Source organism: Staphylococcus sp. FSL W8-0056 (assembly GCF_037963075.1).
Lineage (GTDB): Bacteria > Bacillota > Bacilli > Staphylococcales > Staphylococcaceae > Staphylococcus > Staphylococcus aureus.
On the sequence record NZ_CP150142.1, the window covers coordinates 230685 to 288355 of the forward strand.

Consider the following 57671-nt stretch of genomic DNA (forward strand, 5'->3'; position numbering starts at 1 on the left):
AGAAAGGTTCTTAGCGAGGATGGTAGCCAACTTACGTTCCGCTAGAGTAGAACTGGAAATGATAATTTAATAATGTACACTTTCGATTGTCTAAGTATGTACAACTTTAATTTTGTGTTTATATAAATTTAAAATGATATCATCGAAAACAAAATATTGTATAAATAGAGAAGAGCAGTAAGACGGTATCTAATTGAAAATGATCTTACTGCTCTTTTATATACTTTATTGAAATACAAAAAGGAAATTAATTATTATACAATAGACAAGCTATTGCATAAGTAACACTAACTTTTATCAAAGAAGTGTTACTTTATAATTAATGATTTTATTAGAGCGTCTACATGCGGTTTTAAAGCATCATCGTCTATACCGCCAAAGCCTAATATAAATTTAGGGGTTTTCTTATAGTCTTGATCATCATCAAAATTATAAACTTGTAATTTTAACTTTACTTTGTTTGCTCTATCAAGACACTCTTGTAATGTTAATCCATTTTTTACTGTAATTGTAAAATGCATACCCGTTTCAGCACCTTGAATATCAAGCTGCTCTTTGTAAGGTTTCAATCTTTTTAAAATATAGGTTAGTTTTCTACGATAAATTCGTCTCATTTTATTTAAATGCCTTTCAAAACCACCGGAAGATATAAACGTTGCAATAAGGTTTTGCATATGAACAGGTACAGTGTTGCCTTCAATGTGATTTTGAGAATGATATTTTTTCATTATAGAATAGGGTAACACCATATATGCAACTCGACAGCTAGGAAAAATAGACTTTGAAAATGTACTGATATAAATCACTTTTTCTCCTCTTGAATATAGACCTTGAATTGCTGGAATGGGTTTGCCGAAATATCTAAACTCGGAATCATAATCATCTTCTATAATAAATCGTTCTTCTTTTTCTTGAGCCCATTGTATTAATTGAGTTCGTTTTTTTAAGTCCATCACATATCCAGTTGGAAATTGATGGGAAGGCGTTATATATACTATATTTTTTTGTGATTTAATAACTTCATCTACGTTTATTCCATTATCTTCAACTTCAATTTGTTCATATTCAACTTGTTTTTTATCTAAAATATTTTTGATTGGTGGATAACTAGGTTTTTCGATAATAAACGTTGAAGTATAAAGTAAATCGACTAATTGATTTACTAATTGTTCGGTAGATGAGCCAATTATAATTTGATTAGGATCACAAATTACACCACGATTAGTAAATAAATAAAATGCCAGTTGAAATCTTAAATGTAATTCTCCTTGAAAATGTCCTCTACGTAATTGATTTAAATGATTTGTATCATAAAGATCTTTGGAATACTTTCTGAAAAGTTCTATAGGGAAATGTTTCGTATCTATTTCATCCAAATTAAAAGCATAATCATAAGCTTCATCACTCGCTTTTGGTTTATATGAATCATCATCAAAAAGAGAGGGGATAGGTTGATTGTTTAAAATTGTTAAAGATTCAATTTCGGACACAAAATATCCAGAGCGAGGTCTTGAATAAATGTAACCTTCGTCTAATAGAAGTTGATATGCATGCTCTACGGTTGTTTGGCTGATAGATAAATGTTTGCTTAATTGTCTTTTAGAATAAAATTTATCGCCTTCTTTAAATTGACCTTCAATTATTTGTTTTTTTAATTTTTCATAAAGTTGATGGTATAAAGTGTTTTTCAATTTTATAACTGACCTCCTAAATTTATCTTATTTTGTACCTTTTTAAATATCAGTTTATACATTACAATGTATTTAATCAACTTGAAAAGGGGTTTTATGTATAATGAGTAAAATTATTGGATCAGACAGAGTCAAAAGAGGTATGGCTGAAATGCAAAAAGGCGGCGTTATTATGGATGTCGTTAATGCTGAGCAAGCAAGAATTGCAGAAGAAGCAGGCGCGGTAGCAGTTATGGCATTAGAACGAGTACCTTCTGATATTAGAGCTGCTGGTGGCGTTGCACGTATGGCAAACCCTAAAATTGTAGAAGAAGTAATGAATGCTGTTTCTATTCCAGTCATGGCTAAAGCACGTATTGGTCATATCACTGAAGCAAGAGTATTAGAGGCGATGGGTGTTGACTATATTGATGAATCAGAAGTGTTAACACCAGCAGATGAGGAATATCACTTAAGAAAAGATCAATTTACAGTACCATTTGTATGTGGATGTCGTAATTTAGGTGAAGCTGCGCGTAGAATTGGTGAAGGTGCTGCTATGTTACGTACTAAAGGTGAACCAGGTACAGGTAATATTGTTGAAGCTGTAAGACATATGAGACAAGTTAATTCAGAAGTTAGTCGATTGACTGTAATGAATGATGATGAGATTATGACTTTTGCGAAAGATATCGGTGCGCCTTATGAAATTTTAAAACAAATTAAAGACAATGGTCGTTTACCGGTAGTTAACTTTGCAGCTGGTGGCGTTGCGACTCCTCAAGATGCTGCTTTAATGATGGAATTAGGTGCTGACGGTGTATTCGTTGGATCAGGTATTTTTAAATCAGAAGATCCAGAAAAATTTGCTAAAGCAATTGTTCAAGCAACAACACATTACCAAGACTATGAACTAATTGGAAGATTAGCAAGTGAACTTGGCACTGCTATGAAAGGTTTAGATATCAATCAATTATCATTAGAAGAACGTATGCAAGAGCGTGGTTGGTAAGATATGAAAATAGGTGTATTAGCATTACAAGGTGCAGTACGTGAACATATTAGACATATTGAATTAAGTGGTCATGAAGGTATTGCAGTTAAAAAAGTTGAACAATTAGAAGAAATCGAGGGCTTAATATTACCTGGTGGCGAGTCTACAACGTTACGTCGATTAATGAATTTATATGGATTTAAAGAGGCTTTACAAAATTCAACTTTACCTATGTTTGGTACATGCGCAGGATTAATAGTTCTAGCGCAAGATATAGTTGGTGAAGAAGGATACCTTAACAAGTTGAATATTACTGTACAACGAAACTCATTCGGTAGACAAGTTGACAGCTTTGAAACAGAATTAGATATTAAAGGTATCGCTACAGATATTGAAGGTGTCTTTATAAGAGCGCCACATATTGAAAAAGTAGGTCAAGGCGTAGATATCCTATGTAAGGTTAATGAGAAAATTGTAGCTGTCCAGCAAGGTAAATATTTAGGCGTATCATTCCATCCTGAATTAACAGATGACTATAGAGTAACTGATTACTTTATTAATCATATTGTAAAAAAAGCATAGCTTAATGTATGCTAAATCAACGAATTATTGATATTTATAGATTTGTTGAGAAGAAAATATCTCCTTCAAACTTAGCTTTGGAGGAGTTATTTTTTATGTCAAAATTAAAAATGATAAAAAATAAAGATATACATAAGAAAAAACCCCTTCAAAGAGACTGAGAATAGTCAAAATTTTGAAGGGATTAATTCGATGTTGATGTATTTGTTAAATAAAGAATCCAGCGATTGCAGCTGAAATGAAAGATACTAGTGTTGCACCGAATAATAATTTCAAACCAAAGCGGGCAACTGTATCTCCTTTTTTGTCATTAAGTGATTTAATAGCACCTGAAATAATACCAATAGAGCTAAAGTTAGCAAATGATACTAAGAATACAGATGTAACACCTTTTGCGTGTTCAGATAAATCACTAAGTTTACCAAGTGCTTGCATTGCTACAAATTCGTTAGATAATAGTTTTGTCGCCATAACTGAACCGGCTTGAACTGCATCTTGCCATGGCACACCGACTAAGAATGCAAATGGTGCAAAGACAAAACCAATTAATGTTTGGAAATCCCAAGAAATAGCGCCACCTGAAACTGTACTAAAGATATTGCTTACAATTCCATTTAATAGAGCGATAATGGCAATGTATCCGATTAACATTGCACCTACAATGACAGCTACTTTAAATCCATCTAAAATATATTCTCCTAGCATTTCGAAGAATGATTGTTGTCTTTCTTCAGTTTCTTCAACTAATAATTTGTCATCTTCTTCATTAACTTTATAAGGGTTAATAATTGAAGCGATGATGAAACCACCAAATAAGTTTAAGACAACAGCCGTTACAACATATTTAGGTTCAATTAAGGTAAAGTATGCACCGATAATTGAAGCAGAAACAGTCGACATTGCTGAAGCTGTTAATGTGTATAAACGTTGCTTAGGTATGTATGGTAATTGTTTTTTAATTGAAATAAATACTTCAGATTGTCCTAAAATTGCTGCAGCAACTGCATTGTATGATTCTAAACGTCCCATACCATTAATTTTAGAAATTAAGAATCCTAAAACATTAATGATTAAAGGTAAAATCTTTGTGTATTGAAGGATACCGATAATCGCTGAAATAAATACGATAGGTAATAATACACTGAAGAAGAATGGTGGTTGCTTAGGATCGATATATTGAATACCACCGAATACAAAGTTAACACCATCTGCTGCTTTTAATAATAAGTAGTTAAAACCGTTTGAAATACCACCAATAACCTTGATTCCCATTGTAGTTTTAAGCAAGATAAATGCAAAGATAAGCTGAATTGCAAGTAAAATTCCTACATATTTCCAGCGAATATTTTTCCTGTCTGAGCTAAATAGAAACGCAAGTGCTAAAAAGAAGATAATTCCGATAATCCCAATTAGAATATGCATATATTTCTCATTCCTTTAGTTTTTTCTACAATCTATCATACAATAAAATGGAAGGGCTAACATCATAAATTTTTGAAAATATAAAAACAAATTAATTGAAAAAGGTCAAAATAGGTCATATAATATAGTCAAAGAAGGTCAAAAAGGGGTGATATACATGCACAATATGTCTGACATCATAGAACAATACATCAAACGTTTATTTGAAGAGTCGAATGAAGATGTCGTTGAAATTCAGAGAGCGAATATCGCACAGCGTTTTGATTGTGTACCATCACAATTAAATTATGTAATCAAAACACGATTCACTAATGAACATGGTTATGAAATCGAAAGTAAACGTGGTGGTGGTGGTTACATCCGAATCACTAAAATTGAAAATAAAGATGCAACAGGTTATATTAATCATTTGCTTCAGCTGATTGGACCTTCTATTTCTCAACAACAAGCTTATTATATTATTGATGGGCTTTTAGATAAAATGTTAATAAATGAACGTGAAGCTAAAATGATTCAAGCAGTTATTGATAGAGAAACGCTATCAATGGATATGGTTTCTAGAGATATTATTAGAGCAAATATTTTAAAACGTTTGTTACCAGTTATAAATTATTACTAAATGAAATGAGGTGTTGAAGTGCTTTGTGAAAATTGTCAACTTAATGAAGCGGAATTAAAAGTTAAAGTTACAAGTAAAAATAAAACAGAAGAAAAAATGGTGTGTCAAACTTGTGCTGAGGGGCACCATCCGTGGAATCAAGCTAATGAACAGCCTGAATATCAAGAACATCAAGATAATTTCGAAGAAGCATTTGTTGTTAAGCAAATTTTACAACATTTAGCTACGAAACATGGCATTAATTTTCAAGAAGTAGCGTTTAAAGAAGAAAAACGTTGCCCATCATGTCATATGACTTTGAAAGATATTGCACATGTTGGTAAATTTGGGTGTGCTAATTGTTATGCAACATTTAAAGATGACATCATTGATATCGTCCGCAGAGTTCAAGGTGGACAATTTGAGCACGTTGGAAAGACACCACATTCTTCACATAAAAAGATAGCTTTAAAGCGAAAAATCGAAGAAAAGAATGAATATTTGAAAAAACTTATTGAAATCCAAGATTTTGAGGAAGCAGCCATTGTTAGAGATGAAATTAAAGCACTAAAAGCTGAGAGTGAGGTGCAACATGATGACGCATAATATTCATGATAATATCAGCCAATGGATGAAAAGTAATGAAGAAACACCAATTGTTATGTCTTCTAGAATTCGGTTAGCGCGTAATTTAGAAAATCATGTGCATCCACTAATGTATGCTACTGAAAATGGTGGATTTAGAGTTATAAATGAGGTACAAGATGCCTTGCCAAATTTTGAATTAATGCGTCTTGATCAAATGGATCAACAAAGTAAAATGAAAATGGTTGCAAAGCATTTGATTAGTCCTGAACTAATAAAACAACCAGCAGCCGCAGTATTAGTGAATGATGATGAATCTTTAAGTGTCATGATAAATGAAGAGGACCATATTCGTATTCAAGCTATGGGAACTGACACGACATTACAGGCTTTATATAATCAAGCTTCATCAATTGATGATGAATTAGATCGAAGCCTTGATATAAGTTATGATGAACAACTTGGTTATTTAACTACATGTCCTACCAATATAGGTACTGGTATGAGAGCAAGCGTGATGCTACATTTACCAGGTCTATCTATTATGAAAAGAATGACACGGATTGCTCAAACCATTAATCGTTTTGGATATACAATCAGAGGTATTTACGGTGAAGGTTCGCAAGTTTATGGACATACTTATCAAGTATCCAACCAACTTACACTTGGTAAATCTGAGTTAGAAATCATAGAAACATTAACAGAAGTTGTTAATCAAATCATTCATGATGAAAAACAAATACGACAAAAGTTAGACACTTATAATCAATTAGAAACACAAGACCGTGTTTTTCGCTCGCTAGGTATTTTACAAAACTGTAGAATGATAACTATGGAAGAGGCTTCTTATAGATTAAGCGAAGTTAAACTTGGTATAGATTTAAATTACATTGAATTACAAAACTTTAAATTTAATGAATTGATGGTAGCTATACAGTCACCATTTTTATTAGATGAAGAAGATGACAAATCTGTAAAAGAAAAACGAGCAGATATACTAAGAGAACATATAAAGTAGGAGGTCATTATTTATGTTATTTGGTAGATTAACTGAACGTGCACAGCGCGTATTAGCACATGCACAAGAAGAAGCAATTCGTTTAAATCATTCAAATATAGGAACAGAACACCTATTATTGGGGTTAATGAAAGAACCTGAAGGAATTGCTGCAAAAGTATTAGAAAGTTTTAATATCACTGAAGATAAAGTAATTGAAGAAGTTGAAAAATTAATCGGACATGGTCAAGATCATGTTGGTACATTGCATTATACACCTAGAGCTAAAAAAGTCATTGAATTATCGATGGATGAAGCTAGAAAATTACATCACAATTTTGTTGGAACGGAACATATTTTATTAGGCTTGATTCGTGAAAATGAAGGTGTTGCAGCAAGAGTTTTTGCAAATCTAGATTTAAATATTACTAAAGCACGTGCACAAGTTGTGAAAGCTTTAGGAAACCCTGAAATGAGTAATAAAAATGCACAAGCTAGTAAGTCAAATAATACTCCAACTTTAGATAGTTTAGCTCGTGACTTAACAGTCATTGCCAAAGACGGTACATTAGATCCTGTTATAGGACGTGATAAAGAAATTACACGTGTAATTGAAGTATTAAGTAGACGTACGAAAAACAATCCTGTACTTATTGGAGAGCCAGGTGTTGGTAAAACTGCTATTGCTGAAGGTTTAGCGCAAGCCATAGTGAATAATGAGGTACCAGAGACATTAAAAGATAAGCGTGTTATGTCTTTAGATATGGGAACAGTAGTTGCAGGTACTAAATATCGTGGTGAATTTGAAGAGCGTCTGAAAAAGGTTATGGAAGAAATCCAACAAGCAGGTAATGTCATCCTATTTATTGATGAGTTGCATACTTTAGTTGGTGCTGGTGGTGCTGAAGGTGCTATCGATGCTTCGAATATTTTGAAACCGGCATTAGCACGTGGTGAATTACAATGTATTGGTGCTACTACATTAGATGAATATCGCAAAAATATTGAAAAAGACGCGGCTTTAGAACGTCGTTTCCAACCTGTACAAGTTGATGAACCTTCAGTAGTAGATACAGTTGCTATTTTAAAAGGATTAAGAGATCGTTACGAAGCACACCATCGTATTAATATTTCAGACGAAGCTATTGAAGCAGCTGTTAAATTAAGTAACAGATACGTTTCAGATCGTTTCTTACCAGATAAAGCAATTGATTTAATTGATGAAGCAAGTTCTAAAGTAAGACTTAAGAGTCATACGACACCTAATAATTTAAAAGAAATTGAACAAGAAATTGAAAAAGTTAAAAATGAAAAAGATGCCGCAGTACATGCTCAAGAGTTTGAAAATGCTGCTAACCTGCGTGATAAACAAACAAAACTTGAAAAGCAATATGAAGAAGCTAAAAATGAATGGAAGAATGCACAAAATGGCATGTCAACTTCATTGTCAGAAGAAGATATTGCTGAAGTTATTGCAGGATGGACAGGTATCCCATTAACTAAAATCAATGAAACAGAATCTGAAAAACTTCTTAGTCTAGAAGATACATTACATGAGAGAGTTATTGGGCAAAAAGATGCTGTTAATTCAATCAGTAAAGCGGTTAGACGTGCCCGTGCAGGGTTAAAAGATCCTAAACGACCAATTGGTAGCTTTATCTTCCTTGGACCAACTGGTGTTGGTAAAACTGAATTAGCTAGAGCTTTAGCTGAATCAATGTTTGGCGATGATGATGCGATGATCCGTGTAGACATGAGTGAATTTATGGAAAAACACGCAGTGAGCCGATTAGTTGGTGCTCCTCCAGGATATGTTGGTCATGATGATGGTGGACAATTAACTGAAAAAGTTAGACGTAAACCATATTCTGTAATTTTATTTGATGAAATTGAAAAAGCTCATCCAGATGTATTTAATATTCTATTACAAGTTTTAGATGATGGACATTTGACAGATACAAAAGGACGTACAGTTGATTTCAGAAATACAATTATCATAATGACATCAAACGTTGGGGCACAAGAATTACAAGATCAACGATTTGCTGGATTCGGTGGTTCAAGTGATGGACAAGATTATGAAACAATTCGAAAAACGATGTTAAAAGAATTAAAAAATTCATTCCGTCCAGAATTTTTAAACCGTGTAGATGATATCATTGTATTCCATAAACTAACAAAAGAAGAATTAAAAGAAATTGTAACAATGATGGTTAATAAATTAACAAATCGATTATCTGAACAAAACATAAATATTATTGTTACTGATAAAGCGAAAGACAAAATCGCAGAAGAAGGATATGATCCAGAATATGGTGCAAGACCATTAATTAGAGCGATACAAAAAACTATCGAAGATAATTTAAGTGAATTAATATTAGATGGTAATCAAATTGAAGGTAAGAAAGTTACAGTAGATCATGATGGTAAAGAGTTTAAATATGACATTGCTGAACAAACTTCAGAAACTAAAACACCATCGCAAGCATAATTATAAAACAGTCCAAAACAAATTAAAGTTTTGGGCTGTTTTTTTAGTAGCATTGAACTATAGAAATTCGTGAAAGTATCCATCAACGAAACAATCTAATAAAACAATCATCAAAGGATAGTTAAGAATTATATGTAACAAGTTAATGAGCCTACAGCGATAGCATAAAGGTATGAATTTTTATAAAGGTTTTTTGTTTGAAGATACTAGCAACTTACGTCAAAATAAAATAGGTCTATATAATATTGTGATAAATCTAGAGAAAAGAGTTTACTAAGAAATTATTAAGATTTTATCTTTGAAAGATACCGACTATCAACATGATGTAAGTTTATTTTATAATATTCATAAAAAATAAATCTGGTAAAACAGTTTGCGTTAGTAGTCATGTTAAAATACAAACAAATGTAACTCACATTTAATTTGTCATAATGGGAATGTGCGTTTAAAATAGATTTGTTCAAAGGAAAGTGGAGGTGCAATTTTGGCCAAGAAAAAAGTGATTTTTGAATGTATGGCTTGTGGTTATCAATCTCCTAAATGGATGGGGAAATGTCCTAATTGTGGCGCTTGGAATCAAATGGAGGAAATTGTTGAAAAAGCAGCCAATCCTAAACATGGAGTTAAAACCAAGGAATTAGCAGGTAAAGTACAAAAATTAAATAGTATTAAACATGAAACAACGCCGAGAGTGTTAACAGATTCAGCAGAATTCAACCGTGTATTAGGTGGAGGTATTGTGAGCGGATCGTTAGTACTTATTGGTGGGGATCCAGGTATTGGTAAGTCAACGTTACTTTTACAAATTTGTGCATCGTTATCTCAAAAGAAAAAAGTACTATATATTACTGGAGAAGAATCGCTTAGTCAGACTAAATTACGTGCAGAGCGATTAGATGAAGATTCAAGTGAATTGCAAGTATTAGCTGAAACAGATCTTGAAGTTATTTATCAAACAGTAAAAGAAGAACAACCTGATTTATTAGTAGTGGATTCGATTCAAACAATATATCATCCTGAAATCAGCTCTGCGCCAGGTTCTGTTTCACAAGTTCGTGAAAGTACACAAAGTTTAATGAATATTGCTAAACAAATGAACATTGCAACTTTTATAGTGGGTCATGTAACGAAAGAAGGTCAAATTGCTGGCCCAAGATTGCTAGAACACATGGTTGATACTGTGCTTTATTTTGAAGGCGATGAACACCACGCATATCGAATTTTGCGAGCTGTTAAAAACCGTTTTGGTTCAACGAATGAAATGGGAATCTTCGAAATGAAGCAAAGTGGATTAAAAGGTGTAAATAATCCATCTGAAATGTTTTTAGAAGAACGTTCAACAAATGTTCCAGGTTCAACAATTGTTGCAACCATGGAGGGAACCAGACCACTTTTAATAGAAGTTCAAGCGCTGGTAACTCCAACGACTTTTAACAATCCGAGACGAATGGCAACAGGGATTGATCATAATCGATTAAGTTTGTTGATGGCTGTTTTGGAAAAGAAAGAAAATTATCTATTACAACAACAAGATGCTTATATCAAAGTAGCTGGCGGTGTAAAGTTAACGGAGCCAGCAGTTGATTTAAGTGTAATTGTAGCAACTGCATCTAGCTTTAAAGATAAAGCTGTCGACGGATTAGATTGCTATATTGGAGAAGTTGGTTTAACGGGTGAGGTACGTCGTGTATCTCGGATAGAACAACGCGTGCAAGAGGCTGCAAAACTAGGTTTCAAACGTGTAATTATTCCTAAAAATAATATAGGCGGATGGACATATCCTGAAGGTATACAAGTAATAGGTGTAACTACTGTACATGAAGCATTGTCATTTGCTCTTCATTCATAAAACATCAAGAAAGGAGGACATTGTGTGAATATCGTTAAACTAATGGTTATTATTATTTACTTAATTATTGGGAGCGCATTAGGAATAATTATTATTCCTGAAATTGCAAATGATCTTGGATTACAAAACTCCAGCTTTTTAAAAAATCACTATGTAGATGGCATTATCGGTAGTATTTTTATGTTCTTAATTTTTGGTGTATTTATTAGACGAGTTACTAACGCTATAAAAGGTTTAGAACATTTTATTATGCGTAGAAGTGCTGTTGAAATACTATTCGCAACAATAGGTTTAATAATCGGATTACTTATTTCTGTTATGGTGTCGTTTATATTAGAATCAATTGGTAACTCTATTTTTAATCATTTCATTCCTGTCATAATTACGATATTACTATGTTATTTCGGTTTCCAATTTGGCCTTAAAAAACGAGATGAAATGTTAATGTTTTTACCTGAGAATATAGCGCGTTCCATGTCACAACATACTAAAAGTGCTACGCCAAAAATTATCGACACAAGCGCAATTATTGATGGTCGTATTTTAGAAGTCATTCGTTGCGGTTTTATCGATGGCAATATTTTAATTCCGCAAGGTGTTATTAATGAATTACAAATTGTTGCAGATTCAAATGACAGTGTTAAACGTGAAAAGGGTAAAAGAGGCTTAGATATTTTAAATGAATTGTATGATTTAGATTATCCTACAAAGGTTATACATCCAACTAAAACACATAGTGATATTGATACAATGCTATTAAAGCTAGCTAAACAATATCATGCAAGTATTATTACGACAGATTTCAACCTAAATAAAGTTTGTCATGTACATGGTATCAAAGCATTAAATGTTAATGATTTATCAGAAGCAATCAAACCTAATGTACATCAAGGTGATCAACTGCATATTTTACTGACAAAAATGGGTAAAGAGCCTGGTCAGGCAGTAGGATATCTAGATGATGGTACGATGGTAGTTGTTGATAATGCTAAAAATCTTATTGGCAGTCATGTCAATTTAGAAGTAGTCAGCTTATTGCAAACATCTTCAGGAAGAATTGTTTTTGCTAAAAAAATCGAAGATACAGTATCATTATAAAAACTGTAGTTGACGAAAACAAAATAGATATTAAAAGGTATATGAAATGGCGAAGTTTGTAATTTGAAGTATAACTATAAATAAATGCAAAACATATCAGTTATCAAAAAATACAAATAGTGCTAATATATCATTGAAACAAGTTCATTAAGTGTTAAATTTTAGATATTAATAAAGTTATTCTTATAGCAATCAAGACATACAAAATTAGAATCAATTTTAACGTATTTGAATAGTTAATTTGAAGTTTAATTTTACAGTACATAATATTCATTTTTAAGTCGTTGAAATGCTTATGTAGTGCAGTCTTGATTCTTAGGGATAGCTTTTTTAAAGTGTTGAAAAAACAACTGCTTTCTATTTAAAATTTAAGCATATTACCCAGTGAATTATGTTATGATTAAACAATGAAATTATTTTAAGGTCATGTTAAAAAGCATTGTTTCGTTTTAACAATAAGACGAGTTAGACATTTGTTATGACGGTCGAAGATAGCAAATGAATAATTTATATGAACTAACTTGAAAATCTGATATTTAATTTAGGAGTGAAAAAAATGAGCGATCGTATAAGAGTAAGATATGCACCAAGTCCAACTGGTTATCTTCATATTGGTAATGCAAGAACAGCATTATTCAATTACTTGTATGCTAAACATTACAACGGAGATTTTGTGATTCGAATTGAAGATACTGATAAAAAACGTAATTTAGAAGATGGAGAAACATCACAATTTGATAATCTTAAATGGTTAGGATTAGATTGGGATGAGTCTGTAGATAAAGACAATGGCTACGGACCATATCGTCAATCTGAACGTCAACATATCTACCAACCATTAATAGATCAGTTACTAGCAGAAGATAAAGCATATAAATGCTATATGACAGAAGAAGAATTAGAAGCTGAACGTGAAGCGCAAATCGCTCGTGGTGAAATGCCTCGCTATGGTGGTCAACATGCGCATTTGACTGAAGAACAACGTCAACAATTTGAAGCAGAAGGACGCCAACCATCAATTCGTTTCCGAGTACCTCAAAACCAAACGTATTCATTTGATGATATGGTAAAAGGAAATATTTCATTTGATTCAAATGGTATTGGTGACTGGGTTATCGTAAAAAAAGATGGCATTCCAACGTACAATTTTGCAGTAGCTATAGATGATCATTACATGCAAATTTCAGATGTAATTCGTGGTGATGATCATATTTCAAACACGCCTAAACAAATTATGATTTATGAAGCATTTGGCTGGGAGCCACCTCGTTTTGGTCATATGTCATTAATTGTTAATGAAGAACGTAAAAAGTTAAGTAAACGTGATGGGCAAATTTTACAATTTATTGAGCAATATCGTGACTTAGGTTATTTACCTGAAGCGTTATTTAATTTTATTGCGTTATTAGGTTGGTCTCCTGAAGGTGAAGAAGAAATCTTTTCTAAAGAAGAATTTATCAAAATCTTTGATGAAAAGCGTTTGTCAAAATCACCAGCATTTTTCGATAAGCAAAAATTAGCATGGGTTAATAACCAATATATGAAACAAAAAGATACTGAAACAGTATTCCAATTAGCATTACCTCATTTAATTAAAGCAAATTTGATTCCTGAGGTGCCGTCAGAAGAGGATTTATCTTGGGGACGCAAATTAATTGCGCTTTATCAAAAAGAAATGAGTTATGCCGGTGAAATTGTACCTTTATCAGAAATGTTCTTTAAAGAAATGCCAGCTCTTGGTGAAGAAGAACAACAAGTGATTAATGGAGAGCAAGTACCAGAGTTAATGACGCACTTATTCAGTAAATTAGAAGCACTTGAACCATTTGAAGCGGCTGAAATTAAAAAGACAATTAAAGAAGTTCAAAAAGAAACAGGAATAAAAGGCAAGCAATTATTTATGCCTATTCGTGTTGCTGTAACAGGCCAAATGCATGGTCCTGAATTACCAAATACAATTGAAGTACTTGGTAAAGAAAAAGTGCTAAACCGTTTAAAACAATATAAGTAATGAAATAGACAAGATCAAGGTAGTATATACTTGAATTTTATAACGTAACCACATATGATAAAGTTGTATTAACAAATTACAACAATATGAATAAAGTATTTTATATAAAACGAAGGATTAGTAATTAAATTTATACGATGCAGAGAGTGTACGGTTGCTGTGAGTACAACGTAGAAATTAATGAATGCACCTTCGTAAAATGAATTAAATATATAATGAGAGTGATGAGCATTAAGTTGACTTAGTTTCCTTGATAATTTGGAAGCGCCCGCAATATTATTAATGTTATTCGCTAAATTCAGAGTGGAACCGTGCGGAAGCGCCTCTAACAATACAATTTGTATGTTAGTGGTGCTTTTTTGATATTTAATTTCGCAGGTACTTCAATTATGTATTTACGTAGTTCAATCATTGAGGAGGAAATGATCTTGTTAAAAAGAATGAGAGACGATATAAAAATGGTATTTGAGCAGGATCCAGCGGCACGTTCAACATTAGAAGTCATTACAACGTATGCAGGTTTACATGCAGTTTGGAGTCATTTGATTGCACATAAGTTATACAACCAAAAAAAATATGTTGCAGCACGCGCGATATCTCAAATTTCAAGATTTTTCACAGGTATAGAAATCCATCCAGGTGCTAAAATTGGAAAGCGTCTATTTATAGATCATGGTATGGGCGTTGTAATAGGAGAAACATGTACAATTGGTGATAATGTGACAATCTATCAAGGCGTGACACTTGGTGGGACAGGGAAAGAAAGAGGGAAAAGACACCCAGATATAGGAGACAATGTTTTAATAGCAGCCGGTGCGAAAGTTTTAGGAAATATTAAAATAAATTCAAATGTAAATATTGGTGCAAATTCAGTTGTTTTACAATCAGTTCCAAGTTATTCAACGGTTGTTGGTATACCAGGACATATTGTTAAGCAAGATGGTGTTCGAGTTGGAAAAACATTTGATCATCGCCATCTACCTGATCCAATTTATGAACAAATTAAGCATTTAGAACGACAACTTGAAAAGACTAGGAATGGAGAGATTCAAGATGATTACATTATATAATACGCTTACACGTCAAAAAGAAGTGTTCAAGCCTATAGAACCAGGGAAAGTAAAAATGTATGTATGTGGTCCTACTGTATATAACTACATTCATATTGGTAACGCAAGACCAGCAATTAATTATGACGTAGTGAGACGTTACTTTGAATACCAAGGATATAATGTAGAATATGTATCAAATTTTACAGACGTAGATGATAAATTAATTAAACGTTCTCAAGAATTAAATCAGTCTGTTCCCGAAATTGCAGAAAAATATATCGCTGCTTTTCATGAAGATGTTGGTGCGTTAAATGTTAGAAAAGCGACTTCAAATCCAAGGGTAATGGACCATATGGATGACATTATTCAATTTATTAAAGATTTGGTGGATCAAGGTTATGCATATGAAAGTGGTGGCGATGTTTACTTTAGAACACGTAAATTTGAAGGTTATGGTAAATTAAGTCATCAATCCATAGATGACTTAAAAGTGGGTGCTCGTATAGATGCAGGAGAGCATAAAGAAGATGCACTTGATTTTACATTGTGGAAAAAAGCGAAGCCTGGCGAGATTAGTTGGAATAGCCCATTTGGTGAAGGTAGACCAGGATGGCATATAGAATGTTCTGTAATGGCATTTCATGAGCTAGGACCTACAATTGATATACATGCGGGTGGTTCAGATTTACAATTTCCACATCATGAAAATGAAATAGCACAATCAGAAGCACATAATCATGCGCCATTTGCTAATTATTGGATGCATAATGGTTTCATTAATATTGATAATGAAAAAATGAGTAAATCACTAGGCAACTTTATTTTAGTTCACGATATTATTAAAGAAGTTGATCCAGATGTACTAAGATTCTTTATGATTAGCGTACATTATAGAAGCCCAATTAACTATAATCTAGAATTGGTAGAATCAGCACGTAGTGGACTAGAGCGTATTCGCAATAGTTATCAATTAATTGAAGAGCGCGCACAAATTGCTACTAATATTGAAAATCAACAGACATATATTGATCAAATTGATGCGATTTTAAATCGTTTTGAAACAGTTATGAATGATGATTTTAATACAGCTAATGCAATTACAGCTTGGTATGATTTAGCAAAACTTGCGAATAAATATGTACTAGAGAACACAACATCAACAGAAGTAATTGATAAATTTAAAGCAGTTTATCAAATTTTCAGCGATGTTTTAGGTGTACCGTTAAAATCTAAAAATGCAGATGAATTATTGGATGAAGATGTTGAAAAATTAATCGAAGAGCGTAATGAAGCAAGGAAAAACAAAGATTTTGCACGAGCAGATGAGATTCGAGACATGCTGAAATCACAAAACATTATATTAGAAGACACACCTCAAGGGGTTAGATTTAAACGTGGATAATCAACAAGATAATCACATTAAATTATTGAATCCATTGACCTTAGCATATATGGGAGACGCAGTCTTAGATCAATATGTACGTACCTATATCGTTTTAAAGCTTAAAAGTAAGCCTAATAAACTACATCAAATGTCTAAAAAATATGTATCTGCCAAAAGTCAGGCGCAAACGTTAGAATATTTAATGGAGCAAGAATGGTTTACAGACGAAGAAATGGATATTTTGAAGCGAGGGCGTAACGCGAAAAGTCATACTAAAGCTAAAAACACTGATGTTCAAACATATCGTAAAAGTTCAGCGATAGAAGCAGTGATAGGTTTTCTTTATTTAGAAAAAAGAGAAGAACGATTAGAGGCATTATTAAATAAAATAATAACAATAGTAAACGAAAGGTAGTGACGATGTGGAAGATACGGTTATTGTTGGTAGGCATGCTGTTAGAGAAGCGATTATTACTGGGCATCCGATAAATAAGATATTGATTCAAGAAGGTATTAAAAAGCAACAAATTAATGAAATTTTAAAAAATGCAAAAGATCAAAAAATTATTGTTCAAACTGTACCAAAATCTAAATTAGATTTTTTAGCAAATGCACCACATCAGGGTGTTGCAGCGCTTATTGCACCATATGAATATGCTGACTTCGATCAATTTTTAAAACAGCAAAAAGAAAAAGAAGGTTTATCGACAGTACTTATATTAGACGGCTTAGAAGACCCGCATAACTTGGGATCAATTTTAAGAACAGCCGATGCAACGGGAGTTGATGGTGTTATTATTCCTAAACGTCGTTCAGTTACACTAACGCAAACAGTTGCAAAAGCCTCAACAGGTGCAATTGAACATGTACCAGTTATTCGAGTGACAAATTTAGCTAAAACTATCGATGAACTAAAAGATAATGGCTTTTGGGTAGCTGGCACTGAAGCTAATAATGCAACAGATTATAGAAATCTAGAAGCGGACATGTCATTGGCTATTGTAATTGGTAGCGAAGGACAGGGTATGAGTCGCCTAGTAAGTGATAAATGCGATTTTTATATTAAGATTCCAATGGTTGGACATGTAAACAGTTTGAATGCTTCGGTTGCAGCAAGTTTAATGATGTACGAAGTATTTCGAAAAAGACATGATGTTGGAGAAATATAATGAAAGAACGTTACTTAATCATTGATGGATACAATATGATAGGACAATCACCAACGCTAAGCGCCATTGCAAAAGAGAATTTAGAAGAAGCTAGAATGCAATTAATAGATGCAATTGCAAATTATAATGCAGTTATTTCAGATGAAATTATTTGTGTTTTCGATGCTTATGACCAATCGGGTGTTGAAAGAGAATACATGTATCATGGCGTTAAAACGATTTTTACCAAGGAAAAAGAAACAGCTGATAGTTTCATAGAACGTTATGTTTATGAACTTTATGACAAGCATACTAAGCATATTGCAGTTGTAACAAGTGATATGAGTGAGCAACATGCTATCTTTGGATCAGGTGCATATAGAATATCATCTCGCGAAATGTGGAGAGATTTAAAAGAAAATGAAATTGATGTGAGTAAATCATTAGATGATATAAGTGAAAACAAGCCAAGAACTCGAATTCCGTTATCTTCTGAAATCCTTGCAGAATTTGAAAAAATACGAAGAGGACATCATAAGAAATGACATTTCCGTCATCTTGAAATTTTGAATGTAACAATATTAAACTAACCTTAAATTTTAGATAGAAGGGGTTAGTTTAATACTTGAAATATGATTTGACAACTCAAGACAGTACAATCAAACGTAACAATTCAATAAATGATAAAGACTTCGAAAAGTTAGTAATGGATCTACAACCATTAATTATTCGACGCATCAAAACATTTGGATTTAATCATTATGATTTAGAAGACTTATATCAAGAAATACTTATACGGATGTATAGGTCGGTCCAAACATTTGATTTTAGTGGAGAGCAGCCTTTCACAAATTATGTTCAATGTTTAATTACGTCTGTAAAGTATGATTATTTGAGAAAATATTTAGCTACAAATAAAAGAATGGATAATTTGATTAATGAATATAGAGTTACGTATCCATGTGCAATAAAGCGTTTTGATGTTGAAAACAATTATTTGAATAAATTAGCAATTAAAGAGTTGATTTGTCAGTTTAAGTATTTGAGTGCATTTGAAAAAGATGTCATGTATTTAATGTGTGAACAATATAAGCCGAGAGAAATTGCTCAATTGATGCATGTAAAAGAGAAAGTGATTTATAATGCCATACAACGATGTAAAAATAAAATAAAACGTTATTTCAAAATGATTTGAAAAGCGCCTTAGGACGTGAATTGAATTATAACGTGTTACTTACTGATGGTTTGACATTTGTTATAAATTTTATGTATAGTATACTGGTATTATAATGAATAAAGGTGAATTATTGTGAGAAAAATACCTTTAAATTGTGAAGCTTGTGGCAATAGAAATTATAATGTTCCTAAGCAAGAAGGCTCGGCAACAAGATTAACCTTAAAGAAATATTGTCCAAAATGTAACGCGCACACAATTCATAAAGAATCGAAATAAATACATTCGAAATAATACTTTGATAATATGTTCAAAGGATTTGGAGGTTGAGCAGATGGCTAAAAAAGAAAGTTTCTTTAAAGGCGTTAAGTCTGAAATGGAAAAAACAAGTTGGCCGACGAAAGAAGAGCTATTTAAATATACTGTAATTGTAGTTTCTACTGTTATATTCTTCTTAGTCTTTTTCTATGCCTTAGATTTAGGAATTACAGCATTGAAAAATTTATTATTTGGTTAGAGGAGTGAAGACATGTCTGAAGAAGTTGGCGCAAAGCGTTGGTATGCAGTGCATACATATTCTGGATATGAAAATAAAGTTAAAAAGAATTTAGAAAAAAGAGTAGAATCTATGAATATGACTGAACAAATCTTTAGAGTAGTCATACCGGAAGAAGAAGAAACTCAAGTAAAAGATGGCAAAGCTAAAACGACTGTTAAAAAAACATTCCCTGGATATGTTTTAGTGGAATTAATCATGACAGATGAATCATGGTATGTGGTAAGAAATACACCAGGCGTTACTGGTTTTGTAGGTTCTGCAGGTGCAGGGTCTAAGCCAAATCCATTGTTACCAGAAGAAGTTCGCTTCATCTTAAAACAAATGGGTCTTAAAGAAAAGACTATCGATGTTGAACTCGAAGTTGGCGAGCAAGTTCGTATTAAATCAGGTCCATTTGCGAATCAAGTTGGTGAAGTTCAAGAAATTGAAACAGATAAGTTTAAGCTAACAGTATTAGTAGATATGTTTGGCCGAGAAACACCAGTAGAAGTTGAATTCGATCAAATAGAAAAGCTTTAATTAACAATTAAAGTTATTAAACTAACCAAAAGATAAAAAAGAGTATTGATTTTTTAATTAGAAAAGTGTTAAAATTATGTGGTCGCGCTTTTAGAGCGCCCATTTCGTCACGAAATGTTAAGAGTGGGAGGGCAAAACTGAGCCCTGTGACCACATCACGATATCAAGGAGGTGCACATCGTGGCTAAAAAAGTAGATAAAGTTGTTAAATTACAAATTCCTGCAGGTAAAGCGAATCCAGCACCACCAGTTGGTCCAGCATTAGGTCAAGCAGGTGTGAACATCATGGGATTCTGTAAAGAGTTCAATGCACGTACTCAAGATCAAGCAGGTTTAATTATTCCGGTAGAAATCAGTGTTTATGAAGATCGTTCATTTACATTTATTACAAAAACTCCACCGGCTCCAGTATTACTTAAAAAAGCAGCTGGTATTGAAAAAGGTTCAGGCGAACCAAACAAAACTAAAGTTGCTACAGTAACTAAAGATCAAGTACGCGAAATTGCTAACAGCAAAATGCAAGACTTAAACGCTGCTGACGAAGAAGCAGCTATGCGTATTATCGAAGGTACTGCACGTAGTATGGGTATCGTTGTAGAATAATTTTACGAATATTAAATTTGATTACATGATTTAAACGATGAAGCAGATAACAGAGATAATAATGATGAATTATAAATATAATCTGAATGACTAGATTAATGATTGATTTATTCATAAGATTAATTCTTCTGTTGTCTGCTCTTAACTTGCATATAGCAAGTAATGTGGGAGGAAATTCCGCTAAAACCACTAAAGGAGGAACTATAAATGGCTAAAAAAGGTAAAAAGTATCAAGAAGCAGCTAGTAAAGTTGACCGTACTCAGCACTACAGTGTTGAAGAAGCAATTAAATTAGCTAAAGAAACAAGCATTGCTAACTTTGACGCTTCTGTTGAAGTTGCATTCCGTTTAGGAATTGATACACGTAAAAATGACCAACAAATCCGTGGTGCAGTTGTATTACCAAACGGAACTGGTAAATCACAAAGTGTATTAGTATTCGCTAAAGGTGACAAAATTGCTGAAGCTGAAGCAGCAGGTGCTGACTATGTAGGTGAAGCAGAATACGTTCAAAAAATCCAACAAGGTTGGTTCGACTTCGATGTAGTAGTTGCTACACCAGACATGATGGGTGAAGTTGGTAAATTAGGTCGTGTATTAGGACCAAAAGGTTTAATGCCAAACCCTAAAACTGGAACTGTAACAATGGATGTTAAAAAAGCTGTTGAAGAAATCAAAGCTGGTAAAGTAGAATATCGTGCTGAAAAAGCTGGTATCGTACATGCATCAATTGGTAAAGTTTCATTTACTGATGAACAATTAATTGAAAACTTCAATACTTTACAAGATGTATTAGCTAAAGCTAAACCATCATCTGCTAAAGGTACATACTTCAAATCTGTTGCTGTAACTACAACAATGGGTCCTGGAGTTAAAATTGATACTGCAAGTTTCAAATAATAAATGATATAAACAATTACAGGCTGAAAGAAATATCTTTCAGTCTGTAAAAATATATTGACAATAAGTAATTTCCAAGTTATATTACTTATTGTGATTATTTTACCTAAGACAGTAGGAGTTATTTATAACTTAAAATTTATCCTGCCGAGGCTAAAATTGACTTGAACGTGATGATCTATGATCTTTCAAGCACTTTTTGCCGTGGGTAGAAAGTGCTTTTTTTATTAATTTTAAAAAAAGCACCAAAAATTTAAATGGAGGTGTCTGAATGTCTGCTATCATTGAAGCTAAAAAACAACTAGTTGATGAAATTGCTGAGGTACTATCAAATTCAGTTTCAACAGTAATCGTTGACTATCGTGGATTAACAGTAGCTGAAGTTACTGACTTACGTTCACAATTACGTGAAGCTGGTGTTGAGTATAAAGTATACAAAAACACTATGGTACGTCGTGCAGCTGAAAAAGCTGGTATCGAAGGCTTAGATGAATTCTTAACAGGTCCTACTGCTATTGCAACTTCAAGTGAAGATGCTGTAGCTGCAGCGAAAGTAATTTCTGGATTTGCTAAAGATCATGAAGCATTAGAAATTAAATCAGGCGTTATGGAAGGCAATGTTATTACAGCAGAAGAAGTTAAAACTGTTGGTTCATTACCTTCACACGATGGTCTTGTATCTATGCTTTTATCAGTATTACAAGCTCCTGTACGCAACTTCGCTTATGCGGTTAAAGCTATTGGAGAACAAAAAGAAGAAAACGCTGAATAATTTTTAGCGTAAAAAAATTAAAAATAATGGAGGAATTATAAAATGGCTAATCATGAACAAATCATTGAAGCGATTAAAGAAATGTCAGTATTAGAATTAAACGACTTAGTAAAAGCAATTGAAGAAGAATTTGGTGTAACTGCAGCTGCTCCAGTAGCAGTAGCAGGTGCAGCTGGTGGCGCTGACGCTGCAGCAGAAAAAACTGAATTTGACGTTGAGTTAACTTCAGCTGGTTCATCTAAAATCAAAGTTGTTAAAGCTGTTAAAGAAGCAACTGGTTTAGGATTAAAAGATGCTAAAGAATTAGTAGACGGAGCTCCTAAAGTAATCAAAGAAGCTTTACCTAAAGAAGAAGCTGAAAAACTTAAAGAACAATTAGAAGAAGTTGGAGCTACTGTAGAATTAAAATAATTCAAGTATCTTAAACTTAATAATCATTATATTATAGCAAGTATTGCTATAATATAATGATTCTTTGAGAAGTTAAAACCCCGTTATTTTGATAACGGGGTTTTATTCATTTAAAGACTGAGTGAAATGTTATAATTATAATGACGAGTTACAAAGTGAAGATGAGGTGGAATAATGAGTCATTATTACGATGAAGATCCAAGTGTAATTAGCAATGAACAACGTATTCAATATCAATTAAACCATCATAAAATTGATTTAATAACTGATAACGGAGTGTTTTCGAAAGATAAAGTAGATTATGGTTCAGATGTTCTTGTTCAAACTTTTTTAAAAGCGCATCCACCTGGTCCAAGTAAGCGAATTGCCGATGTTGGTTGTGGTTACGGACCAATTGGTTTGATGATTGCTAAAGTATCACCACATCATTCAATTACAATGCTAGATGTTAATCACAGAGCGCTAGCCTTAGTTGAAAAAAACAAAAAATTAAATGGTATTGATAATGTGATCGTAAAGGAAAGTGATGCTTTGTCTGCTGTGGAAGACAAAAGTTTTGATTTTATTTTAACCAATCCACCAATAAGAGCAGGGAAAGAAACCGTGCATCGTATATTCGAGCAAGCATTACATAGATTAGACTCGAACGGTGAACTATTCGTTGTAATTCAGAAGAAGCAAGGTATGCCATCTGCAAAGAAAAGAATGAATGAACTTTTTGGAAATGTAGAAGTGGTAAATAAAGATAAAGGATATTACATTCTGAGAAGTATAAAAGCTTGAAATGAAATGGATATTCTGTTATAGTTATATAATGTAAAAATTTATGTTCAATAAGTGTGTACTTTTACGTTAAATAGATAAGTTAATTAAGAATAAATATAGAATCGAAAATGGTGTCATCATTAGTGTTGCCGTTTTCTTTTTGTCTTTTTATTAATATGCTTATGGTATTTAGCTAAAAGCGGATCACATAATTTTTGAGGGGTGAATCTGTTTGGCAGGTCAAGTTGTCCAATATGGAAGACATCGTAAACGTAGAAACTACGCGAGAATTTCAGAAGTATTAGAATTACCAAACTTAATAGAAATTCAAACTAAATCTTACGAGTGGTTCCTAAGAGAAGGTTTAATCGAAATGTTTAGAGACATTTCTCCAATTGAAGATTTTACTGGTAATTTGTCATTAGAGTTTGTGGATTACCGTTTAGGAGAACCAAAATATGATTTAGAAGAATCTAAAAACCGTGACGCTACTTATGCTGCACCTCTTCGTGTAAAAGTGCGTCTAATCATTAAAGAAACAGGAGAAGTTAAAGAACAAGAAGTCTTTATGGGTGATTTCCCATTAATGACTGATACAGGTACGTTCGTTATCAATGGTGCAGAACGTGTAATCGTATCTCAATTAGTTCGTTCACCATCCGTTTATTTCAATGAAAAAATCGACAAAAATGGTCGTGAAAACTATGATGCAACAATTATTCCAAACCGTGGTGCATGGTTAGAATATGAAACAGATGCTAAAGATGTTGTATACGTACGTATTGATAGAACACGTAAACTACCATTAACAGTATTGTTACGTGCATTAGGTTTCTCAAGTGACCAAGAAATTGTTGACCTTTTAGGTGACAATGAATATTTACGTAATACTTTAGAGAAAGACGGCACTGAAAACACTGAACAAGCGTTATTAGAAATCTATGAACGTTTACGTCCAGGTGAACCACCAACTGTTGAAAATGCTAAAAGTCTATTGTATTCACGTTTCTTTGATCCAAAACGCTATGACTTAGCAAGCGTGGGTCGTTATAAAACAAACAAAAAATTACATTTAAAACATCGTTTATTTAATCAAAAATTAGCTGAGCCAATTGTAAATACTGAAACTGGTGAAATTGTAGTTGAAGAAGGTACAGTGCTTGATCGTCGTAAAATCGACGAAATCATGGATGTACTTGAATCAAATGCAAACAGCGAAGTGTTTGAATTGCATGGTAGCGTTATAGACGAGCCAGTAGAAATTCAATCAATTGAAGTATATGTTCCTAACGATGATGAAGGTCGTACGACAACTGTAATTGGTAATGCTTTCCCTGACTCAGAAGTTAAATGCATTACACCAGCAGATATCATTGCTTCAATGAGTTACTTCTTTAACTTATTAAGCGGTATTGGATATACAGATGATATTGACCATTTAGGTAACCGTCGTTTACGTTCTGTAGGTGAATTACTACAAAACCAATTCCGTATCGGTTTATCAAGAATGGAAAGAGTTGTACGTGAAAGAATGTCAATTCAAGATACTGAGTCTATCACACCTCAACAATTAATTAATATTCGACCTGTTATTGCATCTATTAAAGAATTCTTTGGTAGCTCTCAATTATCACAATTCATGGACCAAGCAAACCCATTAGCTGAGTTAACGCATAAACGTCGTCTATCAGCATTAGGACCTGGTGGTTTAACACGTGAACGTGCTCAAATGGAAGTACGTGACGTTCACTACTCTCACTATGGCCGTATGTGTCCAATTGAAACACCTGAGGGACCAAACATTGGATTGATTAACTCATTATCAAGTTATGCACGTGTAAATGAATTCGGCTTTATTGAAACACCATATCGTAAAGTTGATTTAGATACACATGCTATCACTGATCAAATTGACTATTTAACAGCTGACGAAGAAGATAGCTATGTTGTAGCACAAGCAAACTCTAAATTAGATGAAAATGGTCGTTTCATGGATGATGAAGTTGTATGTCGTTTCCGTGGTAACAATACAGTTATGGCTAAAGAAAAAATGGATTATATGGATGTATCGCCGAAGCAAGTTGTTTCAGCAGCGACAGCATGTATTCCATTCTTAGAAAACGATGACTCAAACCGTGCATTGATGGGTGCGAACATGCAACGTCAAGCAGTGCCTTTGATGAATCCAGAAGCACCATTTGTTGGAACAGGTATGGAACACGTTGCAGCACGTGATTCTGGTGCAGCTATTACAGCTAAGCACAGAGGTCGTGTTGAACATGTTGAATCTAATGAAATTCTTGTACGTCGTCTAGTTGAAGAGAACGGCGTTGAGCATGAAGGTGAATTAGATCGCTATCCATTAGCTAAATTTAAACGTTCAAACTCAGGTACATGTTACAACCAACGTCCAATCGTTGCAGTTGGAGATGTTGTTGAGTATAACGAGATTTTAGCAGATGGACCATCTATGGAATTAGGAGAAATGGCATTAGGTAGAAACGTAGTAGTTGGTTTCATGACTTGGGACGGTTACAACTATGAGGATGCCGTTATCATGAGTGAAAGACTTGTGAAAGATGACGTGTATACTTCTATTCATATTGAAGAGTATGAATCAGAAGCACGTGATACTAAGTTAGGACCTGAAGAAATCACAAGAGATATTCCTAATGTTTCTGAAAGTGCACTTAAGAACTTAGACGATCGTGGTATCGTTTATATTGGTGCAGAAGTAAAAGATGGAGATATTTTAGTTGGTAAAGTAACGCCTAAAGGTGTAACTGAGTTAACTGCCGAAGAAAGATTGTTACATGCAATCTTTGGTGAAAAAGCACGTGAAGTTAGAGATACTTCATTACGTGTACCTCACGGCGCTGGCGGTATCGTTCTTGATGTAAAAGTATTCAATCGTGAAGAAGGCGACGATACATTATCACCTGGTGTAAACCAATTAGTACGTGTATATATCGTTCAAAAACGTAAAATTCATGTTGGTGATAAGATGTGTGGTCGACATGGTAACAAAGGTGTCATTTCTAAGATTGTTCCTGAAGAAGATATGCCTTACTTACCAGATGGACGTCCGATCGATATCATGTTAAATCCTCTTGGTGTACCATCTCGTATGAACATCGGACAAGTATTAGAGCTACACTTAGGTATGGCTGCTAAAAATCTTGGTATTCACGTTGCATCACCAGTATTTGACGGTGCAAACGATGACGATGTATGGTCAACAATTGAAGAAGCTGGTATGGCTCGTGATGGTAAAACTGTACTTTATGATGGACGTACAGGTGAACCATTCGATAACCGTATTTCAGTAGGTGTAATGTACATGTTGAAACTTGCGCACATGGTTGATGATAAATTACATGCGCGTTCAACAGGACCATATTCACTTGTTACACAACAACCACTTGGCGGTAAAGCGCAATTCGGTGGACAACGTTTCGGTGAGATGGAGGTATGGGCACTTGAAGCATATGGTGCTGCATACACATTACAAGAAATCTTAACTTACAAATCCGATGATACAGTAGGACGTGTGAAAACATACGAGGCTATTGTTAAAGGTGAAAACATCTCTAGACCAAGTGTTCCAGAATCATTCCGAGTATTGATGAAAGAATTACAAAGTTTAGGTTTAGATGTAAAAGTTATGGATGAGCAAGATAATGAAATCGAAATGACAGACGTTGATGACGATGATGTTGTAGAACGCAAAGTAGATTTACAACAAAATGATGCTCCTGAAACACAAAAAGAAGTTACTGATTAATACGCAATTTACAAAACAGGCAAAAAGATACTAAGCTGAATTTTATTGATGATTCAGTTTAGTACTTTAAGCCATTTTAAATAAATGCAAATCAATCAAATAGCACAGCTAATCTAAATTGAAGGAGGTAGGCTCCTTGATTGATGTAAATAATTTCCATTATATGAAAATAGGATTGGCTTCACCTGAAAAAATCCGTTCTTGGTCTTTTGGTGAAGTTAAAAAACCTGAAACAATCAACTACCGTACATTAAAACCTGAAAAAGATGGTCTATTCTGTGAAAGAATTTTCGGACCTACAAAAGACTGGGAATGTAGTTGTGGTAAATACAAACGTGTTCGCTACAAAGGCATGGTCTGTGACAGATGTGGAGTTGAAGTAACTAAATCTAAAGTACGTCGTGAAAGAATGGGTCACATTGAACTTGCTGCTCCAGTTTCTCACATTTGGTATTTCAAAGGTATACCAAGTCGTATGGGATTATTACTTGACATGTCACCAAGAGCATTAGAAGAGGTTATTTACTTTGCTTCTTATGTTGTTGTAGATCCAGGTCCAACTGGTTTAGAAAAGAAAACTTTATTATCTGAAGCTGAATTCAGAGATTATTATGATAAATACCCAGGTCAATTCGTTGCAAAAATGGGTGCAGAAGGTATTAAAGATTTACTTGAAGAGATTGATCTTGACGAAGAACTTAAATTGTTACGCGATGAGTTGGAATCAGCTACTGGTCAAAGACTTACTCGTGCAATTAAACGTTTAGAAGTTGTTGAATCATTCCGTAATTCAGGTAACAAACCTTCATGGATGATTTTAGATGTACTTCCAATCATCCCACCAGAAATTCGTCCAATGGTTCAATTAGATGGTGGACGATTTGCAACAAGTGACTTAAACGACTTATACCGTCGTGTAATTAATCGAAATAATCGTTTGAAACGTTTATTAGATTTAGGTGCACCTGGTATCATCGTTCAAAACGAAAAACGTATGTTACAAGAAGCCGTTGACGCTTTAATTGATAATGGTCGTCGTGGTCGTCCAGTTACTGGCCCAGGTAACCGTCCATTAAAATCTTTATCTCATATGTTAAAAGGTAAACAAGGTCGTTTCCGTCAAAACTTACTTGGTAAACGTGTCGACTATTCAGGACGTTCAGTTATTGCAGTAGGTCCAAGCTTGAAAATGTACCAATGTGGTTTACCAAAAGAAATGGCACTTGAACTATTTAAACCATTCGTAATGAAAGAATTAGTTCAACGTGAAATTGCAACTAACATTAAAAATGCGAAGAGTAAAATCGAACGTATGGATGATGAAGTTTGGGACGTATTGGAAGAAGTAATTAGAGAACATCCTGTATTACTTAACCGTGCACCAACACTTCATAGACTTGGTATTCAAGCATTTGAACCAACTTTAGTTGAAGGTCGTGCGATTCGTCTACATCCACTTGTAACAACAGCTTATAATGCTGACTTTGACGGTGACCAAATGGCGGTTCACGTTCCTTTATCAAAAGAGGCACAAGCTGAAGCAAGAATGTTGATGTTAGCAGCACAAAACATCTTGAACCCTAAAGATGGTAAACCTGTAGTTACACCATCACAAGATATGGTACTTGGTAACTATTACCTTACTTTAGAAAGAAAAGATGCAGTAAATACAGGCGCAATCTTTAATAATACAAATGAAGTATTAAAAGCATATGCAAATGGCTTTGTACATTTACACACTAGAATTGGTGTACATGCAAGTTCGTTCAATAATCCAACATTTACTGAAGAACAAAACAAAAAGATTCTTGCTACGTCAGTAGGTAAAATTATATTCAATGAAATCATTCCAGATTCATTTGCTTATATTAATGAACCTACGCAAGAAAACTTAGAAAGAAAGACACCAAACAGATATTTCATCGATCCTACAACTTTAGGTGAAGGTGGATTAAAAGAATACTTTGAAAATGAAGAATTAATTGAACCTTTCAACAAAAAATTCTTAGGTAATATTATTGCAGAAGTATTCAACAGATTTAGCATCACTGATACATCAATGATGTTAGACCGTATGAAAGACTTAGGATTCAAATTCTCATCTAAAGCTGGTATTACAGTAGGTGTTGCTGATATCGTAGTATTACCTGATAAGCAACAAATACTTGATGAGCATGAAAAATTAGTCGACAGAATTACAAAACAATTCAACCGTGGTTTAATCACTGAAGAAGAAAGATATAATGCAGTTGTTGAAATTTGGACAGATGCAAAAGATCAAATTCAAGGTGAATTGATGCAATCACTTGATAAAACTAACCCAATCTTCATGATGAGTGATTCAGGTGCCCGTGGTAACGCATCTAACTTTACACAGTTAGCAGGTATGCGTGGATTGATGGCCGCACCATCTGGTAAGATTATCGAATTACCAATCACATCTTCATTCCGTGAAGGTTTAACAGTACTTGAATACTTCATCTCAACTCACGGTGCACGTAAAGGTCTTGCCGATACAGCACTTAAAACAGCTGACTCAGGATATCTTACTCGTCGTCTTGTTGACGTGGCACAAGATGTTATTGTTCGTGAAGAAGACTGTGGTACTGATAGAGGTTTATTAGTTTCTGATATTAAAGAAGGTACAGAAATGATTGAACCATTTATCGAACGTATTGAAGGTCGTTATTCTAAAGAAACAATTCGTCATCCTGAAACTGATGAAATAATCATTCGTCCTGATGAATTAATTACACCTGAAATTGCTAAGAAAATTACAGATGCTGGTATTGAACAAATGTATATTCGCTCAGCATTTACTTGTAACGCACGACATGGTGTTTGTGAAAAATGTTACGGTAAAAACCTTGCTACTGGTGAAAAAGTTGAAGTTGGTGAAGCAGTTGGTACAATTGCAGCCCAATCTATCGGTGAACCAGGTACACAGCTTACAATGCGTACATTCCATACAGGTGGGGTAGCAGGTAGCGATATCACACAAGGTCTTCCTCGTATTCAAGAGATTTTCGAAGCACGTAACCCTAAAGGTCAAGCGGTAATTACGGAAATCGAAGGTGTCGTAGAAGATATTAAATTAGCAAAAGATAGACAACAAGAAATTGTTGTTAAAGGTGCTAATGAAACAAGATCATACCTTGCTTCAGGTACTTCAAGAATTATTGTAGAAATCGGTCAACCAGTTCAACGTGGTGAAGTATTAACTGAAGGTTCTATTGAACCTAAGAATTACTTATCTGTTGCTGGATTAAACGCGACTGAAAGCTACTTATTAAAAGAAGTACAAAAAGTTTACCGTATGCAAGGTGTAGAAATCGACGATAAACACGTTGAGGTTATGGTTCGACAAATGTTACGTAAAGTTAGAATTATCGAAGCAGGTGATACGAAGTTATTACCAGGTTCATTAGTTGATATTCATAACTTTACAGATGCAAATAGAGAAGCATTTAAACACCGTAAGCGTCCTGCAACAGCTAAACCAGTATTACTTGGTATTACTAAAGCATCACTTGAAACAGAAAGTTTCTTATCTGCAGCATCATTCCAAGAAACAACAAGAGTTCTTACAGATGCAGCAATTAAAGGTAAGCGTGATGACTTATTAGGTCTTAAAGAAAACGTAATTATTGGTAAGTTAATTCCAGCTGGTACTGGTATGAGACGTTATAGCGACGTAAAATACGAAAAAACAGCTAAACCAGTTGCAGAAGTTGAATCTCAAACTGAAGTAACGGAATAACAAGTATATAACAGAGGCTAATGCTTTAGCCTCTTGTTATTTTTATGTAAATTATTTGATTTAATGTTGACGAATTCTCTTGTTCAATGTTAAAATATTAAAGGTTGATGCAAGCAGAACTTTGGAGGATAAATTATTGTCTAAGGAAAAAGTTGCACGCTTTAACAAACAACATTTTGTAGTTGGTCTTAAAGAAACGCTTAAAGCGTTAAAGAAAGATCAAGTTACATCTTTGATTATTGCTGAAGACGTTGAAGTATATTTAATGACTCGCGTGTTAAGCCAAATCAATCAGAAAAATATACCTGTATCTTTTTTCAAAAGCAAACATGCTTTGGGTAAACATGTAGGTATTAACGTCAATGCGACAATAGTAGCATTGATTAAATGAGAATTAGTAAGTGTTTTACTTACTAAATTTTATTTAACCTAAAAATGAACCACCTGGATGTGTGGGATTAAAAAGTGAAGAGAGGAGGACATATCACATGCCAACTATTAACCAATTAGTACGTAAACCAAGACAAAGCAAAATCAAAAAATCAGATTCTCCAGCTTTAAATAAAGGTTTCAACAGTAAAAAGAAAAAATTTACTGACTTAAACTCACCACAAAAACGTGGTGTATGTACTCGTGTAGGTACAATGACACCTAAAAAACCTAACTCAGCGTTACGTAAATATGCACGTGTGCGTTTATCAAACAACATCGAAATTAACGCATACATCCCTGGTATCGGACATAACTTACAAGAACACAGTGTTGTACTTGTACGTGGTGGACGTGTAAAAGACTTACCAGGTGTGCGTTACCATATTGTACGTGGAGCACTTGATACTTCAGGTGTTGACGGACGTAGACAAGGTCGTTCATTATACGGAACTAAGAAACCTAAAAACTAAGAATTTAGTTTTTAATTAAATCTTAAACTTAAAATATTTAATATAAGGAAGGGAGGATTTACATTATGCCTCGTAAAGGATCAGTACCTAAAAGAGACGTATTACCAGATCCAATTCATAACTCTAAGTTAGTAACTAAATTAATTAACAAAATTATGTTAGATGGTAAACGTGGAACAGCACAAAGAATTCTTTATTCAGCATTCGACCTAGTTGAACAACGCAGTGGTCGTGATGCATTAGAAGTATTCGAAGAAGCAATCAACAACATTATGCCAGTATTAGAAGTTAAAGCTCGTCGTGTAGGTGGTTCTAACTATCAAGTACCAGTAGAAGTTCGTCCAGAGCGTCGTACTACTTTAGGTTTACGTTGGTTAGTTAACTATGCACGTCTTCGTGGTGAAAAAACGATGGAAGATCGTTTAGCTAACGAAATTTTAGATGCAGCAAATAATACAGGTGGTGCCGTTAAGAAACGTGAGGACACTCACAAAATGGCTGAAGCAAACAAAGCATTTGCTCACTACCGTTGGTAAGATAAAAGCTTTTACCCTGAGTGTGTTCTATATTAATGAATTTTCATTAAGCGTTCATGCTTAGGGCATCGCCATATCTATCGTATTTATTCAGTAATATAAACTGGAAGGAGAAAAAATACATGGCTAGAGAATTTTCATTAGAAAAAACTCGTAATATCGGTATCATGGCTCACATTGATGCTGGTAAAACGACTACGACTGAACGTATTCTTTATTACACTGGCCGTATCCACAAAATTGGTGAAACACACGAAGGTGCTTCACAAATGGACTGGATGGAGCAAGAACAAGACCGTGGTATTACTATCACATCTGCTGCAACAACAGCAGCTTGGGAAGGTCACCGTGTAAACATTATCGATACACCTGGACACGTAGACTTCACTGTAGAAGTTGAACGTTCATTACGTGTACTTGACGGAGCAGTTACAGTACTTGATGCACAATCAGGTGTTGAACCACAAACTGAAACAGTTTGGCGTCAGGCTACAACTTATGGTGTTCCACGTATCGTATTTGTAAACAAAATGGACAAATTAGGTGCTAACTTCGAATACTCTGTAAGTACATTACATGATCGTTTACAAGCTAACGCTGCTCCAATCCAATTACCAATTGGTGCGGAAGACGAATTCGAAGCAATCATTGACTTAGTTGAAATGAAATGTTTCAAATATACAAATGATTTAGGTACTGAAATTGAAGAAATTGAAATTCCTGAAGACCACTTAGATAGAGCTGAAGAAGCTCGTGCTAGCTTAATCGAAGCAGTTGCAGAAACTAGCGACGAATTAATGGAAAAATATCTTGGTGACGAAGAAATTTCAGTTTCTGAATTAAAAGAAGCTATCCGCCAAGCTACTACTAACGTAGAATTCTACCCAGTACTTTGTGGTACAGCTTTCAAAAACAAAGGTGTTCAATTAATGCTTGACGCTGTAATTGATTACTTACCTTCACCACTAGACGTTAAACCAATTATTGGTCACCGTGCTAGCAACCCTGAAGAAGAAGTAATCGCGAAAGCAGACGATTCAGCTGAATTCGCTGCATTAGCGTTCAAAGTTATGACTGACCCTTATGTTGGTAAATTAACATTCTTCCGTGTGTATTCAGGTACAATGACATCTGGTTCATACGTTAAGAACTCTACTAAAGGTAAACGTGAACGTGTAGGTCGTTTATTACAAATGCACGCTAACTCACGTCAAGAAATCGATACTGTATACTCTGGAGATATCGCGGCTGCGGTAGGTCTTAAAGATACAGGTACTGGTGATACTTTATGTGGTGAGAAAAATGACATTATCTTGGAATCAATGGAATTCCCAGAGCCAGTTATTCACTTATCAGTAGAGCCAAAATCTAAAGCTGACCAAGATAAAATGACTCAAGCTTTAGTTAAATTACAAGAAGAAGACCCAACATTCCATGCACACACTGACGAAGAAACTGGACAAGTTATCATCGGTGGTATGGGTGAGCTTCACTTAGACATCTTAGTAGACCGTATGAAGAAAGAATTCAACGTTGAATGTAACGTAGGTGCTCCAATGGTTTCATATCGTGAAACATTCAAATCATCTGCACAAGTTCAAGGTAAATTCTCTCGTCAATCTGGTGGTCGTGGTCAATACGGTGATGTTCACATTGAATTCACACCAAACGAAACAGGCGCAGGTTTCGAATTCGAAAACGCTATCGTTGGTGGTGTAGTTCCTCGTGAATACATTCCATCAGTAGAAGCTGGTCTTAAAGATGCTATGGAAAATGGTGTCTTAGCAGGTTATCCTTTAATTGATGTTAAAGCTAAATTATATGATGGTTCATACCATGATGTCGATTCATCTGAAATGGCCTTCAAAATTGCTGCATCATTAGCACTTAAAGAAGCTGCTAAAAAATGTGATCCTGTAATCTTAGAACCAATGATGAAAGTAACTATTGAAATGCCTGAAGAGTACATGGGTGATATCATGGGTGACGTAACATCTCGTCGTGGACGTGTTGATGGTATGGAACCTCGTGGTAATGCACAAGTTGTTAATGCTTATGTACCACTTTCAGAAATGTTCGGTTATGCAACATCATTACGTTCAAACACTCAAGGTCGCGGTACTTACACTATGTACTTCGATCACTATGCTGAAGTTCCAAAATCAATCGCTGAAGATATTATCAAGAAAAATAAAGGTGAATAATATAACTTGTTTTGACTAGCTAGCCTAGGTTAAAATACAAGGTGAGCTTAAATGTAAGCTATCATCTTTATAGTTTGATTTTTTGGGGTGAATGCATTATAAAAGAATTGTAAAATTCTTTTTGCATCGCTATAAATAATTTCTCATGATGGTGAGAAACTATCATGAGAGATAAATTTAAATATTATTTTTAATTAGAATAGGAGAGATTTTATAATGGCAAAAGAAAAATTCGATCGTTCTAAAGAACATGCCAATATCGGTACTATCGGTCACGTTGACCATGGTAAAACAACATTAACAGCAGCAATCGCTACTGTATTAGCAAAAAATGGTGACTCAGTTGCACAATCATATGACATGATTGACAACGCTCCAGAAGAAAAAGAACGTGGTATCACAATCAATACTTCTCACATTGAGTACCAAACTGACAAACGTCACTACGCTCACGTTGACTGCCCAGGACACGCTGACTACGTTAAAAACATGATCACTGGTGCTGCTCAAATGGACGGCGGTATCTTAGTAGTATCTGCTGCTGACGGTCCAATGCCACAAACTCGTGAACACATTCTTTTATCACGTAACGTTGGTGTACCAGCATTAGTAGTATTCTTAAACAAAGTTGACATGGTTGACGATGAAGAATTATTAGAATTAGTAGAAATGGAAGTTCGTGACTTATTAAGCGAATATGACTTCCCAGGTGACGATGTACCTGTAATCGCTGGTTCAGCATTAAAAGCTTTAGAAGGCGATGCTCAATACGAAGAAAAAATCTTAGAATTAATGGAAGCTGTAGATACTTACATTCCAACTCCAGAACGTGATTCTGACAAACCATTCATGATGCCAGTTGAGGACGTATTCTCAATCACTGGTCGTGGTACTGTTGCTACAGGCCGTGTTGAACGTGGTCAAATCAAAGTTGGTGAAGAAGTTGAAATCATCGGTTTACATGACACATCTAAAACAACTGTTACAGGTGTTGAAATGTTCCGTAAATTATTAGACTACGCTGAAGCTGGTGACAACATTGGTGCATTATTACGTGGTGTTGCTCGTGAAGACGTACAACGTGGTCAAGTATTAGCTGCTCCTGGTTCAATTACACCACATACTGAATTTAAAGCAGAAGTATACGTATTATCAAAAGACGAAGGTGGACGTCACACTCCATTCTTCTCAAACTATCGTCCACAATTCTATTTCCGTACTACTGACGTAACTGGTGTTGTTCACTTACCAGAAGGTACTGAAATGGTAATGCCTGGTGATAACGTTGAAATGACAGTAGAATTAATCGCTCCAATCGCGATTGAAGACGGTACTCGTTTCTCAATCCGCGAAGGTGGACGTACTGTAGGATCAGGCGTTGTTACTGAAATCATTAAATAATTTCTAATTTCTTAGATTTTATATAAAAAGAAGATCCCTCAATCGAGGGGTCTTTTTTTAATGTGTAAATTTTGTAATGGCTATTCGATTTAGAAGAACAATAATTGATGAAAGACTGACTAATAAAACTTATAACTGATAATACTGTTTAAATAAAATTGTTGAGTCTTGGACATTGTAAAATGCTCCCTTCAAAGTTTTCATTTTTTCAATGTCTACTTTGAAGGGAGCATTTCATTAGTTTATGTCCCAGATTCATATCTTTCAATTAATTTAAATGCTTAATTTGTTTTAAATACTTGCTCTAATTCAATGATTTTTAAAAATACAGCTACAGCGTATTTTAATGATTTTTCATCAATATCAAATTTGGGATTATGGTGTGGCGCTGTAATACCTTTACTTTCATTACCACAACCAGTCAGAAAGAATGCACCTGGTCGTACTTTCAAATAATGTGAAAAATCTTCTCCAATCATCATTAAATCTGATTCATTAAAGCGTACATGTAAGTCATTTGTTGCTTCTTTAATAACTTGATATGCTTTCTCGTTATTATGGACAGGCAAATACCCTTTAATATAATTCAAATCATAGTTAATATCATTTGCTATTGCTAAACCTTGTAGAAGCTTATCCATTTTGTCCATTACATGATTCTGTATATCTGAATCGAAAGTTCTAACTGTACCTTTACAAAATGCTTGATCAGGAATAACGCTATCTGTGGTACCTGCTTGAATCATTCCAAATGAAAGTACAGCTTGTTTAACTGGATCGATCGTACGTGAAATTATTTTTTGTGCACTTAAAATGAACTCTGCCATGATTACTATTGGGTCAATGGTTTCATGAGGTTTGGCACCATGACCACCACGACCTTTAATTGTGACGCTAAATTCATCTGGAGAGGCCATGATTGCCCCCGCACGTGAATGAATAGTTCCAGTAGGATAACCACTCCATAAATGTGTACCGTAAATTCTATCTACATTTTCCAGACATCCAGCATCTATCATTTCTTGAGAACCACCTGGCATGATTTCTTCACCGTACTGGAATATTAATACAACATTACCTTCTAATAAATGTTTATGTTCATCTAAAATCTCTGCTACAGTAAGTAAAATTGCTGTATGACCATCATGCCCACACGCATGCATACATCCTGGATTTTTAGACTTATAAGGCACATCGTTTAATTCCTCGACAGGTAACGCATCAAAGTCAGCTCTTAATGCAATGGTAGGTCCTGTGCCCAAGCCTTTAAATGTGGCTTTGATACCATTGCGGCCGATAGGAGTTTCAATATCACAAGATAACTGGCTTAATTGGTTAACAATATAATCATGTGTTTGAAATTCTTCAAAAGATAACTCAGGATATTGGTGTAAATAACGTCTGAGTTGAATTGTTTTATTTTCTTTATTATTTGCTAGTTGGAACCAATCTAACACCCTTATCACTACTTTCTAAAATAATGTTTATAGTATAACATTTTATGAAATTATCGTACTAAATGATTGCTTTGAGATATTTTATCTATGAATGATAAGGCTTTCAAGTTATGTAGAATTACTGTATGATAAAGGTATTACCAAACAATACTTAAGGGGGATTATATACTGTGGTTCAATCATTACATGAGTTTTTAGAGGAAAATATAAATTATCTAAAAGAAAATGGTTTGTATAATGAAATAGATACAATTGAAGGTGCAAACGGACCAGAAATCAAAATCAATGGGAAATCATACATTAACTTATCTTCAAATAATTATTTAGGACTAGCAACAAATGAAGATTTGAAATCAGCTGCAAAAGCAGCTATTGATACACATGGTGTAGGTGCAGGCGCTGTTCGTACAATCAATGGTACATTAGATTTACACGACGAATTAGAAGAAACACTAGCAAAATTTAAAGGAACAGAAGCTGCAATAGCTTATCAGTCAGGATTTAATTGTAATATGGCTGCTATTTCAGCTGTCATGAATAAAAATGATGCTATTTTATCAGATGAGCTTAATCATGCATCAATTATTGATGGATGTCGCTTATCTAAAGCTAAAATTATTCGAGTTAACCATTCAGACATGGATGATTTACGTGCGAAAGCAAAAGAAGCAGTTGAATCAGGTCAATACAATAAAGTGATGTATATCACTGATGGCGTTTTTAGTATGGATGGTGATGTGGCTAAATTACCTGAAATTGTAGAAATTGCAGAAGAATTTGGTTTATTAACTTATGTTGACGACGCTCATGGTTCAGGTGTTATGGGTAAAGGCGCTGGTACGGTTAAACATTTTGGTTTACAAGATAAAATCGATTTCCAAATAGGTACGCTTTCTAAAGCAATTGGTGTCGTTGGCGGCTATGTAGCAGGTACAAAAGAGTTAATAGATTGGTTAAAAGCACAATCACGACCATTCTTATTCTCTACATCATTAGCACCTGGGGATACCAAAGCAATAACTGAAGCAGTTAAAAAGTTAATGGATTCAACTGAATTACATGATAAATTATGGGACAATGCACAATATTTAAAAAATGGATTGTCAAAATTAGGATATGATACAGGTGAGTCAGAAACTCCAATTACACCAGTAATTATTGGTGATGAAAAAACAACTCAAGAATTTAGTAAGCGTTTAAAAGACGAAGGTGTCTATGTGAAATCTATCGTTTTCCCAACAGTACCAAGAGGTACAGGACGTGTAAGAAATATGCCTACAGCTGCACATACAAAAGACATGTTAGATGAAGCAATTGCGGCTTATGAAAAAGTAGGAAAAGAAATGAAGTTGATTTAATATTTATTTATTTATTCCCACGGCAAATATTGTCGTGGGCTTTTTTTAATGTTTAGTTTATTAACAGTAAGTTCTTATAACAATGTTTAGTGCTCCCCAAAATTGAAGTTTGAATTTTAAAAGCATCTTGTAGAATTTAGTTGTATTTTTTACAAAGAAATTCATTTTGATTATTTTTGATAATGAGTATTTTAATAGTAATACATGTTTATAGTGTGTAGTATATGTCTATACTAGTAGTAACTATATAGAGAAAGTAGGAATAAACTATGTCACAAGATGTAAATGAATTAAGTAAGCAACCAACGCCAGATAAAGCAGAAGATAACGCATTTTTCCCATCACCATATTCCCTTAGTCAATATACAGCACCTAAAACAGATTTTGATGGTGTTGAACACAAAGGTGCCTATAAAGATGGTAAATGGAAAGTATTGATGATTGCTGCTGAAGAGAGATATGTATTATTGGAAAATGGAAAAATGTTCTCTACGGGTAATCATCCTGTTGAAATGTTATTACCTTTACATCATTTAATGGAAGCAGGTTTTGACGTTGATGTTGCGACATTATCTGGTTATCCAGTTAAATTAGAATTATGGGCTATGCCAACTGAAGACGAGGCAGTTATAAGTACTTATAATAAATTGAAAGAAAAATTAAAACAGCCAAAAAAATTAGCAGATGTGATTAAAAATGAATTAGGACCTGATTCAGACTATTTATCTGTCTTTATCCCAGGCGGACATGCTGCAGTTGTTGGTATTTCTGAAAGTGAGGACGTTCAACAAACATTAGATTGGGCATTAGACAATGACCGCTTTATAGTTACATTATGTCATGGACCAGCAGCACTACTTTCAGCAGGGCTTAACAGAGAAAAATCTCCATTAGAAGGATACTCTGTTTGTGTCTTCCCTGACTCATTAGATGAAGGTGCAAATATTGAAATAGGTTATTTACCTGGACGCTTGAAATGGTTAGTTGCTGATTTATTAACTAAACAAGGATTAAAAGTAGTTAACGACGATATGACAGGAAGAACGTTAAAAGATCGTAAATTATTAACAGGTGACAGTCCTTTAGCTTCAAATGAGTTAGGAAAATTAGCAGTTAATGAAATGTTAAATGCAATACAAAATAAATAATTAAATATTAATTAGAGGAGCCTCATATGTAAATGTATGAGGACTCTTTTTTTTGGCAAAATTTAAGTGATACTTGTAAAATAGAACCTATTATGAGTATGATTTAAGAAAACGCTTGCAAAACTAATAACCGCAACTAGCGATATGGAGGAAACATGATGTCTTATAGCATTGGAATTGATTATGGAACTGCTTCAGGCCGTGTGTTTTTAATTAATACAACTAACGGTCAAGTAGTATCAAAATTTGTGAAACCATATACACATGGTGTCATTGAAAGTGAATTAAATGGTTTGAAAATACCACATACATATGCACTTCAAAATAGTAATGATTATTTAGAAATTATGGAAGAAGGAATATCATATATAGTACGTGAATCAAAAATAGATCCAGTCAATATAGTAGGTATTGGTATAGACTTTACTTCATCTACTATTATTTTTACTGACGAAAACCTTAACCCGGTACATAATTTAAAACAATTTAAAAACAATCCACATGCGTATGTGAAACTTTGGAAACATCATGGTGCATATAAAGAAGCAGAGAAATTATATCAAACTGCTATTGAAAATAATAATAAGTGGTTAGGCCATTATGGATATAATGTTAGTAGTGAATGGATGATTCCCAAAATAATGGAAGTCATGAATCGAGCACCAGAAATTATGGAAAAAACGGCTTATATTATGGAAGCGGGCGATTGGATTGTAAATAAATTAACTAATAAAAATGTACGCTCGAATTGTGGATTAGGTTTCAAAGCATTTTGGGAAGAAGAAACAGGGTTTCATTATGATTTATTTGATAAAATAGACCCCAAATTATCAAAAGTAATTCAAGATAAAGTATCTGCACCGGTTGTTAATATTGGTGAAGTAGTAGGGAAACTGGACGATAAAATGGCACAGAAATTAGGATTATCAAAAGAGACTATGGTAAGTCCTTTTATTATTGATGCCCATGCTAGTTTATTAGGTATTGGGTCTGAAAAAGATAAAGAAATGACTATGGTGATGGGAACAAGCACATGCCATCTTATGTTAAATGAAAAGCAACATCAAGTGCCAGGTATATCAGGTTCTGTAAAAGGAGCAATTATTCCAGAATTATTTGCTTATGAAGCGGGGCAATCAGCAGTAGGTGATTTGTTTGAGTATGTCGCTAAGCAAGCACCAAAGTCATATGTAGATGAAGCAGCAAATAGAAATATGACTGTATTTGAATTAATGAATGAAAAGATAAAACATCAAATGCCAGGTGAAAGTGGGCTCATTGCTCTTGATTGGCATAATGGAAATCGAAGTGTATTAAGTGATAGCAATTTAACAGGTTGTATCTTTGGATTAACTTTACAAACTAAGCATGAGGATATTTATAGAGCATATTTAGAAGCTACAGCATTTGGTACTAAGATGATTATGCAACAGTATCAAGATTGGCATATGGAAGTAGAAAAGGTATTTGCATGTGGCGGTATACCTAAAAAGAATGCTGTTATGATGGATATCTATGCGAATGTACTGAATAAAAAACTAATTGTTATGGATAGTGAGTATGCACCAGCAATAGGCGCAGCAATATTAGGTGCAGTCAGTGGTGGCGCACATAATTCAATTAATGATGCAGTTGATGCTATGAAAGAGCCAATTTTATACGAAATTAATCCAGAAGCGGAAAAAGTACAAAGGTATGAAACATTATTTAAAGCTTATAAGGCTTTACATGATATCCATGGTTATAAAAAAGCTAATATAATGAAAGATATCCAGAGTTTAAGAGTTGAGGGATAAAAAATTTAATTTGACAGTAATTAGCAATAATAAACGCTATAAATTACTAAAATCAATTAATACAACTAGAATTTCCATTTACAGAAACATCAGCAACATGTACATGTCATATATACAAGAAAGCGCTTTTATATTATAATTATTATGAAAATGAATATTATGTCCGCTTGTGACGGACTATAGCTATATAGAAGAGACAAAGGAGATATTTCTATGAAAAAAATTATGATTACTGGTGCATTAGGACAAATTGGTACAGAATTAGTTGTTAAGTGCAGAGAAATTTATGGGACAGATAATGTTCTTGCTACAGATATTAGGGAACCTGAAGCAGACTCACCTGTACAAAATGGACCATTTGAAATTTTAGACGTAACAGATCGTGACCGCATGTTTGAGTTAGTTAGGGACTTTGAAGCGGATAGTCTAATGCATATGGCAGCATTATTATCAGCAACTGCAGAGAAAAATCCAATTCTAGCTTGGGATTTAAATATGGGTGGATTAATGAATGCATTAGAAGCTGCAAGAACTTATAATTTGCACTTTTTCACACCAAGTTCAATTGGTGCATTTGGAGACTCAACTCCTAAAGTTAATACGCCACAAGTAACGATTCAGCAACCTACGACAATGTATGGTGTAAATAAAGTAGCTGGAGAATTATTGTGTCAATACTATTTCAAACGTTTTGGTGTAGATACAAGAAGTGTTAGATTCCCAGGTTTAATCTCGCATGTTAAAGAGCCAGGTGGCGGTACTACAGACTATGCTGTTGAAATATACTTCAAAGCAGTAAGAGAGGGTCATTATACAAGCTTCATAGATAAAGGCACGTATATGGATATGATGTATATGGATGATGCAATTGAAGCAATTATTAAACTTATGGAAGCAGACGACGCTAAATTAGAAACTAGAAACGGTTATAATTTGAGCGCAATGAGTTTTGATCCAGAGATGGTAAAAGAAGCAATTCAAGAATACTATCCAAATTTTACATTAGATTATGATGTTGATCCTATTAGACAAGGTATCGCTAATAGTTGGCCGGATTCTATTGATACAAGCTGTTCACGTGGCGAATGGGGATTTGATCCTAAATATGATTTAGCGAGCATGACTAAATTAATGTTAGAAGCTATTGAACAAAAAGATACTGTTAAAAATAATAACTAATCATTTCCATTCACTTTAATACACGGAATGATATTTTAAATTACTCTTTATTTTAATAAACTAGTGCATGAATTCTAATATTATTCATTATACATATTGAATTCGCGAGCTTAGTTCATTTTAAAGTAAAGAGTTTTTTGTATGTAAAGTATATTAGTAAAACACAGATTACTTGTCTCTGTGAAATTAATACGTTTATACTAAAAGATATAGTCTTTCTAGAAAATCTGTTAATTAATTTTGAATTTTTAGAAAATTTATTGAACAGCAAAATATGGATTGTTATAATTTAAGTTAAACAAATTCTTATACAATATTATTAGGAGGCAATCACCATGTCACAAGCAGTTAAAGTTGAACGACGAGAAACATTAAAACAAAAACCAAATACATCTCAACTAGGTTTTGGTAAATATTTTACTGATTATATGTTGAGTTATGATTATGATGCAGATAAAGGATGGCATGATTTGAAGATAGTACCTTATGGTCCTATTGAAATTTCACCTGCTGCACAAGGTGTTCATTATGGTCAATCGGTATTCGAAGGATTAAAAGCATATAAAAGAGATGGGGAAGTTGCACTTTTCCGTCCTGAAGAAAATTTTAAGCGTCTTAATAACTCGTTAGCACGATTAGAAATGCCTCAAGTAGACGAAGCAGAATTGTTAGAGGGGCTAAAACAATTAGTTGATATAGAAAGAGATTGGATTCCTGAAGGGGAAGGTCAATCATTATATATTCGTCCATTTGTTTTTGCAACAGAAGGGGCACTTGGCGTTGGTGCATCACATCAGTATAAATTATTAATTATTTTATCTCCTTCAGGTGCATATTATGGTGGTGAGACTTTAAAACCAACTAAAATCTATGTAGAAGATGAATATGTGCGTGCTGTTCGTGGCGGTGTAGGCTTTGCAAAAGTTGCAGGTAACTATGCGGCAAGTTTATTAGCACAAACAAATGCAAATAAATTAGGTTATGACCAAGTATTATGGCTTGATGGTGTTGAACAGAAATATATCGAAGAAGTTGGTAGCATGAATATTTTCTTCGTTGAAAATGGAAAAGTAATTACACCAGAGTTGAATGGCAGTATTTTACCTGGTATTACACGTAAATCTATTATCGAATTAGCTAAAAACTTAGGATATGAAGTCGAAGAGCGCCGCGTTTCAATCGATGAATTATTCGAATCATATGATAAAGGTGAGTTAACAGAAGTATTTGGTAGTGGTACTGCAGCAGTTATTTCACCTGTGGGTACATTGAGATACGAAGATCGTGAAATCGTTATTAATAATAATGAGACTGGTGAAATTACTCAAAAATTATACGACGTCTATACTGGTATTCAAAATGGTACTTTAGAAGATAAAAATGGTTGGAGAGTCGTTGTACCAAAATATTAATAAAAATTGAATATAATCATGAAAACAATATGTAAAAGTTAATCATGACTAAAATCCCTTTCAATGAAGCGAAGCATGGTAATAAATTAAGTTTACAATGTTTATTGTTAAGTATTGAAGGGGATTTCACTTATTATTATATTTAATTCAATATTTAAATAGAACAATACTACGAGTTCATTTTCAGGGGATAACGAATATCATAGAATCAGCATAATACGAAATAAATAAATAGGAGTATTGATATCAATGGAATGGATATTATTTGATAAAGATGGTACGTTAATTGAATTTGATAGAAGTTGGGAAAAAATAGGGGTACGATTTGTACAATCATTGCTTGAGACTTTCCCAGTACATAATAAAGAAGCTGCTTTAAGACAACTCGGTGTCATTAAAGAATCTATTGATCCAAAATCAGTGATGGGTTCAGGATCTTTACAACAAATTATCCAGGCATTTAATGATGTGACGGGACAAGATACAACCGACTGGTCCAAGTCAACAAGTCAAAAGCTGGTAGATGAACGTATTCCTGAAATTAATTGGGTAGAAGGTGTTAAAGAAGCACTTATCGATTTGAAAGCAAAAGGCTATCAACTTGGTATTGTTACGAGTGATACTAAAAAAGGTGTAGAACAATTTTTAGCACATACCAATGCTATCTCGTTGTTCGATTTGATCATTTCTACCGAAGCGGATGCCTATGAGAAGCCAAATCCTAAAGTATTATCGCCTTTATTTGAGCAATATAATGTAGATCCTCAGAAAGTAGCTATAGTAGGAGACACTGCTAATGATATGAAGACAGCAAGTAATGCAAATTTAGGTATGGCAATAGGTGTATTAACAGGTATTGCAACAAAAGAAGAATTACATGAAGCTGATATTATTTTAAATAGTGCGGCAGATATTTTAGAAGCTTTAAATTAAAAAGAAAGACATAGTGTATATGTGAATTAATGTATTCGATAGAATTGATAATGTAATCGATGATATCTATGGAATATACATTGAATATAAACATATACGCTATGTCTTTAGTCTTTTATCGTGTATCTACTTGTCGATATGTTTGAATAATTCGAGCAATTTTGTCTATCATAGGATTTAAAGATTCGGGGTCCTTATGGATATCATATTCATTAATATTGATACGTACAACTGGACATGCATTAAAGCTATTAATCCAATCGTCATAGCGTTTAAATAGCTTTTTCCAGTATTCAGGGTCTGTATTAATTTCCATTTCGCGACCACGTTCAATAATACGATCAATGACCTCATCATAGTTACATTCTAAATAAATCATTACATCTGGTTTAGGAAAATAAGGTGTCATGACCATGGCATTAAATAAGTCTGAATATGTTTTGAAATCTTCTTTACTCATTGTGCCTTCTTCTTCATGCATTTTTGCAAAAATATCAACATCTTCATAAATTGATCGATCTTGGACAAAGCCACCACCATATTCAAACATACGCTTTTGTTCTTTAAAACGTTCAGCTAAGAAGTAAATTTGCAAATGGAAACTCCATCGTTCAAAATCGCTATAAAATTTATCTAAATATGGATTATGTTCGACATTTTCAAAAGACGTTTTAAAGTTTAATTTATCTGCAAGTGCTTGCGTTAGTGTTGATTTTCCAACACCAACTGTACCTGCAATGGTTATAATGGCATTTTGTGGAATACCGTAATTATTCATTGGTAATATCTCCTATCATAGGTAATATAATATGTAATATATCTTCGTAATCTTGTTCATTTTTAAGAAAATCAATAGAAGTTGTATCGATTAAAACTACATTTGAACCATTACTTTGTAAGGACTCATAATACTCACGATAATCTTTTTTTAACTTTAACAGATATTCATCTTCTATTTGATGCTCAAAACTACGGTTACGTTTAGCAATTCTAGATTTTAACACATCAAGGTCTGCATCTAAAAAGATAATCATATTCGGCATAATCATATCTTCAGTTAAAATATCATAAATTTTACTGAATTTCTGAAATTCAACAGGACTCAAAGTATTTTTAGCAAATATCTTATTTTTATGTATATGATAATCACTAACTACACCTTGATTTAGTTGTGTTACATCTTGAAATTGCTTATATCTATTGCATAAAAAGAACATTTCAGTTTGAAAACTCCATTTAGAGATATCTTCATAAAAGTCTGATAAAAATGGATTTTCTGTGATGATTTCTTTTTCTTCATAAAAATCTAAAGTTTGACTTAATTTGTGTGCAAGTGAAGATTTACCTACGCCAATAGGACCTTCAATTGCTATAAAAGGTTTGTTCATATTCACATCTCCAAATGTTAAAATAGACATTGAGTATTGTACCATAAGTGAGGTATCTGGACATAAATGACAAATGATATATATTTTATGACATTAGCGATTGAAGAAGCTAAAAAAGCAGCTCAACTAGGCGAAGTACCTATAGGTGCTATCATCACTAAAGATGATGAAGTTATCGCTAGAGCACATAATTTAAGAGAAACACTACAACAACCAACGGCGCATGCTGAACATATTGCAATTGAACGTGCAGCCAAAGTGTTAGGTAGTTGGCGTTTAGAAGGTTGCACATTATATGTAACCTTAGAACCATGTGTCATGTGCGCAGGAACAATTGTAATGAGTCGCATTCCAAGAGTCGTCTATGGCGCAGATGATCCTAAAGGTGGTTGTAGTGGCAGTTTAATGAATTTATTGCAACAATCTAATTTTAATCATCGTGCAATTGTTGATAAAGGTGTACTTAAAGAAGCATGTAGCACATTATTAACAACATTTTTTAAAAACTTAAGAGCCAATAAGAAATCCACCAATTAGACGATAGTACATACTAATTAAAATTTGTTAGAATTACATTATATGATAAATTAATGACAATATAAATGTTAATAGAAAAGTATGTGCGCTGAGTATATATTCTTATTTAAGAACAAGATTTTAAATTTACGAAACGAGGTAACATAATGATAAAACTAATAGCCACTGATATGGATGGCACGCTACTTAATGCAGCACATGAAATTTCTCAACCTAATATTGATGCGATTAAATACGCTCAAGAACAAGGGATAACGGTTGTTATCGCGACAGGTCGAGCATTTTATGAAGCACAAGCACCAGTTGCTGACACAGATTTAACAGTACCATATATTTGTTTGAATGGTGCTGAAGTACGTGATGAAACTTTCAATGTAATGAGCACTTCACACCTTAATAAATCGTTAGTACACAAAATTACAAATGTTTTAAAAGATGCAGGTATTTATTATCAAGTATACACGAGTCGTGCGATTTATACTGAAGATCCACAAAGAGATTTAGACATTTACATAGATATTGCTGAGCGTGCAGGTCAACATGCAAACGTTGAGCGTATTAAAAATGGTATTCAAAGACGCATAGATAATGGTACGTTGAAAGTTGTTGATAATTATGATGCTATTGAAAACATACCTGGTGAATTAATTATGAAAATATTAGCATTTGATGGAAATTTAGAAAAAATTGACAAAGCTAGTAAAATTTTAGCTGAATCTCCGAATTTAGCTATATCATCATCTTCGAGAGGAAATATAGAAATAACGCATTCAGATGCACAAAAAGGTATTGCGCTAGAAACAATTGCCGAAAGATTAGGGATTGAAATGAAAGATGTCATGGCAATAGGTGACAATTTAAATGACTTATCAATGTTAGAGAAAGTTGGCTATCCAGTTGCGATGGAAAATGGTGCAGAAGAAGTTAAAAAAATAGCGAAATATGTCACAGATACGAATGAAAATAGTGGTGTTGGAAAAGCTATTATGAAATTATTACGTGAACAACAAGTTTAATAAAAAAAAGAGGGGTCAAATATGAAAGGATTAATTATTATTGGCAGTGCACAAGTGAATTCACATACAAGTGCACTAGCAAGATACTTAACTGAGCATTTTAAAACACATGATATTGAAGCGGAAATATTCGATTTAGCAGAAAAACCGTTAAATCAATTAGATTTTTCAGGAACAACACCGTCTATTGATGAAATCAAACAAAATATGAAAGATTTAAAAGAGAAAGCAATGGCGGCGGACTTTTTAATATTAGGAACGCCAAACTATCATGGTTCATATTCTGGAATATTGAAAAATGCATTAGATCATCTAAATATGGATTATTTTAAAATGAAACCTGTAGGCTTAATAGGAAATAGTGGTGGTATTGTTAGTTCAGAGCCATTGTCACATTTAAGAGTAATCGTCAGAAGTTTACTAGGCATTGCTGTACCAACTCAAATAGCAACACATGATTCTGATTTTGCTAAAAATGAAGATGGTTCATATTACTTAAATGATAGTGAATTCCAATTACGAGCAAGATTATTTGTCGATCAAATTGTATCTTTTGTGAATAATAGTCCATATGAACATTTAAAATAATATTAAAAAATATGTAAATATACATTAAAAATAGGTATGTAGCTTAAGGTATTTCATTGAGAATGCTTTTAAGTCACATGCCTTTTTTTGTTCTAATGCACCAATAGTAAGCCTTTGAGATTACTGTTGTGAGCAATGTTATTAATTAAAATAAGATGTAATAGCGAATTGAAAACAAGCTTAGATTAAAAGAGAGTTTTAAAAATATAGATAAATAATTTAAAGCAATTAAAGAAAAAAAGTATTAAAAATTGCAATTCTTAAACTGTGATTCATATTAATATTTGTAGCAAATAACATTGTAAAATAAAGAAAAATAATTAAAGTATTGCACTTTATTGAAATTTATATTACGATAGTAATGCAGAAATTTATATATGCAAAATATTATATTTATCAAATTTTGATATTTTAAAGGAGTATTATTAAATGAATAATAAAAAGACAGCAACAAATAGAAAAGGCATGATACCAAATCGATTAAACAAATTTTCGATAAGAAAGTATTCTGTAGGTACTGCTTCAATTTTAGTAGGGACAACATTGATTTTTGGGTTAAGTGGTCATGAAGCTAAAGCGGCAGAACATACGAATGGAGAATTAAATCAATCAAAAAATGAAACGACAGCCCCAAGTGAGAATAAAACAACTGAAAAAGTTGATAGTCGTCAACTAAAAGACAATACGCAAACTGCAACTGCAGATCAGCCTAAAGTGACAATGAGTGATAGTGCAACAGTTAAAGAAATTAGTAGTAACATGCAATCACCACAAAACGCTACAGCTAGTCAATCTACTACACAAACTAGCAATGTAACAACAAATGATAAATCATCAACTACATATAGTAATGAAACTGATAAAAGTAATTTAACACAAGCAAAAAACGTTTCAACTACACCTAAAACAACGACTATTAAACAAAGAGCTTTAAATCGCATGGCAGTGAATACTGTTGCAGCTCCACAACAAGGAACAAATGTTAATGATAAAGTACATTTTACGAACATTGATATTGCGATTGATAAAGGACATGTTAATAAAACAACAGGAAATACTGAATTTTGGGCAACTTCAAGTGATGTTTTAAAATTAAAAGCGAATTACACAATCGATGATTCTGTTAAAGAGGGCGATACATTTACTTTTAAATATGGTCAATATTTCCGTCCAGGTTCTGTAAGATTACCTTCACAAACTCAAAATTTATATAATGCCCAAGGTAATATTATTGCAAAAGGTATTTACGATAGTAAAACAAATACAACAACGTATACTTTTACGAATTATGTAGATCAATACACAAATGTTAGCGGTAGCTTTGAACAAGTCGCATTTGCGAAACGTGAAAATGCAACAACTGATAAAACTGCTTATAAAATGGAAGTAACTTTAGGTAATGATACATATAGTAAAGATGTCATTGTCGATTATGGTAATCAAAAAGGTCAACAACTTATTTCGAGTACAAATTATATTAATAATGAAGATTTGTCACGTAATATGACTGTTTATGTAAATCAACCTAAAAAGACCTATACAAAAGAAACATTTGTAACAAATTTAACTGGTTATAAATTTAATCCAGATGCTAAAAACTTCAAAATTTACGAAGTGACAGATCAAAATCAATTTGTGGATAGTTTCACCCCAGATACTTCAAAACTTAAAGATGTTACTGGTCAATTCGATGTTATTTATAGTAATGATAATAAGACGGCGACAGTAGATTTATTGAATGGTCAATCTAGTAGTGATAAACAGTACATCATTCAACAAGTTGCTTATCCAGATAATAGTTCAACAGATAATGGGAAAATTGATTATACTTTAGAAACACAAAATGGAAAAAGTAGTTGGTCAAACAGTTATTCAAATGTGAATGGCTCATCAACTGCAAATGGCGACCAAAAGAAATATAATCTAGGTGACTATGTATGGGAAGATACAAATAAAGATGGTAAACAAGATGCCAATGAAAAAGGGATTAAAGGTGTTTATGTCATTCTTAAAGATAGTAACGGTAAAGAATTAGATCGTACGACAACAGATGAAAATGGTAAATATCAGTTCACTGGTTTAAGCAATGGAACTTATAGTGTAGAGTTTTCAACACCAGCCGGTTATACACCGACAACTGCAAATGCAGGTACAGATGATGCTGTAGATTCTGATGGACTAACTACAACAGGTGTCATTAAAGACGCTGACAACATGACATTAGATAGTGGATTCTACAAAACACCAAAATATAGTTTAGGTGATTATGTTTGGTACGACAGTAATAAAGATGGTAAACAAGATTCGACTGAAAAAGGAATTAAAGGTGTTAAAGTTACTTTGCAAAACGAAAAAGGCGAAGTAATTGGTACAACTGAAACAGATGAAAATGGTAAATACCGCTTTGATAATTTAGATAGTGGTAAATACAAAGTTATCTTTGAAAAGCCTGCTGGTTTAACTCAAACAGGTACAAATACAACTGAAGATGATAAAGATGCCGATGGTGGCGAAGTTGATGTAACAATTACGGATCATGATGATTTCACACTTGATAATGGCTACTACGAAGAAGAAACATCAGATAGTGACTCAGATTCGGACAGCGATTCAGACTCAGATAGCGACTCAGATTCAGATAGTGACTCAGACTCAGATAGCGACTCAGACTCAGATAGCGACTCAGACAGCGACTCAGACTCAGATAGTGATTCAGATTCGGACAGCGACTCAGATTCAGACAGCGAATCAGATTCGGATAGCGACTCAGACTCAGATAGCGACTCAGATTCAGACAGCGACTCAGATTCAGACAGTGACTCAGACTCAGACAGCGACTCAGATTCAGACAGCGATTCAGATTCGGATAGCGACTCAGATTCAGATAGCGATTCGGACTCAGACAACGACTCAGATTCTGACAGCGATTCAGACTCAGATAGCGACTCAGATTCAGACAGCGACTCAGACTCAGATAGCGATTCAGATTCAGACAGCGACTCAGATTCAGACAGCGATTCAGATTCAGATAGCGATTCAGATTCAGACAGCGACTCAGATTCAGATAGCGACTCAGACTCAGACAGCGATTCAGACTCAGATAGCGACTCAGACAGCGATTCAGATTCGGATAGCGATTCAGATTCAGATGCAGGTAAACATACTCCGACTAAACCAATGAGTACGGTTAAAGATCAGCATAAAACAGCTAAAGCATTACCAGAAACAGGTAGTGAAAATAATAATTCAAATAATGGCACATTATTCGGTGGATTATTCGCGGCATTAGGATCATTATTGTTATTCGGTCGTCGTAAAAAACAAAATAAATAATATGATTAACTTAACCAGGTCCATGTGGCCTGGTTTTTTCTGTTTAGAAATTCCCAGATATAAAACAAAAAATCTTTAAGGAATAGATGCAATTTAATTTGTTACAGAAATGTAATTGTCTATGAATTAGAAAAGCTAAGATATTAATTTTAAGGGCAAATAATACTATTTTTTATGATAATTAAATAAAGATTACAAAACTCATAAAAACTTTTATTTAAACACAAATTTTAAATAACGTTTTACGATAAAGAAAAATAATTAAAGTATTGTGCTTTATCTAAAAATGTAATACTATATTGATATACATTTTTGTATTTAAAACAATTGTATTATTTAAAAATTTGATGAATTAGGAGTAATCTAATGCTAAACAGAGAAAATAAAACGGCAATAACAAGAAAAGGCATGGTATCCAATCGATTAAATAAATTTTCGATTAGAAAGTACACAGTGGGAACAGCATCAATTTTAGTAGGTACAACATTAATTTTTGGTCTGGGGAACCAAGAAGCAAAGGCTGCAGAAAGTACTAATAAAGAATTGAACGAAGCGACAACTTCAGCAAGTGATAATCAATCGAGTGATAAAGTTGATATGCAGCAACTAAATCAAGAAGACAATACTAAAAATGATAATCAAAAAGAAATGGTATCATCTCAAGGTAATGAAACGACTTCAAATGGGAATAAATCAATAGAAAAAGAAAGTGTACAATCTACCACTGGAAATAAAGTTGAAGTTTCAACTGCCAAATCAGATGAGCAAGCTTCACCAAAATCTACGAATGAAGATTTAAACACTAAACAAACTATAAGTAATCAAGAAGGGTTACAACCTGATTTGCTAGAGAATAAATCAGTGGTAAATGTTCAACCAACTAATGAGGAAAACAAAAAGGTAGATGCGAAAACTGAATCAACTACATTAAATGTTAAAAGTGATGCTATCAAGAGTAATGCTGAAACTCTTGTTGATAACAATAGTAATTCAAATAATGAAAATAATGCAGATATCATTTTGCCAAAAAGTACAGCACCTAAAAGTTTGAATACAAGAATGCGTATGGCAGCAATACAACCAAACTCAACAGATTCTAAAAATGTTAATGATTTAATCACATCAAATACAACATTAACTGTCGTTGATGCAGATAATAGCAAAACGATTGTACCAGCCCAAGATTATTTATCATTAAAATCACAAATTACAGTTGATGACAAAGTTAAATCAGGTGATTATTTCACAATTAAATACTCAGATACAGTACAAGTATATGGATTGAATCCGGAAGATATTAAAAATATTGGTGATATTAAAGATCCAAATAATGGTGAAACAATTGCGACTGCAAAACATGATACTGCAAATAATTTAATTACATATACATTTACAGATTATGTTGATCGATTTAATTCAGTAAAAATGGGTATTAATTACTCAATTTATATGGATGCAGATACAATTCCTGTTGACAAGAAAGATGTTCCTTTTAGTGTAACTATTGGAAATCAAATTACAACTACAACAGCAGATATCACTTATCCGGCTTATAAAGAAGCTGACAATAATTCAATAGGATCAGCTTTTACAGAGACAGTTTCTCATGTAGGAAATGTTGAAGACCCTGGTTACTATAACCAGGTAGTATATGTTAATCCTATGGATAAGGATTTAAAAGGTGCTAAGTTAAAAGTTGAAGCGTACCATCCGAAATATCCAACTAATATTGGTCAAATTAATCAAAATGTTACAAATATAAAAATATATCGTGTTCCTGAAGGATATACATTGAATAAAGGATATGACGTTAATACTAATGATTTGGTAGACGTAACTGATGAATTTAAAAATAAAATGACGTATGGATCAAATCAAAGTGTTAATCTTGATTTTGGTGATATTACATCAGCATATGTTGTAATGGTTAATACAAAATTCCAATATACAAATAGCGAAAGCCCAACACTTGTTCAAATGGCTACTTTATCTTCAACAGGTAATAAATCCGTTTCTACTGGCAATGCTTTAGGATTTACTAATAACCAAAGTGGCGGAGCTGGTCAAGAAGTATATAAAATTGGTAACTACGTATGGGAAGATACTAATAAAAACGGTGTTCAAGAATTAGGAGAAAAAGGCGTTGGCAATGTAACTGTAACTGTATTTGATAATAATACAAATACAAAAGTAGGAGAAGCAGTTACTAAAGAAGATGGGTCATACTTGATTCCAAACTTACCTAATGGAGATTACCGTGTAGAATTTTCAAACTTACCAAAAGGTTATGAAGTAACCCCTTCAAAACAAGGTAATAACGAAGAATTAGATTCAAACGGCTTATCTTCAGTTATTACAGTTAATGGCAAAGATAACTTATCTGCAGACTTAGGTATTTACAAACCTAAATACAACTTAGGTGACTATGTCTGGGAAGATACAAATAAAAATGGTATCCAAGACCAAGATGAAAAAGGTATATCTGGCGTAACGGTAACATTAAAAGATGAAAACGGTAACGTGTTAAAAACAGTTACAACAGACGCAGATGGCAAATATAAATTTACTGATTTAGATAATGGTAATTATAAAGTTGAATTTACTACACCAGAAGGCTATACACCGACTACAGTAACATCTGGTAGCGACATTGAAAAAGACTCTAATGGTTTAACAACAACAGGTGTTATTAATGGTGCTGATAACATGACATTAGATAGTGGATTCTACAAAACACCAAAATATAATTTAGGTAATTATGTATGGGAAGATACAAATAAAGATGGTAAGCAGGATTCAACTGAAAAAGGTATTTCAGGCGTAACAGTTACATTGAAAAATGAAAACGGTGAAGTTTTACAAACAACTAAAACAGATAAAGATGGTAAATATCAATTTACTGGATTAGAAAATGGAACTTATAAAGTTGAATTCGAAACACCATCAGGTTACACACCAACACAAGTAGGTTCAGGAACTGATGAAGGTATAGATTCAAATGGTACATCAACAACAGGTGTCATTAAAGATAAAGATAACGATACTATTGACTCTGGTTTCTACAAACCGACTTACAACTTAGGTGACTATGTATGGGAAGATACAAATAAAAACGGTGTTCAAGATAAAGATGAAAAGGGTATTTCAGGTGTAACAGTTACGTTAAAAGATGAAAACGACAAAGTTTTAAAAACAGTTACAACAGATGAAAATGGTAAATATCAATTCACTGATTTAAACAATGGAACTTATAAAGTTGAATTCGAGACACCATCAGGTTATACACCAACTTCAGTAACTTCTGGAAATGATACTGAAAAAGATTCTAATGGTTTAACAACAACAGGTGTCATTAAAGATGCAGATAACATGACATTAGACAGTGGTTTCTATAAAACACCAAAATATAGTTTAGGTGATTATGTTTGGTACGACAGTAATAAAGACGGCAAACAAGATTCAACTGAAAAAGGTATCAAAGATGTTAAAGTTATTTTATTAAATGAAAAAGGCGAAGTAATTGGAACAACTAAAACAGATGAAAATGGTAAATACCGCTTTGATAATTTAGATAGCGGTAAATACAAAGTTATTTTTGAAAAGCCTACTGGCTTAACACAAACAGGTACAAATACAACTGAAGATGATAAAGATGCCGATGGTGGCGAAGTTGATGTAACAATTACGGATCATGATGATTTCACACTTGATAATGGCTACTACGAAGAAGAAACATCAGATAGCGACTCAGACTCAGACAGCGATTCAGACTCAGATAGTGATTCAGATTCAGATAGTGATTCAGATTCAGATAGTGATTCAGATTCAGATAGTGATTCAGATTCAGACAGCGACTCAGACTCAGATAGTGACTCAGACTCAGATAGCGATTCAGATTCAGATAGCGATTCAGACTCAGACAGCGATTCAGATTCAGACAGCGACTCAGACTCAGATAGCGACTCAGATTCGGACAGCGATTCAGACTCAGATAGCGACTCAGACTCAGACAGCGATTCAGACTCAGATAGCGACTCAGACTCAGATAGCGATTCAGATTCAGACAGCGATTCAGATTCAGACAGTGATTCAGATTCAGACAGCGACTCAGATTCAGATAGCGATTCAGACTCAGACTCAGATAGCGATTCAGATTCAGACAGCGACTCAGATTCGGACAGCGACTCAGACTCAGACAGTGATTCAGATTCAGATAGCGACTCAGACTCAGATAGCGACTCAGATTCAGACAGCGATTCAGACTCAGATAGTGACTCAGATTCGGACAGCGATTCAGACTCAGATAGCGACTCAGATTCAGACAGTGATTCAGACTCAGATGCAGGTAAGCACACACCTGTTAAACCAATGAGTACTACTAAAGACCATCACAATAAAGCAAAAGCATTACCAGAAACAGGTAATGAAAATAGTGGCTCAAATAACGCAACGTTATTTGGCGGATTATTCGCAGCATTAGGATCATTATTGTTATTCGGTCGTCGTAAAAAACAAAATAAATAATACAGCTTATACCAGGTCCGTGAGGCCTGGTTTTTTATTTCAAAATTTATGAAATGTATCTTATGTTTGAGATTAAATAGTGCAATTTTTTAAAAAAATATAACATAAATCAACATAAATTTAATTCATCTTTACATTAAAAGTACAAACGAATAAGAAAAGCAATTAAACACAGTATCAAACCATTTAAAACAATTGATATAAAAAACAAACGAATAATTAAAAATTACTAGAATTAATTTATTCAAACCAAAGTGTAAAATAACAGTCTTAGATAAATAAATTTATTTAAAGTATTGTGCTTTATCTAAAAATGTATTACGATGGGAATACAAATTTTTATATGTAAAAATATTAATTTTTTGCAAATATTGATATTTTAAAGGAGATTTATATGATTAACAGGGATAATAAAAAGGCAATAACAAAAAAGGGTATGATTTCAAATCGCTTAAACAAATTTTCGATTAGAAAGTATACTGTAGGAACTGCATCGATTTTAGTAGGTACGACATTGATTTTTGGTCTAGGGAACCAAGAAGCTAAAGCTGCTGAAAACACTAGTACAGAAAATGCGAAACAAGATGATGCAACGACTAGTGATAATAAAGAAGTAGTGTCGGAAACTGAAAATAATTCGACAACAGAAAATGATTCAACAAATCCAATTAAGAAAGAAACAAATACTGATTCACAACCAGAAGCTAAAGAAGAATCAACTACATCAAGTACTCAACAACAGCAAAATAACGTTACAGCTACAACTGAAACTAAGCCTCAAAACATTGAAAAAGAAAATGTTAAACCTTCAACTGATAAAACTGCGACAGA

Annotated in this window: 47 protein-coding genes and 1 other annotated feature (1 of these 48 only partly in view); of the genes, 42 read left to right on the forward strand and 5 right to left on the reverse strand. The window is 33.5% G+C overall.

Annotated features, from left to right (window positions below):
• Nucleotides 1-308 precede the first annotated feature (308 nt).
• The gene (locus tag NSS86_RS01230) at nucleotides 309-1691 is read right to left on the reverse strand and encodes a PLP-dependent aminotransferase family protein (protein ID WP_000799248.1); all 1383 of its coding nucleotides are present in this window, start codon (nucleotides 1689-1691) and stop codon (nucleotides 309-311) included.
• Nucleotides 1692-1794: 103 nt separating this feature from the next.
• On the opposite strand from NSS86_RS01230, the gene pdxS reads away from it, so the two are divergent.
• Complete coding sequence (gene pdxS, locus NSS86_RS01235; protein ID WP_000034728.1) at nucleotides 1795-2682, forward strand: pyridoxal 5'-phosphate synthase lyase subunit PdxS; 888 nt, start codon at nucleotides 1795-1797, stop codon at nucleotides 2680-2682.
• Between the two features lie 3 nt (nucleotides 2683-2685).
• A complete protein-coding gene (gene pdxT, locus NSS86_RS01240; protein ID WP_000690439.1) occupies nucleotides 2686-3246 on the forward strand; it encodes a pyridoxal 5'-phosphate synthase glutaminase subunit PdxT in 561 nt (186 codons plus the stop codon).
• 207 nt (nucleotides 3247-3453) lie between these two features.
• On the opposite strand, the gene NSS86_RS01245 is transcribed toward pdxT, so the two are convergent.
• Nucleotides 3454-4668: a NupC/NupG family nucleoside CNT transporter gene (locus tag NSS86_RS01245; RefSeq protein WP_000547794.1), complete on the reverse strand. Its 1215-nt coding sequence runs from the start codon at nucleotides 4666-4668 to the stop codon at nucleotides 3454-3456.
• A 157-nt stretch (nucleotides 4669-4825) separates the two neighbouring features.
• Between NSS86_RS01245 and NSS86_RS01250 the strand changes: the two genes are divergently transcribed.
• From NSS86_RS01250 to tuf, 28 genes are all read left to right on the forward strand, one after another.
• Nucleotides 4826-5287, forward strand: a complete 462-nt coding sequence (locus NSS86_RS01250) for a CtsR family transcriptional regulator (RefSeq protein ID WP_000551762.1) — start codon at nucleotides 4826-4828, stop codon at nucleotides 5285-5287.
• An 18-nt stretch (nucleotides 5288-5305) separates the two neighbouring features.
• Nucleotides 5306-5872, forward strand: coding sequence for a UvrB/UvrC motif-containing protein (locus NSS86_RS01255; RefSeq protein ID WP_000882069.1), 567 nt, complete (start codon nucleotides 5306-5308; stop codon nucleotides 5870-5872).
• Entirely contained in the window at nucleotides 5862-6869 is a 1008-nt protein-coding gene (locus NSS86_RS01260; RefSeq protein WP_000149508.1) for a protein arginine kinase, read from the forward strand. Before NSS86_RS01255 ends, NSS86_RS01260 begins: the two co-directional genes overlap by 11 nt.
• A 13-nt stretch (nucleotides 6870-6882) precedes the next feature.
• A complete protein-coding gene (locus NSS86_RS01265) occupies nucleotides 6883-9339 on the forward strand; it encodes an ATP-dependent Clp protease ATP-binding subunit (RefSeq protein WP_000897132.1) in 2457 nt (818 codons plus the stop codon).
• Nucleotides 9340-9823: 484 nt separating this feature from the next.
• Nucleotides 9824-11188, forward strand: coding sequence for a DNA repair protein RadA (radA, locus tag NSS86_RS01270; protein WP_001085219.1), 1365 nt, complete (start codon nucleotides 9824-9826; stop codon nucleotides 11186-11188).
• Between the two features lie 24 nt (nucleotides 11189-11212).
• Complete coding sequence (locus tag NSS86_RS01275; protein WP_001028376.1) at nucleotides 11213-12286, forward strand: PIN/TRAM domain-containing protein; 1074 nt, start codon at nucleotides 11213-11215, stop codon at nucleotides 12284-12286.
• A gap of 556 nt (nucleotides 12287-12842) precedes the next feature.
• Nucleotides 12843-14297 carry a glutamate--tRNA ligase gene (gltX, locus tag NSS86_RS01280; protein ID WP_001283792.1) on the forward strand — a complete coding sequence of 485 codons (1455 nt, stop codon included), beginning with the start codon at nucleotides 12843-12845 and terminating at the stop codon, nucleotides 14295-14297.
• Nucleotides 14298-14719: 422 nt separating this feature from the next.
• Nucleotides 14720-15367, forward strand: coding sequence for a serine O-acetyltransferase (gene cysE / locus NSS86_RS01285; RefSeq protein ID WP_001805237.1), 648 nt, complete (start codon nucleotides 14720-14722; stop codon nucleotides 15365-15367).
• Entirely contained in the window at nucleotides 15351-16751 is a 1401-nt protein-coding gene (cysS, locus tag NSS86_RS01290) for a cysteine--tRNA ligase (protein ID WP_000631969.1), read from the forward strand. The genes cysE and cysS overlap by 17 nt, the downstream gene beginning before the upstream one ends.
• Nucleotides 16744-17148 carry a Mini-ribonuclease 3 gene (locus NSS86_RS01295; RefSeq protein WP_000370182.1) on the forward strand — a complete coding sequence of 135 codons (405 nt, stop codon included), beginning with the start codon at nucleotides 16744-16746 and terminating at the stop codon, nucleotides 17146-17148. The genes cysS and NSS86_RS01295 overlap by 8 nt, the downstream gene beginning before the upstream one ends.
• A gap of 7 nt (nucleotides 17149-17155) precedes the next feature.
• Nucleotides 17156-17902, forward strand: coding sequence for a 23S rRNA (guanosine(2251)-2'-O)-methyltransferase RlmB (gene rlmB / locus NSS86_RS01300; RefSeq protein ID WP_000390332.1), 747 nt, complete (start codon nucleotides 17156-17158; stop codon nucleotides 17900-17902).
• On the forward strand, nucleotides 17902-18426 hold the full coding sequence (locus NSS86_RS01305; RefSeq protein ID WP_000664737.1) for an NYN domain-containing protein: 525 nt from the start codon (nucleotides 17902-17904) through the stop codon (nucleotides 18424-18426). The genes rlmB and NSS86_RS01305 overlap by 1 nt, the downstream gene beginning before the upstream one ends.
• 80 nt (nucleotides 18427-18506) lie before the next feature.
• On the forward strand, nucleotides 18507-19076 hold the full coding sequence (locus NSS86_RS01310) for an RNA polymerase sigma factor (protein ID WP_000872882.1): 570 nt from the start codon (nucleotides 18507-18509) through the stop codon (nucleotides 19074-19076).
• Nucleotides 19077-19190: 114 nt separating this feature from the next.
• A complete protein-coding gene (gene rpmG, locus NSS86_RS01315; RefSeq protein WP_001788193.1) occupies nucleotides 19191-19334 on the forward strand; it encodes a 50S ribosomal protein L33 in 144 nt (47 codons plus the stop codon).
• A 55-nt stretch (nucleotides 19335-19389) separates the two neighbouring features.
• Complete coding sequence (gene secE / locus NSS86_RS01320; protein WP_001074473.1) at nucleotides 19390-19572, forward strand: preprotein translocase subunit SecE; 183 nt, start codon at nucleotides 19390-19392, stop codon at nucleotides 19570-19572.
• 12 nt (nucleotides 19573-19584) lie between these two features.
• Nucleotides 19585-20133: a transcription termination/antitermination protein NusG gene (nusG, locus tag NSS86_RS01325; RefSeq protein ID WP_001288302.1), complete on the forward strand. Its 549-nt coding sequence runs from the start codon at nucleotides 19585-19587 to the stop codon at nucleotides 20131-20133.
• A 180-nt stretch (nucleotides 20134-20313) separates the two neighbouring features.
• The gene (gene rplK / locus NSS86_RS01330) at nucleotides 20314-20736 is read left to right on the forward strand and encodes a 50S ribosomal protein L11 (protein ID WP_001085792.1); all 423 of its coding nucleotides are present in this window, start codon (nucleotides 20314-20316) and stop codon (nucleotides 20734-20736) included.
• Nucleotides 20737-20943: 207 nt separating this feature from the next.
• Nucleotides 20944-21636 carry a 50S ribosomal protein L1 gene (gene rplA, locus NSS86_RS01335; protein WP_001074619.1) on the forward strand — a complete coding sequence of 231 codons (693 nt, stop codon included), beginning with the start codon at nucleotides 20944-20946 and terminating at the stop codon, nucleotides 21634-21636.
• An 87-nt stretch (nucleotides 21637-21723) separates the two neighbouring features.
• Nucleotides 21724-21870, forward strand: a sequence feature (ribosomal protein L10 leader region).
• A gap of 37 nt (nucleotides 21871-21907) precedes the next feature.
• Nucleotides 21908-22408 carry a 50S ribosomal protein L10 gene (gene rplJ, locus NSS86_RS01340; RefSeq protein WP_001273085.1) on the forward strand — a complete coding sequence of 167 codons (501 nt, stop codon included), beginning with the start codon at nucleotides 21908-21910 and terminating at the stop codon, nucleotides 22406-22408.
• A 42-nt stretch (nucleotides 22409-22450) separates the two neighbouring features.
• Nucleotides 22451-22819, forward strand: a complete 369-nt coding sequence (gene rplL, locus NSS86_RS01345; RefSeq protein WP_001273586.1) for a 50S ribosomal protein L7/L12 — start codon at nucleotides 22451-22453, stop codon at nucleotides 22817-22819.
• Between the two features lie 174 nt (nucleotides 22820-22993).
• Entirely contained in the window at nucleotides 22994-23602 is a 609-nt protein-coding gene (locus NSS86_RS01350; protein ID WP_000020304.1) for a class I SAM-dependent methyltransferase, read from the forward strand.
• A 214-nt stretch (nucleotides 23603-23816) separates the two neighbouring features.
• Nucleotides 23817-27368: a DNA-directed RNA polymerase subunit beta gene (gene rpoB / locus NSS86_RS01355; RefSeq protein WP_339302315.1), complete on the forward strand. Its 3552-nt coding sequence runs from the start codon at nucleotides 23817-23819 to the stop codon at nucleotides 27366-27368.
• A 163-nt stretch (nucleotides 27369-27531) separates the two neighbouring features.
• Nucleotides 27532-31128, forward strand: coding sequence for a DNA-directed RNA polymerase subunit beta' (rpoC, locus tag NSS86_RS01360; protein WP_001788197.1), 3597 nt, complete (start codon nucleotides 27532-27534; stop codon nucleotides 31126-31128).
• 136 nt (nucleotides 31129-31264) lie between these two features.
• Nucleotides 31265-31519, forward strand: coding sequence for a ribosomal L7Ae/L30e/S12e/Gadd45 family protein (locus NSS86_RS01365; protein ID WP_000031892.1), 255 nt, complete (start codon nucleotides 31265-31267; stop codon nucleotides 31517-31519).
• Nucleotides 31520-31616: 97 nt separating this feature from the next.
• Complete coding sequence (rpsL, locus tag NSS86_RS01370; RefSeq protein ID WP_001142337.1) at nucleotides 31617-32030, forward strand: 30S ribosomal protein S12; 414 nt, start codon at nucleotides 31617-31619, stop codon at nucleotides 32028-32030.
• Nucleotides 32031-32095: 65 nt separating this feature from the next.
• Complete coding sequence (rpsG, locus tag NSS86_RS01375) at nucleotides 32096-32566, forward strand: 30S ribosomal protein S7 (protein ID WP_001137495.1); 471 nt, start codon at nucleotides 32096-32098, stop codon at nucleotides 32564-32566.
• Between the two features lie 122 nt (nucleotides 32567-32688).
• Nucleotides 32689-34770, forward strand: a complete 2082-nt coding sequence (gene fusA, locus NSS86_RS01380; protein WP_000090315.1) for an elongation factor G — start codon at nucleotides 32689-32691, stop codon at nucleotides 34768-34770.
• 216 nt (nucleotides 34771-34986) lie between these two features.
• On the forward strand, nucleotides 34987-36171 hold the full coding sequence (gene tuf / locus NSS86_RS01385; RefSeq protein WP_001040568.1) for an elongation factor Tu: 1185 nt from the start codon (nucleotides 34987-34989) through the stop codon (nucleotides 36169-36171).
• Nucleotides 36172-36452: 281 nt separating this feature from the next.
• Here the strand turns inward: tuf and NSS86_RS01390 are convergent, their stop codons facing one another.
• Entirely contained in the window at nucleotides 36453-37628 is a 1176-nt protein-coding gene (locus NSS86_RS01390) for a M20 family metallopeptidase (protein ID WP_000887920.1), read from the reverse strand.
• A gap of 170 nt (nucleotides 37629-37798) precedes the next feature.
• Here NSS86_RS01390 and NSS86_RS01395 point away from each other — a divergent pair, with 170 nt between their 5' ends.
• From NSS86_RS01395 to NSS86_RS01420, 6 genes are all read left to right on the forward strand, one after another.
• On the forward strand, nucleotides 37799-38986 hold the full coding sequence (locus NSS86_RS01395) for a glycine C-acetyltransferase (RefSeq protein WP_000250823.1): 1188 nt from the start codon (nucleotides 37799-37801) through the stop codon (nucleotides 38984-38986).
• Between the two features lie 269 nt (nucleotides 38987-39255).
• Entirely contained in the window at nucleotides 39256-40134 is an 879-nt protein-coding gene (hchA, locus tag NSS86_RS01400; RefSeq protein WP_000076404.1) for a glyoxalase III HchA, read from the forward strand.
• 158 nt (nucleotides 40135-40292) lie between these two features.
• Entirely contained in the window at nucleotides 40293-41930 is a 1638-nt protein-coding gene (locus tag NSS86_RS01405; RefSeq protein ID WP_000122354.1) for a ribulokinase, read from the forward strand.
• Nucleotides 41931-42143: 213 nt separating this feature from the next.
• The gene (locus NSS86_RS01410) at nucleotides 42144-43109 is read left to right on the forward strand and encodes an NAD-dependent epimerase/dehydratase family protein (protein ID WP_000723301.1); all 966 of its coding nucleotides are present in this window, start codon (nucleotides 42144-42146) and stop codon (nucleotides 43107-43109) included.
• 335 nt (nucleotides 43110-43444) lie between these two features.
• On the forward strand, nucleotides 43445-44521 hold the full coding sequence (locus NSS86_RS01415; RefSeq protein ID WP_000076036.1) for a branched-chain amino acid aminotransferase: 1077 nt from the start codon (nucleotides 43445-43447) through the stop codon (nucleotides 44519-44521).
• Nucleotides 44522-44770: 249 nt separating this feature from the next.
• Complete coding sequence (locus NSS86_RS01420) at nucleotides 44771-45454, forward strand: HAD family hydrolase (protein ID WP_000454780.1); 684 nt, start codon at nucleotides 44771-44773, stop codon at nucleotides 45452-45454.
• Between the two features lie 115 nt (nucleotides 45455-45569).
• Here the strand turns inward: NSS86_RS01420 and NSS86_RS01425 are convergent, their stop codons facing one another.
• Together NSS86_RS01425 and NSS86_RS01430 are read right to left on the reverse strand one after the other, a co-directional pair.
• The gene (locus NSS86_RS01425) at nucleotides 45570-46232 is read right to left on the reverse strand and encodes a deoxynucleoside kinase (protein WP_001067261.1); all 663 of its coding nucleotides are present in this window, start codon (nucleotides 46230-46232) and stop codon (nucleotides 45570-45572) included.
• Nucleotides 46225-46842 carry a deoxynucleoside kinase gene (locus tag NSS86_RS01430; protein WP_001039516.1) on the reverse strand — a complete coding sequence of 206 codons (618 nt, stop codon included), beginning with the start codon at nucleotides 46840-46842 and terminating at the stop codon, nucleotides 46225-46227. Before NSS86_RS01430 ends, NSS86_RS01425 begins: the two co-directional genes overlap by 8 nt.
• 66 nt (nucleotides 46843-46908) lie before the next feature.
• On the opposite strand from NSS86_RS01430, the gene tadA reads away from it, so the two are divergent.
• The 6 genes from tadA to sdrE form a co-directional block, all read left to right on the forward strand.
• The gene (gene tadA, locus NSS86_RS01435) at nucleotides 46909-47379 is read left to right on the forward strand and encodes a tRNA adenosine(34) deaminase TadA (protein WP_000180281.1); all 471 of its coding nucleotides are present in this window, start codon (nucleotides 46909-46911) and stop codon (nucleotides 47377-47379) included.
• A 146-nt stretch (nucleotides 47380-47525) separates the two neighbouring features.
• Nucleotides 47526-48395, forward strand: coding sequence for a Cof-type HAD-IIB family hydrolase (locus NSS86_RS01440; protein ID WP_000593361.1), 870 nt, complete (start codon nucleotides 47526-47528; stop codon nucleotides 48393-48395).
• A 21-nt stretch (nucleotides 48396-48416) separates the two neighbouring features.
• A complete protein-coding gene (locus NSS86_RS01445) occupies nucleotides 48417-48983 on the forward strand; it encodes an NADPH-dependent FMN reductase (protein ID WP_000677261.1) in 567 nt (188 codons plus the stop codon).
• Nucleotides 48984-49412: 429 nt separating this feature from the next.
• Complete coding sequence (gene sdrC / locus NSS86_RS01450) at nucleotides 49413-52316, forward strand: MSCRAMM family adhesin SdrC (protein WP_339302316.1); 2904 nt, start codon at nucleotides 49413-49415, stop codon at nucleotides 52314-52316.
• Nucleotides 52317-52682: 366 nt separating this feature from the next.
• Entirely contained in the window at nucleotides 52683-56840 is a 4158-nt protein-coding gene (sdrD, locus tag NSS86_RS01455) for an MSCRAMM family adhesin SdrD (protein ID WP_000934467.1), read from the forward strand.
• Nucleotides 56841-57234: 394 nt separating this feature from the next.
• Nucleotides 57235-57671, forward strand: partial view of an MSCRAMM family adhesin SdrE gene (gene sdrE, locus NSS86_RS01460; RefSeq protein ID WP_000610266.1) — the 5' end (the start) only. Its footprint extends 3025 nt past the window's final position; only the first 437 of its 3462 coding nucleotides appear in the window; it begins with the start codon at nucleotides 57235-57237; its stop codon lies beyond the right edge, outside the window.

Excerpts from the sequence above, each read along its gene's own strand:
- NSS86_RS01440 (WP_000593361.1), top strand. The coding sequence starts at position 47,526 with ATGATAAAACTAATAGCCACTGATATGGATGGCACGCTACTTAATGCA.
- rpsG (WP_001137495.1), top strand. The coding sequence starts at position 32,096 with ATGCCTCGTAAAGGATCAGTACCTAAAAGAGACGTATTACCAGATCCA.
- NSS86_RS01260 (WP_000149508.1), top strand. The coding sequence starts at position 5,862 with ATGACGCATAATATTCATGATAATATCAGCCAATGGATGAAAAGTAAT.
- NSS86_RS01265 (WP_000897132.1), top strand. The coding sequence starts at position 6,883 with ATGTTATTTGGTAGATTAACTGAACGTGCACAGCGCGTATTAGCACAT.
- sdrC (WP_339302316.1), top strand. The coding sequence starts at position 49,413 with ATGAATAATAAAAAGACAGCAACAAATAGAAAAGGCATGATACCAAAT.
- cysE (WP_001805237.1), top strand. The coding sequence starts at position 14,720 with ATGATCTTGTTAAAAAGAATGAGAGACGATATAAAAATGGTATTTGAG.
- gltX (WP_001283792.1), top strand. The coding sequence starts at position 12,843 with ATGAGCGATCGTATAAGAGTAAGATATGCACCAAGTCCAACTGGTTAT.
- NSS86_RS01420 (WP_000454780.1), top strand. The coding sequence starts at position 44,771 with ATGGAATGGATATTATTTGATAAAGATGGTACGTTAATTGAATTTGAT.
- secE (WP_001074473.1), top strand. The coding sequence starts at position 19,390 with ATGGCTAAAAAAGAAAGTTTCTTTAAAGGCGTTAAGTCTGAAATGGAA.
- tadA (WP_000180281.1), top strand. The coding sequence starts at position 46,909 with ATGACAAATGATATATATTTTATGACATTAGCGATTGAAGAAGCTAAA.
- cysS (WP_000631969.1), top strand. The coding sequence starts at position 15,351 with ATGATTACATTATATAATACGCTTACACGTCAAAAAGAAGTGTTCAAG.
- sdrD (WP_000934467.1), top strand. The coding sequence starts at position 52,683 with ATGCTAAACAGAGAAAATAAAACGGCAATAACAAGAAAAGGCATGGTA.
- rplJ (WP_001273085.1), top strand. The coding sequence starts at position 21,908 with ATGTCTGCTATCATTGAAGCTAAAAAACAACTAGTTGATGAAATTGCT.
- rpsL (WP_001142337.1), top strand. The coding sequence starts at position 31,617 with ATGCCAACTATTAACCAATTAGTACGTAAACCAAGACAAAGCAAAATC.
- pdxT (WP_000690439.1), top strand. The coding sequence starts at position 2,686 with ATGAAAATAGGTGTATTAGCATTACAAGGTGCAGTACGTGAACATATT.
- NSS86_RS01430 (WP_001039516.1), bottom strand. The coding sequence starts at position 46,842 with ATGAACAAACCTTTTATAGCAATTGAAGGTCCTATTGGCGTAGGTAAA.
- rpoC (WP_001788197.1), top strand. The coding sequence starts at position 27,532 with ATGAAAATAGGATTGGCTTCACCTGAAAAAATCCGTTCTTGGTCTTTT.
- hchA (WP_000076404.1), top strand. The coding sequence starts at position 39,256 with ATGTCACAAGATGTAAATGAATTAAGTAAGCAACCAACGCCAGATAAA.
- NSS86_RS01410 (WP_000723301.1), top strand. The coding sequence starts at position 42,144 with ATGAAAAAAATTATGATTACTGGTGCATTAGGACAAATTGGTACAGAA.
- rplL (WP_001273586.1), top strand. The coding sequence starts at position 22,451 with ATGGCTAATCATGAACAAATCATTGAAGCGATTAAAGAAATGTCAGTA.
- NSS86_RS01250 (WP_000551762.1), top strand. The coding sequence starts at position 4,826 with ATGCACAATATGTCTGACATCATAGAACAATACATCAAACGTTTATTT.
- tuf (WP_001040568.1), top strand. The coding sequence starts at position 34,987 with ATGGCAAAAGAAAAATTCGATCGTTCTAAAGAACATGCCAATATCGGT.
- fusA (WP_000090315.1), top strand. The coding sequence starts at position 32,689 with ATGGCTAGAGAATTTTCATTAGAAAAAACTCGTAATATCGGTATCATG.
- pdxS (WP_000034728.1), top strand. The coding sequence starts at position 1,795 with ATGAGTAAAATTATTGGATCAGACAGAGTCAAAAGAGGTATGGCTGAA.
- NSS86_RS01350 (WP_000020304.1), top strand. The coding sequence starts at position 22,994 with ATGAGTCATTATTACGATGAAGATCCAAGTGTAATTAGCAATGAACAA.
- rplA (WP_001074619.1), top strand. The coding sequence starts at position 20,944 with ATGGCTAAAAAAGGTAAAAAGTATCAAGAAGCAGCTAGTAAAGTTGAC.
- nusG (WP_001288302.1), top strand. The coding sequence starts at position 19,585 with ATGTCTGAAGAAGTTGGCGCAAAGCGTTGGTATGCAGTGCATACATAT.
- NSS86_RS01415 (WP_000076036.1), top strand. The coding sequence starts at position 43,445 with ATGTCACAAGCAGTTAAAGTTGAACGACGAGAAACATTAAAACAAAAA.
- NSS86_RS01425 (WP_001067261.1), bottom strand. The coding sequence starts at position 46,232 with ATGAATAATTACGGTATTCCACAAAATGCCATTATAACCATTGCAGGT.
- NSS86_RS01305 (WP_000664737.1), top strand. The coding sequence starts at position 17,902 with ATGAAAGAACGTTACTTAATCATTGATGGATACAATATGATAGGACAA.
- NSS86_RS01445 (WP_000677261.1), top strand. The coding sequence starts at position 48,417 with ATGAAAGGATTAATTATTATTGGCAGTGCACAAGTGAATTCACATACA.
- NSS86_RS01245 (WP_000547794.1), bottom strand. The coding sequence starts at position 4,668 with ATGCATATTCTAATTGGGATTATCGGAATTATCTTCTTTTTAGCACTT.
- NSS86_RS01405 (WP_000122354.1), top strand. The coding sequence starts at position 40,293 with ATGTCTTATAGCATTGGAATTGATTATGGAACTGCTTCAGGCCGTGTG.